Origin of the sequence: Sinorhizobium glycinis (assembly GCF_001651865.1) — a bacterium.
Classification (GTDB): Bacteria; Pseudomonadota; Alphaproteobacteria; order Rhizobiales; family Rhizobiaceae; genus Sinorhizobium; species Sinorhizobium glycinis.
In genome coordinates this window covers 1132677-1188198 of record NZ_LPUX01000053.1, presented here as the reverse complement: position 1 = coordinate 1188198, position 55522 = coordinate 1132677, and the positions used below count along the sequence as shown (strand labels likewise).

Sequence of the window (55522 nt, the reverse complement as noted above, 5' to 3'; positions counted from 1 at the left end):
TTCATGTGCTGGCGGATATTGTTGCGCGAGGTCCGGAGGATCTTCGAATCCGGTGCGCCGCCTCCCTGGTCCGGCGTCATCTGCAGCTTGAAGATGCGCTCGCGCACCAGCGGCCGGGTCACGTCGGCCTCCATCTTCTGCAGGAACCATTCGGTGAGCCGGCGGATCTCGGCCCGCTGGAACGGATCCTCCGCCAGGAGCCGGCGATCGCGCTTCATGATGCCGCTCGTCTCGTCGAGATACTCCGAGATGATCGTCGCGCCGCAAAGCGCCCGCATGCTGTCATCCACATAGACCGGCAGGGTCCCGGCCGGATTCAGTGCCAGGAAGTCGCGCCGGTTTTCCCAGGGCTGTTCCTCGCTCAATTCCGTCTGATAGCCATATTCTGAGAGAATAAGGCGTACGAACCGAGAGGCGGAGGACATGGGGTGATGATACAGTGTCGGCATCGATGATCGGATTGCAGCTGTTTTTCGGGGATCTACAGCGCCGTGCGTCTTTTCAGACGCACAAAGGACGCTGTAGCACTTTGAATCGCTGCATGTTCTGGTCCTTAAATCGGCTCGATTTAAGGAAACATGCAGTAGGCGTCGCGGCTTATGCAACTGGCCACGGCTTCATACAACGAGCTATAGGTAGTTGCGGTGGCAAACACAAGAGAATCGACTTTCTCCTCCCAACTCCCAGTATATCAGGAACATCTTATAAATGGCGGATCAATCGATCATCAGCGCGCTCGTTCTCGGGCTCATAGAAGGACTGACGGAGTTCATCCCCGTCTCGTCGACGGCGCATGTGCTTCTTGCCGGACACTTCCTCGGCTTCAAGTCGCCCGGTAACACATTCGCCGTGCTCATTCAGCTCGGCGCCATCCTCGCCATCCTGCTCGTCTATTTTCAGAAGCTGCTGTCGATCGCGCTGGCCCTGCCGACGAGCGCCAAGGCGCGGCGCTTCGTCATCTCGGTGCTCATCGCCTTCCTGCCGGCGGCGCTGATCGGCGCGGCGGCGCACGGCTTCATCAAGTCGGTCCTGTTCGAGACGCCGATGCTGATCTGCGTCGTGCTGATCGTCGGCGGCGTCATCCTCTATGTGATCGACCGCCTGCCGCTGGCGCCGCGCTATACCGACGTCTTCGACTACCCGCCCTCGCTGGCGCTGAAGATCGGCCTCTTCCAGTGCCTGGCGATGATCCCGGGCACCTCGCGCTCCGGCGCGACGATCGCCGGAGCCCTTTTGATGGGAACCGACAAGCGTTCGGCGGCCGAGTTCTCCTTCTTCCTCGCCATGCCGACCATGGTCGGCGCCTTCACGATCGATCTCTACAAGAACCGGGACGCGCTCTCCTTCGACGACATCACCGTCATCGGCATCGGCTTTATCGCCGCCTTCGTCGCGGGGATCTTCGTCGTGCGCTCGCTACTCGATTTCGTCTCGCATCGCGGCTTCACGCCCTTCGCGATCTGGCGCATCGTCGTCGGCACGGCGGGGCTGGTCGGGCTGTGGTTGGCTGGGTAGACTCGGCCCTTGCGAGCCGCTCTGCCATAGATTCGCCCCTCACCCTAACCCTCTCCCCGCACGCGGGGAGAGTGGATTTTAGAGCGTGCCGCGAGTCTCCTTCGCCCCGCCTGCGGGGAGAAGGTGGCCGGCAGGCCGGATGAGGGGGCACGCGAACAGACAGAAAACTCAGAAACAAAAAAGCCGCATGCGTTTCTCGCGAAACGCATGCGGCCCCTGGCCCCCGCCAATGAACTCAAAATGTCTGCCTCAAACCGAGGCAGTTGACCGGCTTACCAGCCGGAAGCCCCGATCGACGCCGTCGTGCACGGGTCGACGCCATAGGCCGGCGTGCAGCCCTTGCTGCTGCTCGCCACAGTACCCGGTGCGATGAATGAGCCAGCCAGAATGATCAGTGCCGCAGACGCAAAAAAGATTGCGATCGACTTGCCCATGGGAAGTTGTGCCTTTCGACTATGATGTTGTCACCGCCTGCGCTCGCCGCGCCGTGGGTGCGAGCGGTGTTTATTCGCCGGGCGTGTCATGATCAATATCAGGACATGCTGAATCTGCGGTAAACACCATTCCCGGTTCCGACTGCGGCAGAACTGCAACGCTGTTGCATCAGCGCCACAAGCAAAAGCCGCCGGAGGGACCGGCGGCTGGAATCGAATGGTCCCGCTCGCGGGGGCGATCAGGCGGCGCGACCGCCGCGCGTATACTGCCCCTGGGGGCGAAAGCGGACCAGATAGGTCGGCAGGATCGAGTCGAGCAATGTCGGCTCGATGCCGATGCCGGGGAGCGTCCGGCCTTCCGCTTCGGCCGCCGCGGAGACGACATTGTCGGACTTCAGCAACACAACCTGGTCGGCGGTGATCGGCGGCGCGATGAAGGGCACGAGCGACGCGACGCTGCCGAGAAGCGATGCGATGCCGAAGGGGATCGACACGAAGGAACGCTTGCGATCGATCGTGTCGAGCATGACCTCGAGACATTCGCGGAACGACAGGACCTGCGCCCCGCCGAGTTCATAGATCGTCCCGCCCTTGAGCTTCCCGTCGACGGCGCGGGCGACCGCTTCGGCGACATCCGTCACATAGACCGGCTGGAATTTCGTCTGGCCGCCGCCGATCAGAGGCAGGGCGGGCGAGAAGCGCGCCATGTTGGCGAACTTGTTGAAGAAGTCGTCCTCGGGCCCGAAGATGATCGACGGCCGCAGGATGACTGCGTCGGGAACGGTTTCGAGGATGGCGATCTCGGCCCGGCCCTTGGTGCGGGCGTATTTCGATTCGGAATTCGTGTTGGCGCCGATCGCCGAAATATGCGTCAACGTCGCACCGGCCGCGCGGGCGGCTTCCGCGACGGCCCGGGCGCCGAAATCCTGGACGGCGTCGAAGGTGTTGCGGCCGCTCTCGAAGAGCACGCCGACGCAGTTGATCACGTGGTCGGCACCCTCGATGGCGCGATCGACGGACCTGCGGTAGCGCAGGTTGGCCTGGACGAAGGAAATCTGGCCCATGGTGCCGAGCGGCTGGAGATGGCCTGCAAGGTCCGGCCGGCGCACCGCGACGCGAATGCGGTAGCCTCGCTTGGCGAGCGCGCGAACCACATGACGGCCGACGAATCCGGATCCGCCGAAAATCGTCACCAGCGGCGGAAGGTTGGACAAGGTCATGGAAAGCGCACTCCTGAAGTCGTTGGCAAGAATTGCTTGCTACATAGCCGAAGCGGCGGGCAAGGTGAAGGCCATTCCGCTGCAGGCGCCGCCAGCCAGGTTCACCCCTCCCCACAAGGGGGATGGGCCACGATGCCGCTGCCTCAGCACACCATTCAGGCCGTTGCCGCCTGTGGCAGCGTTGGAGAGGGCGAAGGCCTGTGCCACGACTAAGACCCTCCCTCTTGTGGGGAGGGGTTGGGAGGGGTCCTGCCCCCCCCGGACGCCACCCGCGTCCGCTCGAGCAGTTCCGGCGTCCTCAGACGCCCTCCACCACGACCATCTCGGCATCGGCGACCTCCTGGCGGATGGCCGCGGCGATCTGATATTCCGGGGAATTGTAGCAGTCGATCGCGGCCTGCAGGGAAGGAAATTCGATCACCACGTTGCGGGCGCGCACGGCGCCCTCCAGCCGGCGGTAAGCTCCGCCACGCGCCAGGAAAATGGCGCCGTATTTCTCGAAGGCGGGCTTCGCGGCCGCCACATAGTCCTTGTAGCGTTCGGCGTCTCTGATATCGACCCGAGCAATCCAGTATCCCTTGGCCATTTACGAGTTCCTCGCCTCTCTCGAAAAGTACAGACGGGATCGTTACTTCCGGCAATTCTTGGTCGAGGTCAAGCGCACCGGCAGACGAGAAGTCGAAAAGCCACGATCGGTCGCCGCCTCGGCCCTATCAACCGGAGAGCGCGCTTTCCATTTCGGCGAGGATGATGCGGCTGGCAGCCAACGGATCGGCGGCCTTGACGATCGGCCGGGCGACGACGAGGTGGCTCGACCCGGCGCGGATCGCCTCGGCCGGTGTCATCACCCGTTTCTGGTCGCCTTTCTCCGCACCGGCGGGGCGGATGCCGGGCGTCACCACCGCCATCTCCGCGCCGATGACGCGGCGGACCGCGGCGGCCTCCTCCGCCGAACAGACGATGCCGCCCATGCCGGCGGCGCGCGCCTGTTCGGCGCGGCGCAGCACCAGGCTCTGCGGATCCGAGCCGTAGCCGGCATCGATGACATCCTGCGCGTCCATCGAGGTCAGCACCGTGACGCCGAGCAGGCAGAGATCGGAGCCTTTCGCCGCTTCGACGGCCGCCTTCATCGCCTTCGGATAGGCGTGCAGCGTCAGCATCGACATGCCCATCCTGGCGATGTTCTCGACGCCCTTCGCCACCGTGTTGTCGATGTCGAGCAGCTTCATGTCGAGAAAGACCTTCTTGCCGCTCGCGGCGAGATCGCGGGCGAATTCCAGGCCGCCAGCGAAGGCGAGCTGATAGCCGATCTTGTAGAAGGCGACCTCGTCGCCAAGCGTCGAGACGATCCTCTCCGCCTCGGCGATCGTAGGAATATCGAGGCCGACGATCAGCCGGTCGCGCGCGCTTGTGCTCATGTCGAGATCACCCCTGCCAAAACTCCACTGCATGGTTCTCTAAATCTCGTGGATTTAGGGATAAAACCATGCAGCGATTCAAAGTTCACAGCGACCTTTGTGCGCCTAAAGCGCACGGCGCTGTGCTGGCGTCCAGTCGCATGTGACGACGCGATCCGCAAGACGGCAGACTCGATCTTGACTTGCGGGTGCGTGATATAGATCCCCAACACGGGCGGGCCGGCCGTCTAATGAGCCTTGCTATAGATCCAGAGCTGAGCCGGCGGGATGTTTCTGACGACGAAATCGAAGTGCTGGATGCGATAGCGATCCGGCATGGCGACGACCGGCGACATCGGCCCGTAGGAGATCTGAACGACCGGGCGCCCGAAGGGGATGCGCGAGAGCAGGTCATCGATCAGCTCGACGCGGCGGTGCATCGGGAAGTTCAGGAGCGGTACCGCGGAGACGACGCTGTCGAACTGCTGGCCGCTCAGCGCGCCGAGCGTGCGCGAAAGGTCGAAGGCGTCGCCGTTGATGAAGTTCACGCCGGCGAAATTCTCTTTCAATTGCTTGAAGAATTCTGTCGAGTATTCGATGGACACCAGCTTTTCAGGGGAGATGCCGCGCTCGAGGATCGCCTTGGTGATCACGCCAGTTCCCGGGCCGAGCTCGAGGACCGGCAGGCCGGAGCGGGGGTTGACGACGCTCGCCATGCGCCGCGCCGTCACTGCGGATGTCGGCAGGATCGCGCCGACCGCTCGGGTGTTGCTCATCCAGCCCTTGAAGAAGCGAATCTCTTCGTCGAACTTCTGACCGAATTTTTCCTTCACCTTCAGGCGCAGACTCATCGAATCCCCTCGGCTTCATTGTTCCATGGCAATGGGCGCGTCACCGCATATCGGCGGCCCGCGTGAGTGTCTGCTCATAATGTGCTCCCATCTGCGGCGAAAACAAGTCTGCCTGCGTCTAAAAGCGACACTTTATCAACAAGCAGCGACGGATGGGCGAATGAAAAACCCGCCAGCAGACAGCATGGCGGGTTTCCATCCTATATCGTCCCACTGCATGCTAAATCGCCGCCAATTAAAGGACGAAAACGTGCGGCAATTCAAAGCGCGACAGCGACTTTTGCGCGTCTGATCAAGACGCGCGGCGCGGTTTCAGACGCGCATCGGCATGAGCACGTAGAGCGCGTCGTCCGCCGCGAGGTCGCGCACCAGCGTCGGCGAACCCGGATCGGCCAGCATGAAGACCGCCTCGTTGCCGGTAAGCTGGGCGGTGATGTCGAGAAGATATTTGGCGTTGAAGCCGATTTCGATCGGGTCGGCCTCGTAGCCGACCGGCAATTCCTCCGTTGCGCTACCGGAATCCGGATTGTTGACGGTCAGCGTCATCTGGCCGTCGGTGAGCGCCAGCTTGACGGCCCGGCCGCGTTCGGAGGAGATCGTCGAGACCCGGTCGACGGCTTGCGCGAAGGACTGGCAGTCGACGCGCAGCTCCTTGTCGTTGCCGGCCGGAATCACCCGCTGATAGTCCGGGAAGGTGCCGTCGATCAGTTTCGAAGTCATGACGATCGAGCCGATCGTCAGGCGGATCTTCGCGTCCGAGACCTCGACCGTGACGACCACGTCCGGATTGTCGAGCAGCTTCTGCAATTCGCTGACGGTCTTGCGCGGAATGATGATGCCCGGCATCCCCTCGGAGCCGGCCGGCGCCTCGATATCGGCGCGGGCGAGGCGATGGCCGTCGGTCGCGACAGCGCGCAGCTTGAGCTCACCCTTGTTCTCCACCGTGTGGACGAAGATGCCGTTGAGATAGTAGCGCGTTTCCTCCGTCGAGATCGCGAACTGCGTCCTGTCGATCAGCATCTTCAGGTCCGTCGCCTTGGCGCGGAAGGAATGCGAGAAGCTGCCGGCCGTAAGATCCGGGAAATCCGATTGCGGCAGGCATTGCAGCGAGAACTTGGAGCGGCCCGAGGCGACCGTCATCGCCGTGCCCTCGGCATTGGTGGCGAGCAGCACCTCCGAACCGTCCGGCAGCTTGCGGACGATGTCGTAGAGCAGATGCGCCGGAACGGTCGTGGCGCCGGCCTGTTCCACCTGCGCCGGCGTCGCCTCGGTGATCTCGAGATCGAGGTCGGTCGCCTTCATTTCGAGGCTGGCGCCGTCTGAGCGCAGAAGCACGTTCGAGAGGATCGGGATGGTGTTGCGCCGTTCGACCACGCGGTGGACATGGTTCAGCGATTTCAAAAGGTTGGACCGCTCGAGAGTAATGCGCATGGGATGCTACCGCTTTCAACCATTGCCGGGCGGGGGGCGCCCGCCGCAGCGTCAAACTGCGTGTGTCCCGGCCGGCGGCCGGAGCGATTGGACGGGCAAAATGGCAGAAAAATTGCCGCGAAAGCAAGCGGTTTCGCGGGCTTTTCCCAAATGCAGGCGCCTTGCCGGGCCGGGCGCCCTTGCCCTGCGCTTGCCGCTCACTCATAAAGGGCGCAAACCGGCAAGCCGGCATGAGCGGGAACATGGCGTTGGACAAGCAGCAATCGACCGAGGCGGCGGAGAGGGGTAGGGACCGCAGCTTCCGCCTGCACAATGCAAGCGTTCCGGCGCGCCCGCTGGAGGCGGCGCTCTATCTGGTGGCGACGCCGATCGGCAACCTCGCCGACATCACCCTGAGAGCGCTCGAGACGATCGCCGGCGCCGATCTGCTCGCCTGCGAGGACACGCGGGTGACGCGCGTGCTGCTCGACCGCTACGGTATCGTCAATCGGCCGGTTGCCTATCATGAACACAATGCCGCCGAGGCCGGACCGCGGCTCATTGCAGCGCTCGCCGAGGGGAAATCGGTGGCGCTCGTCTCCGATGCGGGCACGCCGCTTGTCTCCGATCCCGGCTATCGTCTGGCGCAGCTCGCCATCGACGCCGGTCACCGGGTCGTTCCGATACCCGGGCCGTCGGCGCCGCTCGCGGCTCTTGTCGGTTCCGGCCTTCCGAGTGATGCCTTCCTGTTTGCCGGCTTTCTGCCCACCAAGAACAGGGCGAAGCGCAACCGCCTGAAGGAATTCGCCGGCGTGCCGGCGACGCTCCTCTTCTTCGAATCGCCGCATCGGATCGCCGCGACCGTTGCCGCCGCCGCCGAGGTTTTCGGCGAAGAGAGGCAGGCGGCGGTATGCCGCGAACTGACCAAGGCTTTCGAAGAATTCCGCCGTGGCACGCTCGGCGAGCTGAAGGCGTTTTATGAGGAAACAGCCGGCGTCAAGGGCGAGATCGTCCTCGTCATCGCTCCGCCGGACGCAAAGCCCGTGCCGGAGACTGCGGATGTGGACGCGGTGCTGAAGGAGCTCGCCCGCGACATGCCGATGGGCAAGGCTGCTACCGAGGCGGCGCGCCGGACCGGACTGCCGCGCAAGGAGCTCTACGACAGGCTGCTCGGCCTCAAGGACCGCGATGAAGGCTGAACGTCCGGACGCCCGCAAGCTGCAGGCGCTGAAACGAGGCCATCTCGCCGAATACCGCGCCGCGCTCTGCCTGATGGTCAAGGGCTACCGGATCGTCGCCATGCGCTATCGCACCAAGCTCGGCGAGATCGACATCATCGCCCGGCGCGGCGACCTGATCGCCTGCGTCGAAGTGAAGGCCCGGGCGAGCTTCGACGGGGCGGTCTTCGCCGTCTCCGATACGGCGCAACGGCGCATCCGGGCGGCAAGCGACATCTGGCTGGCGCGCCAGATGGATTTTCACCGTCTCTCGGTGCGCTACGACATCGTCGCCGTCACGCCCTGGCGCTGGCCGCGGCACCTGCCGGATGCTTTTTGACCAAACAGGCAAATTTGTAATCGTCCCGACACAAAAGCGTTACGGGCGTGTCACTGAAGGTCACTAGTCCACTGCGAACCGCAACCACGGTGAAGAGGACAGGGGACATGTCCAGAAAGCTTTCGCTTGCAGCCGTTACTTTTGCACTTACCGCGACGACGTCGCTCGCCGCGACCGACATCACCTGGTGGCACGGCATGGCCGGCCGCAACGGCGAGGTCATCAACGAAGTCGCCCAGAAATTCAACGCGTCCCAGAGCGCCTGCGCGCTGACGCCCGTCAGCAAGGGAACCTATGAGGAAGCGCTCGCCTCCGGCATCGCCGCCTTCCGCGCTGGCGAACAGCCGAACATCCTGCAGGTCTTCGACGCCGGTGCCGCAACCATCATCAACGCCAAGGGCGCCGTCATTCCAGCGGAAGACCTGATCACCAAGGCCGGCTACGCTTTCGATCGCAATGCCTTCATCGACGGCGTGCGTTATTTCTACGCCGACGCCGAAGGCAAGTTCGTCGGCATGCCGTTCAACTCGTCGGCACCGATCATGTACATCAACGACGAGGCCCTGAAGAAGGCCGGCGTCGAGGCGCCGAAGACCTGGGAAGAGTTCGAGGCGATCGCCCCGAAGCTGAAAGAGGCCGGCTACATCCCGCTCGTTCAGTCGCAGCTCACCTGGCAGTTCACCGAGAACTTCTTCTCGCGCAACAACATCCAGTTCGCCACCAACAACAACGGCTACGACAGCGTCGTCGACACCAAGCTCAAGGTCACCGACCCGAACCTCGAAATGATGTTCGAGAAGCTGAAGACCTGGAAGGACCAGGGTTACTTCGCCTTCTACGGCGCCGGCTGGAACGACAACCAGAAGGTCTTCGAAGAAGGCAAGGCAGCGCTTTGGATCGGCTCCTCCGGCTCCTTCGGCGGCCTGCAGAAAACCGCGACCATGCCCTTCTCGGCGACCTTCCTGCCCTACTGGGGCTCGATCAAGGGCGCCGGCACCAACTCCTTCATCGGCGGTGCCGCCCTCTTTGCGATGTCCGGCAAGTCGGACGAGGAAAACAAGTGCGTGGCGGACTTCTTCCAGTTCCTGACCTCGCCGGAAATCCAGTATTTCTACCATAAGTCCACCGGCTACGTTGCGATCACCAAGGCCGCCTACGAACTCGCTGAGAAGGACGGCTACTACAAGGAGAAGCCGGTCGCCGAAGTCGGCATCAAGCAGCTCCTGCTGCCGGCCGGCGAATGGTCGAAGGGCTACCGCCTCGGCTTCTATCCGCAGATCCGCGAGATCATGGAGCGCGAATACGGCCGCATCTTCTCCGGTGAGGCGACCGTGAAGGACGCTCTCGAAACGATCGAGAAGGAAGGCAACGAGCTGCTCGCCCGTTTCGCCAAGACCGCCGGCTGATCGATGAGCCAGACGAGCCCCTCACCCTGGCCCTCCACCCGCGTGCGGGGAGAGGGGAATGCAGCGTCCTACCGGACGTCCCTTCTCCCCGCAATGGCGGGGAGAAGGTGGCCGGCTGGCCGGATGAGGGGCACGTCCGGCCGTGAAGGGCAGCAGGCACCCGCCAAGCGCGTGCAGTTCTCGTCACCCTTTCTGCCCTACCTGTTTCTTGCGCCGCAGCTCGCGATCATCTTGGTGTTTTTTTATTGGCCGTCCGTCCAGGCGGTCCAGTCTTCCTTTTATCTCGAGGATCCGTTCGGCTTCGGCTCGACCTTCGTCGGCCTCACGAACTACACGGACGTTCTGAAGTCGACCGAGTATCTAGGCATCGCGCGGTTCACGGCGGTGTTCACGGCCCTCGTCACTTTCTTCGCGCTGGCGACCGGGCTCCTGCTCGCCGTGAAGGCGGATGGCGTCATCCGTGGCAATGCCGCCGACAAGACCCTGCTCATCTGGGTTTATGCGATCGCGCCGCCGGTCGCTGGACTGATCGGCATGATGTTCTTCAACCAGCATATCGGGCCGATGGTCGAACTCGCGCGCTGGTTCGGCTGGGACATCAAGGTCGGGCTCGACTATTCCGACACGGCCTTCGCCATGATCGTCGTCTCGGTCTGGAAGCAGATCCCCTACAACTTCATCTTCTTCCTCTCGGGGCTGCAGGGCATTCCGGTTTCCGTGCGCGAGGCGGCAACGCTCGACTGCCGGTCCGAGCTGCGCCGCTTTTGGACGGTGACCCTGCCGCTGCTGGCGCCGACCGCTTTCTTCCTGCTGATCATCAACACCACCTATGCCCTCTTCGACACCTTCGGCGTCATCGACGTGATGGTGAAGGACAAGGCTGCCAACAATCCGATCACCCTCGTCTACAAGGTCTACATGGATGGCTTCCGGGGCAGCGACCTCGGCGGTTCCTCGGCGCAATCGGTGATCCTGATGCTCGTCGTCCTGGTGCTCACCGTCTTCCAGTTCCGCTTCATCGAGCGGCGCGTGCATTATAATTGAGGTGGGGCCGATGCATCGCACCAGGATTATCGACCATGTCATCCTGCTCATCGGCGCCTTCATCATGGTGACGCCGGTCGTCGTCGCCTTCATGACGTCGACGCATGATGCGGCCGACATCCACCGCAACGGCCTAAGCCTGACCTGGGGCGGCCATTTTGCCGAGACCTATGAGACGGTGCTGACCCGCGAGGGCGGCTTCACCGGCAAGGTCACCGGGTTCAACATGATGATGAACTCGATGATCCTCGGCCTCGGCTTTGCGGTCGGCAAGATCGTGCTCTCGATGCTGGCAGCCTATGCGATCGTCTATTTCCGCTTTCCGCTGGCGACTTTCTTCTTCTGGGTGATCTTCACGACATTGCTGCTGCCGCTCGAGGTGCGCATCCTGCCCTCCTATGAGGTAATGAACGCGTTGAAGCTGACCAACACCTATACCGGACTGATCGTGCCGCTTCTCGCTTCGGCAACGGGCACCTTCTATTTCCGCCAGTTCTTCAAGTCGGTGCCGGACGAATTGCTGGAGGCGGCGCGGATCGATGGGGCAGGGCCGTTCAAGTTCTTCATCGACGTGCTGGTGCCGCTGTCGCGCACCATGATGGCGGCGATCTTCATCATCATGTTCGTCTACGGCTGGAACCAGTATCTCTGGCCGACGCTGATGACGACGGACGAGGGCTTCTTCACCCTGGTGCGCGGCATCAAGCAGATCCTGCTCGTCTGGGTCGGCTCCAACATTCCCGATTACAACGAGGCCTTTGCGTTGGCGATCCTCGCCATGCTGCCGCCGGTGATGATCGTCGTCATCTTCCAGCGCTGGTTCATCAAGGGCCTTACGGAAAGCGACAAATAAAGCATTTCCAGGTGAAGTGTGCAGCGGTTCGCCGTCCGGAAATGCGCAGACAAAGAGAGCATTTCCAGGCGAAGTGTGCAGCGGTTCGTCGTCCGGAAATGCGCAGACAAAGAGAGCATTTCCAGGCGAAGTGTGCAGCGGTTCGCCGTCCGGAAATGCGAACCAAAAGTGGAATGGAACGAGAAGAAGGCGAAGCGATTTGGTGATCGCTTCGCGACTTGCAATCCGCAAACGGAGGCAGCCAATGGCCGCGATTTATATCGCAGAGGTCTCGAAAATCTACACCGGCGGAGTCGAGGCCGTGAAATCCGTCTCGATCGACATCGCCGACGGCGAGTTCATCGTCCTCGTCGGGCCGTCCGGCTGCGGCAAGTCCACGCTTTTGCGCATGGTCGCCGGCCTGGAGACGATCTCCAGGGGCACCGTGACGATCGGACCCCGGGTCGTCAACACGGTCGATCCGGCCGAGCGCGACGTTGCCATGGTCTTTCAGAACTATGCGCTCTATCCGCACATGACAGTCTACGAGAACCTTGCCTACGGCCTGAGAAACCGGAAGACACCGAAGGTGGAGATCGACGCAAGGGTGGCCGAAGCCGCGCGCATGCTGGAGATCGAGCCCTATCTCGACCGCAAGCCGCGGGCGCTTTCAGGCGGCCAGCGCCAGCGCGTCGCCATGGGTCGCGCGATCGTCCGCAAACCGGCGGCCTTCCTCTTCGATGAGCCGCTCTCGAACCTCGACGCGAAGCTGCGTGTCTCGATGCGCGGCGAGATCAAGCGCTTGCAGAAGCGGCTCGGTACCACGTCGCTCTATGTGACCCACGACCAACTCGAGGCGATGACGCTCGCCGACCGGCTGGTGGTGCTGAACGGCGGCCGGATCGAGCAGATCGGCCGGCCGCTCGACGTCTATCACGCGCCGGCCTCGACCTTCGTCGCGAGCTTCATCGGTTCGCCCGCCATGAACCTCGTCAAGGGCACGCTCGCAGGCGGGCGTCTGCATATCGGCACGCACGCGATCGACCTCGACCATTCGGCGTCGGCCGAAGGCCCGGTGACTGTCGGCCTGCGCGCCGAGGACCTGCGTCTGGCCTCCGCCGGTGAGCAGGCCTTGCTCTTCCGCGTCGCCTATGTCGAGGAACTCGGGGCACAACGCCTGGTGCATGGCACGGTCGAGGAGCAGGAACTGACAATCGCATTGCCGCCGGAAGCGCCGCTTGCCAATGAGCTTGCCATCGCCGTCCCGATCGATCGTCTGCATTTCTTCTCGGCGGAGAACGGCAGCCGTCTCCACCGCCCAAGGGGGACCGGTGTTGCGGCCGGTGCTGCGCCGGCGCGCCCGCAAGCCGTGAACTTGGAGCCAGCATTGTGATCGAAGAAACCGTAGCGACGCTCACCGCGACCTCTCTGACCGACCGCGAGGGCTTTGCCCGCATGGAACGCAGCATAACCGCCCATGATGCGATCATGGCGGGGCTCGAGGCGATGAACGCGACCGAGATCGGCGGCGTGGCTTCCGCGACCGGACCGCTTGCCTTTCCCTTGACCGTTGCCGCATGGAACCTCGAGCGCTGCCTCTTTCCCGAAGAAAGCGCCGAACATCTCCGCACGACCGGCGCGGCGCTGGTCCTGCTTTCCGAGATGGACAACGGCATGGCCCGCACAGGTCAGCGCCACACGACGGCCGAGTTAGCCGACGCACTCGACATGCAATATGCCTACGGCGTCGAATTCATCGAACTCGGTCTCGGCTCGGATACCGAGCGCGAATTCTGCAAGGACGACTTCAACGAAAAAGGATTCCACGGCAACGCCTTGCTGACCTCCGGTCCGCTACGGCGCCCCTTTCTGTTGCGGCTGTGGGGAGAGCGCCTTTGGTTCACGGATGACAGCGATCAACCGCGCGTCGGCGAGCGTTGCGGCATCGGCGCCGTGATAGAGACGCAGGCCGGCCCCTTCGTCGCCGTCTCCACGCATCTGGAAAGCGCCACGACGGCGGCCTACCGCGAACGCCAGGTCAAGGAGCTGATCGAAGCGCTGGAGGACGCCTTCCCGGGACTTCCCATCCTGATCGGCGGCGATCTCAATACCGGCAACCATATTGGCGGCGATTTCGAGGCGGAGGGTCTCTTTAAGGCGAGCGCCGCACGCGGCTTCACCCGCCACGGCGGACCGATCGACCAGATGACGACGCGCCCGAGCCTGATCACCCGTTGGCCGAAGCGGGCGATGAAGCTCGACTGGTTCCTGGCACGGGGTCTGAAGATCGGCGAAAGCCGCGTCATTCCCTCGACCGACGCGTCGGGGCGTCCTCTCTCCGATCATGACCTCATCACCTGCGTCGTCGAGGGTTTCGAATAGGCTCGGTCTCCTTGCCTAAGCGAACCGGGCATTCTACATGTTGCGAGCCTCCTGCGGCGCCAACCGCCGTTTCGAGCGCGTGATGATCGCGGTAGTGCTTTGAATTGCTGTATAATTTTGCCGAAACGACGTCCACGTCGGACGACTGCGGCAAGAGATTCAATGGGATCGGGAAAATGGCAGGAATCGTCAATGTCGGGGTCCAGATGGACCATGTGTCGGGCATCACCATTGCGGGCGATTCGACCTTTGCCATGAGCCTCGAGGCGCAGGCGCGCGGCTATCGCCTGTTCCATTACACGCCCGACAAGCTGTCGCTGCGCGACGGCAAGGTCTATGCGGCCGTGCAGCAGATGACGCTGCGCGACGTCAAGGGCGACCACTTCACCCTCGGCGAGCCGGAGCGGATCGATCTTTCGACCATGGACGTCATCCTGCTTCGCCAGGATCCGCCATTCGACATGGCCTATATCACATCGACACACCTGCTCGAGCGGCTGCACCCGAACACGCTCGTCGTCAACGATCCGGCCTGGGTGCGCAACTCGCCGGAGAAGATCTTCGTCACCGAGTTTCCCGATCTGATGCCGCGGACGCTGATCACCCGCGACGCCGGCGAGATTGCGCGCTTCCGCCAGGAGATGGGCGACATCATCCTGAAGCCGCTCTACGGCAATGGCGGTGCCGGCGTCTTCCATTCGGCCCGCGACGACCGCAATCTCTCGTCTCTTCTTGAAATGTTCGGCCAGATGTTCCGCGAACCCTTCATCGCCCAGGAGTATCTGCCTGCCGTCCGCAAGGGCGACAAGCGCATCCTGCTCGTCGACGGCGAGCCGGTGGGCGCGATCAACCGCGTTCCGGCCGAGCACGACGCGCGCTCCAACATGCATGTCGGCGGACGCGCGGAGGCGACCGAGCTCACCGCTCGCGAGCAGGAAATCTGCGCCCGCATCGGCCCGGCGCTGAAAGCCCGCGGCTTCCTCTTCGTTGGCATCGACGTGATCGGCGACTACATGACCGAGATCAACGTCACTTCGCCGACCGGCATCCGCGAGGTGAAGAAGTTTGGTGGCGCCGATGTCGCGAGCCTGCTTTGGAACGCGATCGAGAAGAAGCGCGGCTGATCAAGCCGATCAAGACCGTCTCGCTCATTTGTTCTATTATTGTTCTTGTTTTTAAGCGCGTACCGTGCAACATTCGGCGTGCTACCGGCGGCGGTTGTGCGATGCAGGCCGGAGCAATGGGGGCAGCATGGTTTCGCGCGTCAGCACGGTTGCGTTTCAGGGTATCGAGGGCGTTCCGGTCGACGTCCAGGTGATGGTGGCGCCCGGAAAGGTCGGCATGCAGATCGTCGGCCTGCCGGACAAGGCGGTTGCCGAGAGCCGCGAGCGTGTCCAGGCGGCGCTGCATGCGTCGGGCCTGGCGCTGCCGGCGAAAAAGGTGACCGTCAACCTGGCGCCTGCGGATCTGCCCAAGGAAGGCAGTCATTTCGACCTTGCCATCGCGCTCGGCCTGATGGCGGCGCTCGGCGCCATCCCCGCCGACGCGCTCTCCGGCTATGTCGTCATCGGCGAGCTCAATCTCGACGGCACGATCGCGCCGGTTGCCGGCGCTCTGCCCGCCGCGATCGGCGCCAATGCCCTCGGCAGGGGGCTGATCTGCCCGGCCGAAAGCGGTGCGGAAGCGGCCTGGGCCGGGTCGGAGATCGACATCCTTGCGCCGCGCAGCCTCATCGCCATCGCCAATCATTTCCGCGGCACGCAGGTGCTCTCGCGTCCCGAGCCCGCAATCCGTGCCGCTGCCGCCAATCTTCCCGATCTCGCCGACATCAAGGGCCAGGAGAGCGCCAAGCGGGCACTGGAGGTCGCTGCCGCCGGCAACCATAACCTGCTGATGGTGGGACCGCCCGGTTCCGGCAAGTCGATGCTCGCGGCGCGGCTGCCTTCCATCCTGCCGCCGCTCTCCCCGTCCGAATTGCTCGAAGTCTCGATGATCCATTCGATCGCCGGGCAATTGCCGGGCGGAAAGCTCTCCGACCGCCGGCCGTTCCGCGCGCCTCACCATTCGGCCACCATGGCGGCGTTGATCGGCGGCGGTTTGCGCGCCAAGCCGGGCGAGGCGTCGCTCGCCCATAACGGTGTCCTGTTCCTCGACGAGTTTCCGGAGTTTCCGCCGCAGGTGCTCGATGCGCTGCGCCAGCCGCTCGAAACCGCGGAATGCGTCATTGCCCGCGCCAACCACCGCGTCAGCTACCCGGCGGCGATCCAGCTCGTTGCCGCCATGAACCCGTGCCGCTGCGGCATGGCCGGCGAACCGGGCCGCAGCTGCGCCCGCGGCCTGCGCTGCATGGCCGATTACCAGGCGCGGATTTCGGGCCCGCTGATGGACCGCATCGACATCCGCATCGACGTTCCCGCCGTCAGCGCCGCCGACCTGATCCGGCCCGGCACGGCCGAGGCGAGCGCCATTGTCGCCCGCCGCGTCGCCCGCGCCCGTGAACTGCAGAGGGATCGCTTCGCCGCCCTCGGCCATCCGGAGCTGACGAGCAATGCGCGCTGTTCGACGGCGATGATCGAGAAGATCGCCGAGCCGGATGCCGCGGGCCTGCAGCTCTTGAGGGATGCGGCGGAGAAGATGAAGTTCTCGGCGCGCGGGTATCATCGCGTACTGAAAGTGGCCCGCACGCTCGCCGATCTCGACGAGGCGCCGACCGTCGGCCGCATCCATCTCGCCGAGGCGATCTCCTATCGCGTCGCCGGCGAACGCCTGCCGGCGGCGGCGTAGGGATGTTGCGCCCAGTTACACGCGATTGAATGTTCCCAAAGGCTCCAGCATCGTGTTTTTCACCAGCGATACCCGCCAACCGAAGCGCCTCGTCTTTGCGGTCGTTATCGTGATAGGCGTTTTCCCTGCGATGGCAGGCCCGTCCGTTGCGGCCGACGACCTCGGCAAGCTTTCTTACGGAACAAGAGCCGGCCAGTCGATGACTATCGTGTCGAAGGAGGGAATTGGCACGGCCAATGCTCAGCTTCCAGGCGGCAGAGATCAAGTTTCAGGGCATCGCACGGCGCGACCCCTTCAATGCCGCCGAGCTTCGCCTCAAAGGTGAATCACGACGCGGATGTGGGGAATGCGAAGGCTGCGTTGGCCAAGGCCGACTCATGAAGAGGTCCGGCGAGTGGGACGCGACATGGCCGTGTCGCTAAACAGCGCCGGCGGATCCTATAAAGGGGCCATCGAGGGACTTGCGTCTACGCCCCCAGCCCCTCGAACAGCACCGTCGAAAGATAACGCTCGGCGAAGGACGGTATGATCACCACGATGGTCTTGCCGGCGTTCTCCTCGCGCCGGCCGACCTCGATCGCGGCCTGCAGCGCCGCACCGGAGGAAATACCGACCGGCACGCCTTCGAGCCTGGCGACGAGACGCGCCGCCTCGACGGCTTCGGCGGCGTTCACCGTGATCACCTCGTCATAGATCGTGGTGTCGAGGATCGGCGGCGCGAAGCCGGCGCCGATCCCCTGGATCCTGTGCGGACCGGGTGCGCCGCCGGACAGAACCGGCGATTCCTCGGGCTCGACGGCGATAACCTTGACCGACGGTTTGCGGGCCTTCAGCACCTGGCCGGCGCCGGTGATCGTGCCGCCGGTGCCGATGCCGGAGACGAGGATGTCGACGCTGCCTTCGGTGTCGTTCCAGATTTCCTCCGCCGTCGTCCTGCGGTGGATCTCCGGATTGGCGGGGTTTTCGAACTGCTGCGGAATGACCGCGTCGGGCAGCGTCTCGGTGAGTTCCTGCGCCTTGGCGATGGCGCCCTTCATGCCTTTGGCTCCTTCGGTCAGCACCAACTCGGCGCCGAGCAGCGTCAGCATCTTGCGCCGCTCGACCGACATGGTTTCCGGCATGGTGAGGATCAGCCTGTAGCCCTTGGCGGCGGCCACGAAGGCGAGCGCGATTCCCGTGTTGCCGGAGGTCGGCTCGATGAGTGTGGTGCGGCCGGGCGCGATCTTGCCCTGCGCCTCGAGCGCTTCGACCATGGCAACGCCGATGCGGTCCTTGACCGAAGCGATCGGGTTGAAGAATTCCAGCTTGGCGAGAAGGTTCGCCCTGACGCCCTTTTCGCTGGCGAGCCTGTCCAGCCGCACGATGGGAGTGTCGCCGATCGTCTCGGTGATCGATGAAAAGACCCGGCCACGGCCGGGCTTGCGCGCTTCTGGCATTGTGCTTCTCCCGTCGTACAAAATGCTTGTCGTGAGAATAGGAACTACGGAAGGTCCGTTCCAGAACGGGAAGCCGCGGATCTGGCCGGGCCGGAGGAAAAAGCGACAGCAGGAACGCTGTTTGGGGAATCTTTTTTCAGTTTGCACGGAACCGTGATTAGGGAAAAGAAATCCATTGGACAGTGGCGCCGGCATCGTTGCGAGAAAAATGATCGGTCAACAAGAACGGCGTTGCTTTAGCGCCGGTGGATAACGCGCCTTTCCGGAACACCGTGGACGGAAAGAAATCCAAGACCGCGTCGGCTTCGCCCTGACTTGGCATGGTTGCCGAGGCGCCAGGCAGAGCGAGGCGGCGGCGGCTTGCTTCCGATCAGCCGCTGCTCCATTCTCTCCGTCTTCGCGGAGATCTTCGACGTGTCCGGCAAACCACGATCACTCAGCTTGACCCTCGCCCACGTCGCCCAGGTCCACAGAGCGATTGCCGACGGCGGCCCGGGGATCGGGTTAGATCTGCACAGCGACGCGGATTATGACGACTGGGTGGCGCGGATGACAAGGAGCCGTCCCGCTCCGGGCTCGCCAACCTTGCTCTTCGCCTACGGATCATTGATCTGGAAGCCGGAGATCGAACACGTCAGCGAGGAGATTGGCGTTGCCCGGGGCTGGCACCGATCGTTTTGCTTCCGGATGCTCCGTTTCCGGGGAACACCCGAGGAGCCCGGCCTCATGATGGCGCTCGATCGTGGGGGCCAGTGCCGGGGCGTCCTTTATGAACTGCCGAACGACAACCTCGAAGGCCAGCTCCGAAAGCTCTTTCGGCGTGAGTTCACCTATAAGCCGCCAAACAGCATGCCGCGCTGGATCAGGGTCGAGACAGCGCGCGGTTCCGTTCCGGCCCTGGCCTTCGTCATGAATCGCGCTTCGCCCTTCTATGAAGGGAGCCTGTCTCTCGAAGCCGTGGCCGACGTCCTGGCGCGCGCCTGCGGTCATGTCGGCTCGGGCGCGGAGTATCTACTCAACACAGTCATGCATCTCGAGGCGCGCGGCATTCGGGACCGCAATTTGTGGCGCCTGCAGGCGCTTGTAGCAGAGCGCATCGAGCGCGACACCGGCTATGCGCCCTCGATCGAGGCTCATTCGAACATCGGCCGCATGAAGCTGCGCTCATAGCTGAGGATACAGCGCGTCTCCTCGGCATAGGCGAAGGCCGCCTGGCATTCGGGATCCGCAGCCATCTTCTCGCGATAGGATTCGTAGGCTGCAAGCGAAGGAAAGCTGAAGAGCGCCAGCGCGATGTTGTTGGCCCCCTCATGCGGCATGAAATAGCCGTGATGCGTGCCCCCGAGCCGATTGACGAGCGGAATCCAGAGCTTGGCGTAGTGCTCGAATTCCTTGAGCTTGTAAGGGTCGATGACGTATTTCAGGTAGCAGGTGATCATCAGGCGCTCCGTTCGGTCTGCCGTTTGATAAGCGGCATCGAACGAAGGGTCCAGCCGAGATTGGTGCCGGCGGCCGCCAGCAGGATTGCCGCCGATCCGGCGATCTGCACCGGTTGCAGCGCATGTCCGAAGGCGATCCGATCGACGAGGATCGCTGCGATCGGGTAGATGAAGGAAAGCGCGCCCGTCACATGGGTCGGCAACCGCTGGATCGCCCCATAGAGCAGGATGTACATGATGCCGGTATGGACGACGCCGATGGCGATCAGCAGCGTCCACTGGAACGCGGTCTGCGGCAGCGGCGCCACGATCGCAAAGGGGGCGAGCATCGCTGCGCCGGTGAGGACCTGGATCAGCGCGATAAGCTGCGGCGGCGTGCCCTTGAGCAGCTTGGTGACGATCGCCGCGATGGCGTAGAAGAAAGCGGCGCCGAGCGAGAGGGCGATGCCCGCGAGATAGTCGCCGGTTCCTGTGCCGCCCGCCGGCTTGGCGGACACGATCGCCACCATGCCGACGAAGGAGACCGAGAGCCAGAAGAGCTTGGCGGGGGTGATCTTTTCGCCGAGGAAAAGCGCCCCGAGACCGAGCAGCATGAAGGGCTGCGTGTTATAGACCATCGTCGCGATCGAGATCGAGGCGTGGGAGTAGGCTTCGAAAAGCAGGAGCCAGTTGACGACGATCGCCACACCGCCGAGCACGGAGAGGGCGACCACTCTCGGCCGCAAGTGCCTGAGATCGAGGAGGCCGAACGCCACGGCAAGGATGGCGAGCGTCGCGGCCCCGAAGACGCAGCGCCAGAAGACGACGCCGGCCACCGGCTGTCCCGACATCAAGACGAACCAGCCGATCGTCCCGGAAATCAGCATCGCCGCTGTCATCTCCGCGCTACCGCGCCGCAAATCCCTGTCCATCACTCCCTCCATTCCTGAGTTGAGGGAAGAGTAATGAGTCTGCTGCAAGGAATATATGGATTAGTATAGGAGAATGTGGAACAATGCCTAATCATGCAAGGCATATTGCCGAAAATTCCTTATGAGGTTGCCGATGCTGGACGAGCTTGACCGTCGCATTCTCGAAATTCTCGCGGCGAATGCCCGCGTCTCCTTGAAGGAACTCGCGCTGGAAGCGGGGCTCTCCTCGCCGAGCGCGGCCGAGAGGCTGCGCAAGCTCGAGGAGCGCGGCGTGATCAACGGCTTCACCGTCTCGGTGAACCCGGCGCGGCTCGGCTATCCGCTGCAGGCGGTGGTCCGCGTCCGGCCCATGCCGGGCATGCTGCACATCGTCGAAAGGCTGATCCAGGACACGCCGGAGATCGTCGAATGCGACAAGATCACCGGTGACGATTGCTTCGTCGCCAAGCTCCTCGTCCGCGACATGGCCGAGCTCGACACGATCCTCGACCGCATCGCCGAAAAGGCGCAGACCAACACTTCGATCGTCAAGTCGACGCCGGTCAAGCGGCGGCTGCCGCCGCTCACCAAGGGCGCAGTGCATTCCTGAAAAGAGCTACGGATTTGTGATAGAACTCGCAATGTGTCCGCGATCGCCGTTCATGCGTCGGCGCCCCGTTGCTGGACAATCGCCATTGCGAAGGCACCGTTGCCGACCGACCAGTCGGAATAGTCGTTCTCGTGCATGAAGATGAACACGTCCTTCGGTGAAATGCTCGCTTCTTCGAGCCGGCTGGTGATCAATGCATAAAGGGTGCGTTTCATGGCATCGCTCCGCCCGCGGCGCATGGTGATTTCTATCACCACCAGATCATCCGGCTTCCTGCTCTGCCTTCATCCGGACTGATCAGATGCCGGTCGAGCCGAAGCCGCCGGCGCCGCGGGCGGTCGAGCTAGCGCCGTCAGCCTCGCGGATCGCCACCTGGATGACCGGCGCGATGACCATCTGGGCAATGCGCATGCCGCGCTCGACGACGAAATCCGCTTCACCGAGATTGACCAGCAGCACCTTCACCTCGCCGCGATAGTCGCTGTCGATGGTGCCCGGCGTGTTGAGGCAGGTGATGCCGTGCTTGAAGGCGAGGCCGGAGCGGGGACGCACCTGCCCCTCGTAGCCTGCCGGGATTTCGAAGACGAAACCCGTCGGCACCAGCGCTCGCCCGCCCGGCGCGATCGTCATCGGCTGATCTGCCGGCACGGCGGCGCGCAGGTCCATGCCCGCGGCCCCCGCCGTCTCATAGGCCGGCAGGTCGAGATCCTGCGCATGCGGCAGGCGGACGAGAACGAGAGCAGGGTGGTTTTCGGAATTATGCATGGCCATTCCGCCATAAGCAGCGTCGGTCTCCCGGCAGTCAATTGCATATTGGCGCCCGAGCCTGTAAAGGACGCCGCAACTCACAGGATACTCAGATCATGGCCGAAAGCATTGCCGAGGCGGTCTCCCGCCGCCGCACATTTGCGATCATTTCGCATCCGGACGCCGGTAAGACGACGCTCACCGAAAAGCTGCTGCTGTTCGGCGGTGCGATCCAGCTCGCCGGCGAGGTGAAGGCCAAGAAGGATCGCATCCAGACCCGTTCGGACTGGATGAAGATCGAACGCGAGCGCGGCATCTCGGTCGTCACCTCGGTGATGACCTTCGAATACAACGACACGGTCTTCAACCTGCTCGATACGCCCGGCCACGAGGACTTCGCCGACGATACCTATCGCACGCTGACGGCGGTGGACGCCGCGGTCATGGTGATCGACGCCGCCAAGGGCATCGAGCCGCGGACCTTGAAGCTCTTCGAAGTCTGCCGCCTGCGCGACATCCCGATCATCACCTTCGTCAACAAGATGGACCGCGAGAGCCGCGACCCCTTCGAGATCCTCGACGAGGTCGAGCACAAGCTGGCGCTGGACTGCGCCCCGGTCACCTGGCCGATCGGCCGCTCCAAGACCTTCTGCGGTACCTATCATCTCGCCACCAACGAGGTGCGCGGCGCCGACACGCAGGAGCGCCTGACCAAGGTCAACGAACCGGAATTGGCCTCGCACCGCCTGCCGGAGAACGAGCGCGACGCCTTCATCGAGGAGACGATGCTGGCGATCGAGGCCTGCAAGCCGTTCGACCGCAAGGCTTTCCTCGAAGGCCATCTGACGCCGGTCTTCTTCGGCTCGGCGCTCCGCAATTTCGGCGTCCGCGACCTGATTCATGCGCTTGGCGACTTCGCCCCGCCGCCGCGCGCCCAGGTCGCCGACATCCGCACCGTGGAAGCGACCGACGACCGGATGACCGCCTTCGTCTTCAAGATCCAGGCCAACATGGATCCGAACCATCGCGACCGCATTGCCTTCGTCCGCGTCTGCTCGGGTAAGCTCGAGCGCGGCATGAAGGCGCGGCTGTCGCGCACCGGCAAGCAGATGGGGCTCACCGCACCGCAATTCTTCTTCGCCTCGCAGCGCCAGCTCGCCGATACCGCCTTCGCCGGCGACGTCGTCGGCATCCCGAACCACGGCACGCTCAGGATCGGCGACACGCTGACCGAAGGCGAGCCGCTCGTCTTCCAGGGCGTGCCGAACTTCGCGCCGGAGATTCTCCGCCGCGTCCGGCTCGAGGATGCGATGAAGGCAAAGAAGCTGAAGGAGGCGCTGCAGCAGATGGCGGAGGAGGGCGTCGTGCAGCTCTTCTCTCCGGACGACGGCGCGCCGGCCATCGTCGGCGTCGTCGGCGCGCTGCAGCTCGACGTCCTGAAGGAGCGCCTGCAGGCGGAATACGGCCTGCCCGTCTCCTTCGAAATGTCGCGCTTCTCCGTCTGCCGCTGGGTCTCTGCCGACAATCCGGCCGAACTCGACAAGTTCATTGCGGCGCGCCGCGGCGACATCGCCCGCGACCTCGACGGCGACCCGGTCTTCATGGCGCAGGACAGCTTCTCGCTGCGCTACGAGGCGGAACGCTATCCGGCGATCAAGATGGTGGCGATCAAGGAATATCACGTCGCCAAGGCGGCGTGACGAGATCCGTCGAATCCCCTCTCAACGGCGGCGGGAATTCGGGCGGAATTGCCCCTCTCCTCGGGTTTAACCCGAGGACTAGCCCTCTTCCCGCATGCAGGAGAGGGGATTCGGAGGCCGCGGCACATCCCTTCGCCCCGCTTGCGGGGAGAAGGTGCCGGCAGGCGGATCAGGGGCCAATGCGCGAAAGCCGATAGGCGCCCCCCGCGCTGGTCAAAAATCAAAACGCGGTGCCGAGCCGGTCAATATCGCGGTCCGCGGCGTGACGGACCAGATCGCGCGGATAGCCGTATCCAGTTCATCGACGAGCCGCCTGACATCGGCTTCGGCGCCGGCATGCAGCGCCTCGGCGACGATCAGCACGCGCGCCGTCTCGTCGCGGACGGCCGAGTATCCGCTCTGACGATTGGTCCAACGTCGCGCATGGGCACGCCCTGACGCGTCGACAAAGATGACCTCCTGCGGCTCGGGAAGTTCCACATTGCCGGAGAATGTCGTGTAGATTTCATCGCCGAAGGCAGGCCGGACCTTCAGATCGCCTGCGACCCTCGCCAGGTCGAAGACAGCAACCGGAACGGCGTAGGCGAGTGAAGCCGCGTTGCAAAGATCGATCAGCGGATGGATTTTTGGCAGCGTTCCTTCCTTCCTGAACCGCCGGAGCAGCGCCTCTGAAGCGCTGCGGTATTGCGTCGGCTTGAGCCCCATGCGCGAGAAGGCGCGACGCCAAGCCTGAATTTCGGGAAGGTCACCTTCCGCACCTCCTGCAAGCCGGACTCTCGCCAAAGCCTCGAACCGCGTGATATGCGCCTCGACAGACACGCCCCGATGGATGCCTTCCACATGAAGAACACCCGCCGCGAGTTCGGGGAAGTCGCTCCACATATCGGTCGAATGTTGAAAAGACATAGCCATCCCTTTGCTTATCTGGCTTCGGACTGCGTATGCAGGCCGTTCGGGGTCTTCAAGGCGGGAGCGGCGACGCACAGCACCGCAGCAAGCACGCAACCGACGCCGAGCAGCTGGTTAAGCGTCAACGGCTCGCCGAGTGCGGCGAATGCAAGGAGCACGGCGGAGACCGGCGCCAGCGCCGTGAAGACCGAAGCTTCCGTGCCGCTCACTTTCGCCAGTCCCGCATACCAGAGCACGAAGCCGCCGACTGTCGGCACGAGCGCATAATAGACCACCGCGGCAAACGGCCGGCGCGTTGATGGAGACTGCCCAGGGACGTTCCGCAAGCGCAATCGGCGCGGCGATCGCGCCGCCGAGACACGCCATCAGGCATGAAAGGGCGAGCGGCGCAATGGCCGTCTTCAGGCGCTTGTTGAGAAGGATGAACAGCCCTTCGCAGACGACCGCTCCGAGGATCAGGGCGCCGCCCGCGAGCGAGTGTTGGCTGTTGGCATCGGGCCGGGAGGCAATTGCCAGAACGCCGGCGGCGGCCAGGGTGGTGGCCAGGAGTATGGAGCGCTGCGGCCGCTCACCCAGCACCACGACGGCGATCGTGGCCGAGACGACCGGAAGCGTTCCGATGATGACGCCGGCGTCGGCCGCCGGTGCCAGCTTCAGACCGGAAATGAGCAGGGTCGTATAGCCGACGCTGCCCGCACCCGCTTGCAGGAGCAGAATGCCCCAGTCCCCTCTGGTGAGGCGCGGCCTGGGTGTTGCGGTCAGACGAAGGAGGAGCAGGAAAGGCGGCACGGCGATGGCGAAACGCAGCGCCGTCGCCGTGAAGGGCGGCAGGCCGGAGCTGATGATCTTGCTCGCGATTACCGTGCTGCCCACCAGCATCATCGCGAGCGACAGATAGAGATATCGATCGCCACTTTTTCTTGGCTGAGCCCGGATGCTGGTATAACCCTTCATCGATCGAGGGGCAAAAGCGGCGACTGTACGCGTCGAAGGAGATGGCAATGCTTTACACCGGGCGAGCTCTGAAGCGCTTGCGGCTCATGCGCGGCATCAAGCAGAGTCACGTGGCGGAGCTCCTGGGCGTCACGCAGGCGACCGTATCGCGCTGGGAGACGGGCGTCCTGACACCTGCCGAGGAGCAGCGCGCGGCCCTTGAACGCCTCTTCGCACGCCCGGCATCGGCTGCGGACGCGGCCATCAAGCGGCTGGTCGAAACGTCGACGGCTCGCGTCCATCTCATCTGCGACCACTCGCATCGGCTGCTGGCGGCGTCACCGCTCCGTCGGAGGGAATGGCGGCGAGACCTGCTCGGGACGCCGATGTTCCGTTACGCCTCTGAGGCTATCCGGCAGGCCGAGAGCACGCTGCAAGACCTTGGCTGGTACCACGATCAAACGTCATCGCTTGTCGTCGAGACCGGTCCGAACGACCGCGACGACGTGCCAATCGTCGCGGGTAGGGTGCTGTGGGAACGCATTCCTCTTGTTGACGAAGCGATGGGCCGTCTCGTGACGACGCTGACGTGATCGCGACGCATAATTTATGCGTTGTTCGTCACGCCCGCCCGCGGTTAGCCTCAAGGAAAACGAGGAGTGACGCATGACGATTCTGGTGACCGGGAGCGCCGGGCATCTCGGCGAGGCGCTGATGCGGGTGTTGCGCGGGGCGGGGCGGACGGTGCGCGGCATCGACATCAAAGCCTCGGATTTCACCGACCATGTCGGCTCGGTTGCCGATTCCGCCCTTGTCCGTCATGCCATCAAGGGCGTGCGCGCCATCATCCATGCGGCGACGCTGCACAAGCCGCATGTCGCAACGCATGGTTATTCCGAGTTCGTCGAGACCAATATCAACGGCACGCTCAATCTGCTCGAAGCGGCAGCCGATGCGGGTGTCGACGCCTTCGTCTTCACCAGCACCACGAGCGCCTTCGGTTCGGCGCTGACGCCGGAGCCGGGCGCCCCGGCCGCCTGGATCACCGAGGATGTCACGCCTGTTCCGCGCAACATCTACGGCGTCAGCAAGGTTGCGGCCGAAGCGCTTTGCGAACTCTTCGCTCGACGGCACGGGCTGCCGGTCGTCATCCTGCGGACCTCCCGCTTTTTTCCTGAAGCCGACGACGATGCGGGAATCCGCGGTCGCTATGAAACGGCCAATGCCCAGGCGAACGAACTGCTCTATCGCCGGGCGGACATCGAGGACGTGGTGAGCGCGCATCTCGCGGCGCTGGAGAAGGCGAAGGAGTTCGGCTTCGGGCGCTATATCGTCTCGGCTCCGACACCGTTTTCGCCAGGGGATATCCAGGAGCTGCGCACCGACGCGCCCTCCGTCGTCCGGCGCCGCTTCCCCGACTGCGAGGCGCTTTATGCGGAGCGTGGCTGGAAGCTCTTTCCATCGATCGACCGGGTGTATGTGAGTGCCCTGGCGACGGCCTCTCTCGGGTGGAAGCCGAAATACAATTTCCGCCACGTCCTTTCCTGCCTTCGCCGGAATGAGGATTTTCGAAGCCCGCTGGCGCGCGAGATCGGCTCCAAGGGCTATCACGAAACGGTCTTTGCCGACGGGCCTTATCCGGTTGCGTGATCACATCTTTGCGGAGCCGCATTTGCGAGATGCCCCGAGCAACACCCCCCTCTGCCCTGCCGGGCATCTCCCCCACAAGGGGGGAGATCGGCAGGAGGCTATGTCCGGTTCAACCACTACGCTGTGCGCACACTTGAATTCTGCGACTTCGGCATTTGGCCGTTAACTGCCAGGCGGGGCTTTGCTACTTGCCGATCTCCCTCCTTGTGGGGGAGATGCCCGGCAGGGCAGAGGGGGGTGTCAGCGCCGGCTTCCCCGAACTTCGCCGCCGCGATCGGATCGGTTGTGGCGCTCACGGCCACACTCTCCCCGCCCCACGCTTACTCCCGCCCCCGCTCCGGCAGCTCGCTTATGTTGCCGACCCAGGGCAGGGCAGAAGAGCACCAGATCTGCGATCGCGGCTTGAGCTCGCGCCGCTGGTTGATGGTACCGACGCGGATGCCGATCTCCTCGGCATCCGCGTCCGTACCGGTCGTATAGATCGGCGAGCCGCATTGCGGGCAGAAGAATTGCAGGCGTTTGCGCCCGTTCTCGGCAGTCTTGACATAAAGCTTCGGCTCGCCGCCGGTAAGCCTGAAGGATGCGTTGGGTGTGCTCGCGCTTACGCGATAGGCCGCTCCCGTCAGTCGCTGACAGTCGGTGCAGTGGCAGATTGTGACGTCTTCGGGATCGATTTCCGCCTCGTAAGTCACGAAGCCACAATGGCACTCACCGTCGACACGCATGGAAACGCTCCTTCTTCCCCCACTTCCCCGAGAGGAAATGCGACAGGAATACGATAGGGCGCCGTTACCGTTCGTCCAGACCTCAAATGCCGGTGAACAGCCACTCGTGTTCCTTGGCATTGTGGAACTTCCATATCCGCTTCGGCCCGGCCATCACGTTGAGATAATAGGAGTCATAGCCGTGCACGGCGGCGACCGGGTGGTAGCCCTTTGGAACGAGCGTCACGTCGCCGTCCTCCACCGCCATCGTCTCGTCGAGCGAACGGTCGTCCGTGTAGACGCGCTGCATGGCAAAGCCCTGCGGCGGATTGAGGCGGTGGTAGTAGGTTTCTTCCAGATAGCTTTCGGCCGGCAGATTGTCCTGATCGTGCTTGTGCGGCGGATAAGAAGAGGTGTGGCCGCCCGGGGTGATCACCTCTACAACGAGCAGTGACTGCGCCGAGCCGTCGTCCTCCGGCATGATGTTGGTGACATAGCGGGTGTTGGTCCCCTTGCCGCGCGTCATCTGCGGGTGGGTGCCGGGGCGGATCACCTTGGCCTTGAAGCCTTCGCCACCCGGCGCCGAGCAGACGGCGAGGTCGAGATCGGTGGTCGCCTCCGCCTGCCACTTGCTGCCCTTCGGCACGTAGACGGCATAGGGCTGCCCTTCGAACGGGGTCATGCGCTCGCCGAGCTCGCCGAAGTCCTCGCCGTCGACGGAGATCTTCGCCTTGCCGCTGACGAGCACCAGGCAAAGCTCCTTATCGCCCGCCTCGCCGCCGGCGGGCTCTCCCTGCTTCAGCCGGTTGAGCGTGAAACCGACATAGGTCCAGCCGGCGCTCTCCGGCGAGATGTCCTGCATCAGGCCGGACTGTGCCTTGGGTTTGACGAGCAGTTTGGACATTTCGGTCTCCTGGTCTTTGGTGTCTGTAGCCTTGCCCCTCACCCTAACCCTCTCCCCGCTCGCGGGGAGAGGGGATTCGGGAGCTTGCTTCTTGTCTTTTCCCGCAACGCTAGGGGAGAGGGGACTTCGCCGGCGCGGCATATCCCTTCTCCCCGCGCGCGGGGAGAAGGTGGCGGCAGCCGGATGAGGGGGCGCCGCCCGACGGCCGAATGAGGGCTCTACTTATCCAGTCCCGCTTCCTTCGCAAACGCCTTCAGCGATTTCAGCCCGAGCGACTGGTATTCGAACGGGTTGCGCACGGCCGAATCCTGCTCGGCCTCGATCACCAGCCAGCCATCATAGCCGTGTTCGGCGGCGATTTTCAGCACCGGCAGGAAGTCGACGCCGCCTTCGGTATCGCCCGGAACCGTGAAGACGCCGCGGCGCACGCCCTCGAGGAAGGAGAGGCCTTCGCCTTCGACCACCCTGCGAACCGCCGGACGGACGTTCTTGCAATGGATGTGCCGGACGCGGTGCATGTATTTCTTCGCCACTTCCGCCGGGTCGGAGCCGCCGAACCAGGCGTGGCCCGTGTCGAGCAGCAGCTTCGTCGCCGGGCCGGTGCTCTGCATCAAAAGGTCGATCTCTTCGCCGGTCTGGACGATCGTCCCCATGTGATGGTGATAGACGAGGTCGATGCCCTGGTCGGCGCAATATTCAGCAATCGCTTCGAGGTCGGCGCCGAACTTCTTCCACTGGTCCGCCGGCAGCACCGGCTTGTCCTCGACCAGCGACTTCGAGTCGTCGCCGTGGATGGCGTTGGAGGTCTCGCAGACGATCGCCACCTTGCAGCCATTGTGTTTCAGGAGATCGAGATGCGGCTGGATCGCCTTCTTCTCGGCCTCGACGTCATGGGTCAGCAGGTTGGTCGAATGCCAGCCGGAGACGAAGACGAGGTCGTAAGAGGCGAGCTTCTGCTTCAGCGCTTCCGGCTCGGACGGCATCTTGTGGCCCTTCTCGATGCCGTCGAAGCCGATCTTCTGGCAATCGGAAAGGCAGTCCTCGAGCGTCAGATGCGCACCGATCGAATGATCGTCGTCATTGCTCCAGGCGATCGGGTTGGTTCCGTAGCGGATCATGTCTTTTGCTTTCTATTCATCATCCGAACACGCGGATGGTTGTTGTCTTTTTTGGTGCGGGAGGGAGATGCACGACAAAGCCCCTCATCCGGCTGCCGCCACCTTCTCCCCGCCCGCGGGGAGAAGGGATATGCCGCGCTCTCCGAAGTCCCCTCTCCCCGCGTGCGGGGAGAGGGCTAGGGTGAGGGGCACTTGCTGAACGCTGCCCGAGCAGCAAACGCAGGCGCCGAAAGGGCAATCTTAGCCGAAGCGCTGGGACTGCAGCGCCTTTTCGTACCCCTCACGAGCCACCTTCACCTGCTCGCGGTCCGAAACCTCCGGAACCGCGACGTCCCACCAATGGCCGCCGGCCTCGGTCGTGATCAGCGGATGGGTGTCGATGACGATGACGGTGGTGCGCGCTTCGTTGGCGGTTTCGGCGAGCGCCGCCTCGAGCTCCGGGATCGAGCCGACCTTGCGGGTGACCGCGCCCATGGCGGCGGCGTGCGCGGCGAAGTCGATCTCAGGCAGCTCCACGTGGTGCGTGTCCTGCAAGAGGTTGTTGAAATTGGCACCGCCGGTTTCCATCTGCAGCCGGTTGATGCAGCCGTAGCCGGCATTGTCGAGCAGAACGATGGTGAATTTGGCGCCGAGCATGATCGAGGAGGCGATCTCAGAGTTCAGCATCATGTAGCTGCCGTCGCCGACCATGACGATCACGTCGCGCTCGGGCCTGGCGAGCTTGACGCCAAGGCCGCCGGCCACCTCGTAGCCCATGGTCGAGAAGCCGTATTCCATGTGGTAGCCGCCGGGCTCTTCCGCCTGCCAGAGCTTGTGCAGCTCGCCGGGGAGCCCGCCGGCCGCGCAGACGAGCGTCGTCTTGCTGCCGCCGCGGGCGCGTTGGACGGCGCCGATCACCTGGGCATCGGAGGGCAGCGCCGCGTTGGTCGTCGCCGTCGCCTTCTCGGCCGCGGCCATCCACTCCGCCTTGCCGGCCTTCGCCTTCTCGGTCCAGCTCGGGTCGGCCTTGTAGCCACCCAATCCGCCGGACATCCGGTTGAGGCCGGCGCGCGCGTCGCAGATCAGCGGCTGGCCATTATGCTTGCCGGCATCGAAAGGCTGGACGTTGAGGCCGATGATCTTCAGGGCGTCGTTCTTGAAGAGCGCCCAGGAACCGGTGGTGAAATCCTGGAGGCGCGAGCCGACGGCGAGCACGAGATCGGTCTCCTCGGCAAGCCGGTTGGAGGCGGAGGTTCCAGTGACGCCGACAGAGCCCATGTTGAGCGCGTGCGAATGCGGCAGTGCCGACTTGCCGGCCTGCGTCTCGACGACCGGGATGCCGTGCTTTTCTGCAAAGCTCGCGAGGTCTGCGGTCGCTTCCGAGTAGAGCACGCCGCCGCCGGCGATGATGATCGGTTTCTTCGCGGACTTGAGCAATTCGATCGCCGATACCAGCTCGTCGAGATCGGGCTCGGTGCGGCGCGGCACCCAGACCTTCTCGTCGAAGAAGGATTCCGGATAGTCGTAGGCTTCCGCTTGGACGTCCTGGCAGAGCGACAGCGTCACCGGGCCGCAATCGGCCGGGTCGGTCAGCACCTGCATGGCGCGGCGAAGCGCCGGGATGATCTGTTCCGGCCGGGTAATGCGGTCGAAATAGCGCGACACCGGGCGGAAGCAGTCGTTGGCCGAGACCGTCGCGTCGCCGAAGCTTTCCACCTGCTGCAGCACCGGGTCGGGACGGCGGTTGGCGAAGACGTCCCCGGGCAGGAACAGGACCGGCAGGCGGTTGACATGGGCAAGTGCCGCCGAGGTCACCATGTTGAGCGCGCCGGGGCCGATCGAACTGGTGCAGGCCATGAAGCGGCGGCGGAAGCTCGCCTTGGCGAAAGCGATCGCCGCGTTGGCCATCCCCTGCTCGTTCTGCGCACGATAGGTCGGCAAGGTTTCGCGGATCGCATAGAGCGCCTCGCCGACGCCGGCGACGTTGCCATGGCCGAAGATCGCGAAGACGCCGCCGAAGATCGGCACGCGCTTGCCGTCGATGACCGTCATCTGCCGGGTCATGAACCGCGCCACGGCCTGTGCCATGGTCAGGCGCACGGTTTTCTGGCTCATTTTGAATTTCCTCCAGGTGGCGAAGTCCGCTCCGCCTATTGTCGTTTTGTTGCCGCCGGCCGGCTATCGATTCCATAAGTTAGAGCAGGATGCGGGCGCTTCCCACTCTTCCTCGTCCCGCCTAAGCAGCCTTGGTTTCACCCAGTTGCAACCACAGATCCACCAGTGCCTTGAACTTCGCCGCCATGTCGGCGACCGCCTGTTCGTCGGTCATCGAGCCGGTGAGCCAGCTCTTGGCGGCGTCGGCAAAAATCGTCCGGCCGACCGCAAATCCCTTCACCGTCTTTGAGCTCCTTGCAGCCGCAAAGCCGTCCTTGAGAACCTCATAGGGGGCCTCAAGGCCGAGGAGAACGACGCCCCGGCAGAGCGGGTCGCGCGTCTCGATGACGGCGTCGATGGCAGCCCAGGCGCCGCGGCTCGCCTGCGGCTCGAGCTTCCACCAGTCGGGTTTCAGGCCGGCGTCGTAAAGCTCGTCGAGTGCCCGCGGTATCGTCTCGTCATTGAGCGTGCCGTGCTTGCCGGCAATGATCTCGATGAGGATTTCGCGGCCGACCTTGCGGGCCGCCTCGAAGGCCGAGCGAAGCTTGGCGATCTGGGCTGCCTTGAGCTCGGCCGGATCGTCCGGGTGGTAGAAGGAGAGCACCTTGATGCAATGATCGACCGGCCAGTCTATAAGGCGGCTGCCGAGATCCTGGCTGAATTCGAACTGCAGAGGACGCGAGCCCGGAAGCTCGATCGGCTTGCCGATCCAGAAGTCGCGGTAGGCGCCGGCGGCATAAAGCGCGTCGCGGCCGTATTTGTCGTCGATCAGCATGCCGAAGCCGGACCGGCCGCCGGCGACTTCAGCGGCGGCCCTGACGGCCAGCGCCTTGAAGGCCGGGATGCGCTGGAGCAGCTCCGGCCTGCCCTCGGCGATATCCTCCAACTGGCTGCGATGGTCGATGGCGAGTGCCATCAGAAGAGGGATGTCGCGGCGGCGCGTCGTCGCCCAGTGTACGTGGTTGATCGCCTCGTCCTTGCGCAGCGCCTTTTCCTTGCTGCCGTTTTCGAGGAAGAACTGTAGTTCGACCCAGGTCGGGATCTCCGGCGCACAGAGCAGCCGCGATACCGCGAAGGCGCCGCAGGCATTGGCCCAGGTGGCGGAGGTCGCGTGCGGCTCGCCCTTCAACCAGCCGCGTAGGAAGCCGGACATGAAGGCGTCGCCGGCGCCGAGCACGTTGTAGACCTCGATCGGGAAGCCCTTGCCGACGATGCCGTCCTCAAGGTCGTCCGAGATCGGGCCGTCGTAGACGATGCAGCCCATCGGTCCGCGCTTCAGAACGATCGTCGCGTTCGACAGGGAACGGATGGTCTTGAGCGCCTGGAGCAGGTCGCTCTCGCCCGAGGCGATCAGTACCTCCTCCTCGGTGCCGACGATGAGGTCGCAGTCGCCGAGCACGGTCTTCAGATGCCCCGAGACGCGGTCGGAAGCGATATAGCGGCTCTCGCCCGCATCGTGGCCGGCGAGGCCCCAAAGGTTGGGCCGATAGTCGATGTCGAAGACGATCTTCGCGCCGCTCTCCTTGGCGATCCGGATCGCCTTGCGCTGGGCCGCATCCGTGTTCGGCTTCGAGAAATGCGTACCCGTCACGAGGATCGCGCGGGCGGAACGGATGAAGTCTTCCGCAATATCGTCCTCGCAAAGCGCATTGTCGGCACAGTTGTCGCGATAGAAGAGCAGCGGGAAGGATTTCTCGTTCTCGACGGAGAGGATCGCGAGTGCGGTAAGGCGTTCCGGATCGGTGACGATGCCGCGCGTTTCCACTCCCTCGCGCTGCAGCTGCTCGCGGATGAAGCGGCCCATCTGCTCGTTGCCGACGCGCGTCAACAGCGCCGATTTCAAGCCAAGGCGTGCAGTGCCGACCGAAATATTGCAGGGGCAGCCGCCGACGGATTTGGCAAAGCTCGCGACGTCTTCAAGCCGGGTGCCGATCTGCTGACCGTAAAGGTCGACCGAGGCTCTGCCGATCGTGATGATGTCGAGGGGCTTGGCGCCCTTTACCGATGGAATTTGGGCCGACGGACTCTGGCTCACTGCTTCCTCCCCGTGGACGCCGCGCCGGCGCCGACAGCTATAATTATGTCATGGGCGATGTGCATATGAAACATAAATTCCGTCATTTCGTCAATATGGAATTTCCGTTCTATATTGCGGCGGCATCCTCGGCACGACGGCGCTTTTCGGCGATCGCCACGGTCAGCGCCATGGCGAAGGCCATGCTCGCCGAAAGCGAGCGGAAGCCGGCATGATCGGCCTCGACGAGCTCGAACCACACCTTCGACGACTCGGCGAGCGGCGAGAAGGCGGAATCGGTCAACGACACGACCGGAACCCTGCGGCTCGCAAGCAGGCGCGCCTGGGCCGCACTTTCGGATGCATAGGGCGAGAAGCTGACGGCGAAGGCGGCATCTTGTTTCGTCGCCATCGCCAGCATGTCGTCGTCGATGCCGGCGGCCGTGCCGACATGCTGGTACTTCACCTTCAGCTTGCCGAAGGCATAGGCCATGTAGCTGGAGATCGGGTAGGAGCGGCGCTTGGCGATCAAGTAGATCGTGTCCGCCTTGGCGAGGATATCGACGGCCTGCTCGAAGGCTTCGGGATCGACGGATGTGGCGATATTGTCGAGCGAGCGATGCGCGGCGGCCACGAAGCCGTTGAAGATCGAGCCGCTTTCGAGCCTGCTGTGGTCGTTGCCGCGCAGGGCCTTTAGCCGGTCCTCGTAGCCCGGCGTTCGCTCGCGCAGCCGGGCCCGAAAGATCTGCTGCAGGCTCGAAAAGCCTTCGAAGCCGAAATGCTGGGCGAAGCGCACGAGCGTCGAGGGCTGGACATCGGCGGAGGTGGCGATGCTTGCCGCCGTTCCGAAGGCAATCTCGTCCGGATTGTCGAGCGAATAGGCGGCCACCTGTTTCAGCCGCTTGGGCAATTGCGCCTTGCGTTCCAGGATGATGGCCTTCAGCGCCTCGAAATCTTGCGGAACATCCGTGGTCGTCTCAGGCGCTGACATCGTTCTGTGTCTCCAGGCTGGTTCCGTGTTCCGTTTGCCTCAGTCTAATCGATTAGCCGAGCCGGGGATAGAACGGACGTTCCATTTTCACCGTCTTTCATGGGGTCGATAGCCGCGGTCGCGCGTTGGATCCGCCCCTCATCCGCCTGCCGGCACCTTCTCCCCGCCGGGCGGGGCGAAGGGACACGCGGCGACCCCTCAGTCCCCTCTCCCCGCGTGCAGTGAGAGGCTAGTCCTCGGGTTAAACCCGGGGAGAGGGGCGAAGTCCAGAACTCGCCTATGGCGGAGTGCGTCAGCCGACCTCCACCCATTCGTTCGTTCGCGCCGACTGGTAGGTCGCCGAGAGCACCTTCTGCACCTCAAAGCCTTCGCGGAAATCCGTCGAAGGTTTCCCGCCATTGGCGATCGCGTCGAGGAATTCGTGGACCTCGATGGCCTTCAGGTCGTTGAAGCCGATCTGGTGTCCCGGTGCCACGCAGAAGGCGCCGTAGGGCGGGTGCTCCGGGCCGGCCCAGATCGTGCGGAAGCCGCGGCTCTTGATGTCGTCGCCGGCGTAATAGACCTTGATCTCGTTCAGACGCTCCTGGGTGAAGACGATGCTGCCCTTGGAGCCGTAAATCTCGAAGTCATGCTGCATCTTGCGCCCGGTGGCGATCCAGCTCGCCTCGAAGCTGCCGCTCGCGCCGTTCTCGCAGCGGACGAAGGCACGCGCGATATCGTCGACTTCGACGGCGCGGGTCTCGGCCGCGCCGCGCGACATCGGACGTTCCGGTATATGGATCACGGTTTCGGCAAGCACGGATTTGATCGGCCCGACGAGGTGGCGCATGCAGGCGATGATGTGGCTGCCGATGTCGGCAAGCGCGCCGCCGCCGCTTCGCGGATCGAGCCGCCAGGCCCACGGGATGCCGGCGTCTGCCATGAAATCCTCGGCATGGATACCGCGGAACGACCGGATCTCGCCGATCTCGCCGCTGTCGATGATGTCCTTCGCAAGGAAGATCAGCGGGTTCTTCAGATAGTTGAAGCCGACCTGGGTGACGAGCCCGGCCTTTTCGGCCGCCGCAACCATTTCGGCGCACTCGGCAACGGTCGGCGCCAGCGGCTTCTCGCAATAGACGTGCTTGCCATGAGCGATCGCCGCAAGCGCCATTTCCTTGTGCAAAAGGTTCGGCGTGGTGATGTCGATGATGTCGATATCCGGATCGGTCAGCAGGTCGCGCCAGTCGGCGGTCGCCTTCCTGAAGCCGAGGCGCGCGCGGGCGGCCTCGGCGCCATCGGCCGTCACGTCGGCCACCGAGACGAGATCCAGTTCGAAGGGCAGGTCGAAGACCCGTGCTGCGATGGTGAAGCCTAGCGCATGGGCCTTGCCCATGAAGCCCGTGCCGATCAGGCCGACACCCAGTCTGCGTTTGCCGCTCATGTCGTTCCTCCCGGGCCGAGCCCTCCTGTGACAGGCACGGAAATGAAATGAAATGAGCGAAACTTGTCAATATGGAATGTTTATTCGAAATTGTTTTTCCGTCGTGCCGATGGAGGCGGCGTGGGCGACGAGGTTACGGGCGAAAGCACGCCATGCGAAAAGTGTTAACGCATTTTTACCATGTTCGACTGAACATCGCCGTGACGATGGTCGGCGAATCGCCTCTTATCAAAAGAACCCGAACCGGAGAGATCGACGCATGTGCCGCTGGGCAGCCTATCGTGGAGAGCCGCTTTATCTCGAGGAGCTGGTGACCTCGCCGGCGCATTCGCTGATCGAGCAGTCCCATTGCGCGACACGGGCGAAGACCGCGACAAACGGCGACGGCTTCGGTATCGCCTGGTATGGCGACCGCCCCGAGCCCGGCCGCTATCGTGACATCCTGCCCGCCTGGTCCGACTGCAACCTGAAGAGCATTGCGCGCCAGATCCGCTCCCGTCTCTTCCTGGCGCATGTCCGCGCGGCGACCGGCGGCGGCACGCGACGCGACAATTGCCACCCCTTCGTGCATGGCCGCTGGGCTTTCATGCACAACGGCCAGATCGGCCATTTCGAGCATCTGCGCCGGCCGATGGAAAACATGCTCGCCGACGATCTCTATACGGCCCGCACCGGCACGACCGATTCGGAACTGCTGTTCCTGCTGGCGCTGCAGTTCGGCCTCGATCGCAACCCGCTCGGTGCCGTTGCCGAGGCGCTCGGCTTCGTGGAGCGCCTGGCAGAACAACTGGGCCTAAGGGTGCTCGTCCGCTTCACCGCGGCATTTTCCAACGGCGAGGATCTCTATGCGGTCCGCTATGCCTCCGACCGCAAGGCGCCGACGCTCTACGCCGCACCGATGGGGCCGCAGGGCGGCTACTGCCTCGTCTCGGAACCGCTCAACGACGACGACAACGCCTGGGCCGAGATTCCGGATGGTTCGGCTGTGATCGTCGGCGAAAACGGCGTCGACGTTCGCCTTTTCGGCGCGGCTGACGTTCCGGTGCGGACGCCCGTTGCCGCTGCGCCCTCTTCCATGGAGCTTGCAAGCGGCCTCCCTGTTGCCTGATCCAGATGGCGCTTTTTACCGCACGAGCTTCGCGGCGATGAGGGCCGCGAGCTTGTCCGCCACCGCGTCCTTGCCCATCTCCGGCCACTCCTGCGTGCCGTCGCGGGCGATCAGTTTCACCCGGTTCCTGTCGCCGCCCATGATCCCCGTCTTCGGCGAAACGTCGTTTGCGACAATGTAATCGGCGCCTTTCCTTTCAAGCTTGGCGCGGCCGTTCTCGGCGACGTTTTCCGTCTCCGCTGCAAAGCCGATCACCAGCTTCGGTCGTGATGCATGGTGCCCTATGGTCTTCAGGATGTCGGGATTTTCGGCAAGCGAGAGCGGCGGAGGCGCCTCGCCCGGCCGCTTCTTGATCTTGTTGCCCGCGGCCGATGCGACGCGCCAATCGGCGACCGCCGCGACCATCACCGCCACATCGGCCGGAAGGGCGGCGACGACCGCGTCTCGCATCTCTTCGGCGCGCTCGACGCGAACGACGCGCACGCCGAGAGGATCCGGGATCGTCACCGGTCCGGAGACCAGGGTGACGTCCGCCCCGAGCCGCGCCAGCGCTGCGGCGATCGCATGGCCCTGCTTGCCGGATGAGCGGTTGGCGATATAGCGGACCGGGTCGATCGGCTCGTGCGTCGGCCCGGAGGTGACGATCGCCTTCCGCCCCGCAAGCGGCTTTGGGTCGGACATCAATCCTTCGATCGCCGCGACTATTTCCAGCGGCTCGGCCATACGGCCTTCGCCGGCCTCGCCGCTCTCCGCCATCTCGCCCGAGGCGGGGCCGACGAAGCGGATGCCGTCGGCTTCAAGCGTCGCGCGGTTGCGGCGCGTCGCCGGATTGGTCCACATCTTCGGGTTCATCGCAGGCGCGACGAGGACGGTGCGATCGGTTGCGAGCAGGACCGTCGAGGCAAGGTCGTCGGCATGGCCGTGCGCCATCTTGGCCATCAGGTCGGCGGTCGCCGGCGCCACGACCACGAGGTCGCACTCGCGCGCCAGCCGGATATGGCCGACGTCCTGCTCGTCCTCGCGCGAAAAGAGCTCCGTGTAGACCTGGGACGCGGAAAGCGCGCCGACGGCGAGCGGCGTCACGAACTGCTGCGCCCCCGCCGTCATCACCGGCCGAACCACAGCGCCGCGCTCGCGCAGGCGGCGGATGAGGTCGAGGCTCTTATAGGCCGCGATCCCGCCGGAAATGATGAGAAGAATGCGCTTGCCCGACAGTGTCATTCCGCTTCGGCTTTTCGCCGCTCCTTGCTTTCAATCGCGACCCTACTGCATGATTCCCTAAATCGGAATCGGTTTAAGGAATCATGCAGCAATTCAAAGTGCTACAGCGACCTTTGCGCGTCTAATTGGACGCGCGGCGCTGTAACCGAGGCGATTGACGCGCGCAATGGGAGGCTCCGGACTGCGAGCAGGGGCAACACTTCTGCCCTGCGGCGCAAAATCCGCCGCAGGGTGCAAAGAGCGTTGCTAACGCTGGCGCCGTATCAGCGCTCGTAGGTGACCTCGATCGTCGCGTGGTCCAGCGCATTGGCCCGGGCAAAGAAACCAACCATGGCACCCGGCGCGTCCTTGTCGAGGGGGAGCTTGTCGAGAGACAGCGCGTAGACCGTGAACTGGTAGCGGTGCGGTCCATGGCCTTCCGGCGGGCATGCGCCACCGTAGCCGGACGCACCGAAGTCGGTGCGGCCCTCGATCGCGCCCGCGGGGAGCTTTCCGCTTGCGCCGGTCGCAATCTCGGTGGCATCGGCGGGAAGGTTGAAGACGGTCCAGTGCCACCAGCCGGACCCGGTCGGGGCATCGGGATCGTAGGCCATGATGGCGAAGCTCTTGGTGCCCGATGGCGCGCCCGACCATTTCAATTGCGGCGAGATGTTTTTGCCGCTGCAGCCGAAGCCGTTGAAGACCTGGGCGTCGGCCATGGGCTTTCCGGCCGCCAGGTCGTTCGAGGTCAGTTTCATTTCGGCGTGCGCGGCGGTGGCGCCGAGGAAGCTCAGGGCGAGGAGTGTCGTGATGAAGCGCATGGGTCTTTCCTGCAGTTGCTGGAGCAATTCCAGGAAAAGTGTGCAACGGTTTTCCGTCCGGAATTGCGTAGTTTCAAAGGGTTAGGTCATCTCAGTGTTTCAGTGAAACAATGAGATGATCTGACAAAGCAACCGTATCCTCAGGCGAACACGCTGTCTCTCCCGATATGCTCAACTTCTGTCCCGATCCGCTCAAATATGCCGAGATCTCCCCGCACCTCGCGCGGATTGATGCCGAACCTGTCTTTGAATCGGGCCGAGAACTGGGAGGGCGAGTCGTAGCCCACCTCCTGGGCAACGTGGGCGATCGGCAGGGCGGTCGTTTGCAGGAGCGCCAGCGCCCGCGTCATCCGCGTATCGCTCAATGTTTCCGTGAAGCTGGTGTTTTCCGCCGCCAGCTTGCGCCGAAGCGTGGCCTCGCTCATGTGGAAACTGCGCGCGGCGTGCCCCAAGGTCCAGTTGCGGGCCGGGTCCGCGTCGATCATCTGGCGCAGCCGATGCTGCAAAAGGGGACTTGCCTGGTTGCCCAAAACGGCTCCGCTCAAGGCGAACCAGGTGATGAGTTCCATCAAGCGAACCGTCGCGACGGGGAGGGGGAGTTTTGCGAAGCTTTCCGAGGAACAGCAGAAATCAAACAGCGCCGCGGCCTCGGCCGGCAGGTCCATAGCCTTGACGGCGAGGGCCGTTCGGGGAGGCGTGATGAAGGCCAGGCGGGCGTAGGTTTCCTCGAACAAGGGACGTGGTACAGGCAGCACACGCGCTTCGTAGCTGAGCGGTGCCCTGGGAATGTTCTCCATCGTCATGGGTTGATGATCTGGCAGCAGGCCATATTCGCCGGCCGCGAGGTGCAAATGCGTGTCGCGCATAACCACGACCTTGTTTCCGGAACGCACATGAATGAGCACCGGCGTGGTATTCGTCAGCCGATGAAAGCACGTCCTTCCGCCTTGTCGGATGACGGCGCCGGCCGGAACTGGAGGGGTTTCCTGCGTCATGTGTCCTGGTCTCCCCGTTGGTGAATGATGACAGTTTCGACGATTGCCCGAAAGACGCCGGGACTGCAAATCGGCTCCGACCTTCCTCATCGGAGGAGGCCAGGATACCTCTTTCCGATCACGTCCGCAGGCGCGCCATCGTGAAGACGTCGGCGTAGGCTCCGTCCCGGAACGCATAGGATTTCAGGACTCCTTCGGTTACGAAGCCCCCATTGCGGTAGAGAGCGATCGCCGCCTCGTTGTCGGTGAAAACCGTCAGTTCGATGCGGGAGATGCCGAGCCACCTGTCCGCCGCCTCCATCAACGCCTCGAGCAGGGCTTTTCCGATGCCGCGCCGGCGGTAGTCATCATGGACCGACATGCCGAGATCGGCCGCGTGCTGCCGCCGCCCCTTGTGGCGGTGCAATCCGGCGAGCCCGACGATCCGCTCCTCCAGTTCGGCGACGATGACCAGGTCGTTTTCCGTCAGGCTTTCGAGCCAGCGGCGCGTCTGCTCCGGGGGCGCAAAAGGCAGGCGCAGCGTTCCGCTGCGTACGCCCGGCAGATCCCTCAAGGCGGCAAGAGCTTCCCAGTCGGCAACGGAAGCGGCGCGGATATGGAGTGCGGGCGAATCAGCGATCATTGTTTCCTCTCTCTTCTCGCCGAGGAAACAGAGCCGGACCCTGCTCGCCTCGGCAGGGTTGGCATGAAGACGGCTCGCTTAGCGCAACAGGTCTCCCGCCCACCCTGAGGTCTGCGTGGTCACCATCATCACGAGCGAAAAACGATAGTCCATGGGCGAATGCTACTTCAGGATGGTGGAATCAGGAAGGGGTTTTTGGTGAACCGCGTTCGCATTCGCCCCTCATCCGGCCTGCCGGCCACCTTCTCCCCGCAAGCGGGGCGAAGGAGACTCGCGGCGCCAACCGCGTTCCCTCTCCCCGTTCTTACGGGGAGAGGGCTAGGGTGAGGGGCTATTACAGCCAATCACGCAAGCTGCCAGGCGATATAGATAAGCACGGCCGCAATCACCCAAAGCGCCACGCGTCCGGACCGCGTATGCCGCGCTTCCGCCTTGCCGATCGCCTCGGCCGTCTCGGGATCGAAGCGCAGGCCGTTTTCGGCCATCGCCATGATTTCCGCGGAAAATCGTTCGGTGCGCGCGGCGATTTCCGGAGCGGCTTCGGCAACCCGGAGCGCTGCATGCAGCCCGTCACGCAGATCCGAAACGATCCGTTTCGGCCCGAGATTGTCGCGGATCCACTTGCCGACCACCGGTTCCGACGCCTTCCACATGTTGAAGCGCGGGTTGAGCGTGCGGGCCACACCCTCGACGACGACCATGGTCTTCTGCAGCATGACGAGCTCGGGACGCGTCTGCATGTCGAAGAGCTCGGTCACCTCGAAGAGCAGCGTCAGGAGCTTGGCCATCGAGATAGTTTCGGCCGGCTGGCCGTGGATCGGTTCGCCGATGGCGCGGATCGCCTGGGCAAAGCTCGCGGCGTCGTGATGCGAAGGCACGTAGCCCGCCTCGAAATGCACGTCGGCGACCCGCTGGTAGTCGCGCGTGATGAAGCCGTAGAGGATCTCGGCGAGGAAGCGGCGTTCCTTCTTGCCGAGCCGGCCGACGATCCCCATGTCGACGGCAACGATGTGCCCTGCCCCGTCGACGAACAGGTTGCCCTGGTGCATATCGGCGTGGAAGAAGCCGTCGCGCAGCGTGTGGCGCAGGAAGGACTGGATCAGCGCTTCGGCGAGCGTGTTCAGGTCGTGGCCGGCAGCCCGAAGGCCTTCGATGTCCGACATCTTCACGCCGTCGATCCATTCCATCGTCACGACGTCGCGGCCGGTGCGTTCCCAGTCGACCTTTGGGACGCGAAAACCGGAATCTTCCCTGGTGTTCTCGCCGAGTTCGGAAAGTGCAGCCGCCTCGAGCCTCAGGTCCATTTCGACCTTGGTCGTCTGTTCGAGCGTCTTCGTCACCTCGACCGGCCTCAACCGGCGGGTATAGGGCAGGAACCGCTCCTGCATGCGCGAAACCAGGTACATCGCCTCGATGTCGGCGGCGAAGCGCTGGCGCACGCCCGGGCGGATGACCTTGACGGCCACCCTTTCGCGCCTGCCGTCGCGCAGGATCACGGCCGGATGGACCTGGGCGATCGACGCGGCGGCCATCGCTTCGGAAAACTCGACGAAGAGCGCATCGACGGAGCGGCCGAGCGAGCCTTCGATCGCGGCGCGGGCCTCGCTCTCGGGAAAGGTCGCCATCCGGTCCTGCAGGAGAGACAGGTCGGCGGCCAGTTCCGCGCCGACCACATCCGGGCGTGTCGCGAGAAACTGGCCGATCTTGACATAGGAGGGGCCAAGCCGTTCGACAGCCCGGGCGAGCCGGCCGCTGCGCACCTCGAATCGGGCCTTTCGGCGGGCAAGCAAGCCGGCGAGCCGCTGCACGAAACGCGCCAGCGGAGGAAGGTGTTCGGACGGGACCGCTGCGAAGGCGTCCTCCCGTGCCAGCACCCAGCCGATCCGCACGAGACGGAAATATGCTCCAGGCGTGCTCATGCGGTCAGATTTTCCACCCGGAATGCAAGGCCGCGATGCCGCCCGTATAGTTGGTGAAGGAGACGCGGCCAAAGCCGGCAGTGCGGATCATCGTGGCGAAATCGCGCTGGTTCGGGAACTTGCGGATCGATTCGACCAGATACTGGTAGGGCGCATCGTCGCCGGTGATGAGCTTGCCGAACTTCGGTATCGCGTTGAAGGACCAGGCGTCGTAGACGCGGTCCAGGAGCGGCATCTCGACCTCGGAGAACTCGAGCACCAGCAACCGCCCGCCGCGCTTCAGGACGCGGTAGGCCTCCTCGAGCGCCACTTCGATGCGCGGCACGTTGCGAATGCCGAAGGCGATCGTATAGGCATCGAAGGAGTTCGCCGCGAAAGGCAGGTCCTCGGCATTCGCCTCGACGAATTCGAGATTGCCGAGAAGCCCCTTCCTCCTGGCGCGCTCGGCGCCGACGGCAAGCATCGATCCGTTGATGTCAAGCACGGTCGCGTGCGCTCGGCGGTCGGAGGCCTCGACGATGCGGAAGGCGATGTCGCCGGTGCCGCCTGCAACGTCAAGCACCCGGTAGTCCTCACGGCGCGGCGGGTTGAGCGCCGCGATCATCGCATCCTTCCAGACGCGGTGAAGACCGGCCGACATGACGTCGTTCATGATGTCGTAGCGTTGGGCGACCTTGTGGAAGACGTCGTTGACGAGCGGCTGCTTTTCGCCCGTGCCGACTTCGCGGAAACCGAAGGAGGTCTCCATCCCGCCATCGGCCGATACGCGCTCATCCGTCATCCGAAAACTCCACTTCAACGAATTTTGCCGGCACCATAGCGAAATCATCCCGCCCGCGCTATCTCAGCCGCGGGATGTCGCTGCGACATAGCGCGTCCTATAGGATATCCATCATGCCATGGGAATGGCGCGCTCGCGATGCGGGCGGATGGCATGAATAAAGAATGAAGGAAGACGGCCGATGCCGGAATTGCCTGAGGTCGAGACGGTCAAACGCGGATTGGCGCCGACGATGGAGGGGGCGCTGCTGGTGCGCGCCGAATTGCGCCGGCCGGACCTCCGCTTTCCCTTTCCCGACAATTTCGCCGCCGCCGTCTCGGGCCGCCGCATTCTCGCGCTCTCCCGTCGCGCCAAATATCTGATGATCGACCTCGAGGGCGGCGACGTGATCGTCGCGCATCTCGGCATGTCCGGGTCGTTCCGCATCGCAGCCGGCGCGGAGCCGGCGGCGCCCGGCGAATTCCATCATCCGCGCGGCAAGGACGAAAAGCACGACCATGTGGTCTTCCATCTCCACGGAGCGTCCGGCCAGACGCGCGTCATTTACAACGATCCGCGGCGCTTCGGCTTCATGGATCTGGCGCGGCGCGACTCGATTGCCGAGCACGCCTTCTTCCGCGACCTTGGCGAGGAGCCGACGGGCAACGCCCTCGACGCCGCTTATCTCGCCGCCCGGTTCAACGGAAAGTCGCAGCCGCTGAAGACGGCGCTCCTCGACCAGAGGACGATCGCCGGACTCGGTAATATCTATGTGTGCGAGGCGCTGTGGCGATCGGGTCTTTCGCCGAACAGGGCCGCCGGAACGCTGATCGACAAGCGCGCTCGTCCGAAACGAGCCTTGTTCTCGCTTGTGGAGGCGATCCGGGCGGTGATTGCCGACGCGATCGCGGCAGGCGGTTCGTCGCTCAAGGACCATATCCAGGCGGATGGCAGCCTCGGCTATTTCCAGCACGCCTTCTCCGTCTATGACCGGGAGGGCGAGGCTTGCCGTAAGCCGGGCTGCGGCGGTACGGTCGCCCGCATGGTTCAGGCGGGGCGTTCGACCTTCCATTGCCCGCGCTGCCAGAAATAGGGGCAGGGGGCATGTGCGGCTTCCGCCCGCGTGCCGCTTGCCGGAATCGAGATCGAAGGTGGAGGAGACGACAATGAACTACGAGACGCTGCTGGTCGAGACGCGCGGGCGGGTCGGCCTGATCACCCTCAATCGGCCGCAGGCGCTGAACGCGCTGAATTCGACGCTGATGCGCGAGCTTGATGCGGCGCTGAAAGCCTTCGATGCGGACAAGGGGGTCGGCGCGATCGTCATTACCGGCTCGGAAAAGGCATTCGCGGCCGGAGCCGACATCAAGGAAATGCAGTCGCTCGATTTCGTCGACAGCTACCTCGGCGACTTTCTCGGCGGTTGGGAGCACGTCGCCGGCGCCCGCAAGCCGATGATTGCGGCGGTTTCCGGCTTTGCGCTTGGCGGCGGCTGCGAACTCGCCATGATGTGCGACTTCATCATCGCATCGGAGACGGCCAAATTCGGCCAACCGGAAATCACCCTCGGCGTCATCCCCGGAATGGGCGGGTCGCAACGCCTGACGCGGGCCGTCGGCAAGGCGAAGGCGATGGATCTGATCCTCACCGGCCGCATGATGGACGCGGCAGAGGCGGAGCGGGCCGGCCTCGTGGCCCGCGTCGTCACGCCCGACAGATTGATGGAAGAGGCGCTCGCCGCCGCCGAGAAGATCGCCTCCTTCGCGCTTACGGCGGTAGTGATGGCCAAGGAAGCGGTCAACCGCTCGCTGGAAGTGACGCTTGCCGAGGGGCTGCGTTTCGAACGGCGGCTGTTCCAGGCGCTTTTCGCCACCGAGGACCAGAAGGAGGGGATGGCCGCCTTCGTGGCGAAGCGCAAGGCGGAATTCAAGCACAGGTGAATCCGGAAGGCGCGGGATTTCGCAAAATGCGCGTTGACGCGCAGGCGCTTTCCCGCTATACGCCGCCCTCAGTTTGAAACGCCATCTCGCATGGCTTTCCGATACTGCTCCCGAATTGCTTGGATGACAGGTCGCAGTGACCCGGCACGGCGAAGGCGGAGTTCATGTCAGTTTTCGAAGAGAGGCATCAATGGCCAATACAACTTCGGCGAAAAAGGCGACCCGCAAGATCGCACGCCGTACCGCAGTGAACAAGGCTCGTCGTTCGCGCGTCCGCACCTTCGTCCGCCAGGTTGAAGAGGCGATCGCTTCCGGCGATCAGGCAGCCGCCGCCGCCGCCCTGAAGGCAGCACAGCCTGAGCTGATGCGTGCCGCCACCAAGGGCGTGCTGCATGCCAATACGGCATCGCGCAAAGTGTCCCGCCTGGCGCAGCGCGTGAAGGCCCTTTCGGCCTAACCCGGCTAAATAATAAGCAAATGATGAAAAGCCCGGCGCGTGCGCCGGGCTTTTCGGATTCATAATTCTGCCATCGTCATGGTTAACCTGCCCGGACGGCGATCATGTCATTGGCGTGACACAAATGATTGAGTAATTTCAACGGTTTGTAAGAGGTTCTCGCCGGGATTGCGTCGCTGCGCGTCGGGATATTCGGCGCGAAGTGAGTCAAGAGATTTTTTATTTTTTTTCTTTTTCGCCAGCTAAACATGCTGGCAAAAATCAAAACCCTTGATTCAAAAGCGATTCTTGCGGGACTCGAAATAGCGCATGCAAAACGCGGCCCGAGAGTCAACCGGCAGCGCTTAAGGAGCGGTAAAAATCGCCATTGATCTTGGCGACCGATCCTGCCTAAATGACTTCCACAGGGGACACGGACTACATCTGTATCAAGGAGGTTTTGGGGTCATTTCAAGGGGATGGCTTCGGGCTTTCTGTTTCCTGTGGCGGGGTAACACCACGTCGCTCAATCAGACAAGTCGAGATGGTTAAGCCGGACGAGCCTTCGTCACGGTACGAGGACATTTCGCCTTTTGATTGTGGTGCGTATGTGCCCACCGGTTCTGTGTTGGTGTGCGTTCTAGAAGGAAGGAGGCCTCGGCTGCCCGCTTCGTACGAGGGTGCGGTGTAGTCACATTGGGTTAGGTCCGGATGGCTTGAAAACAGCCACACGGAATCGCTAGGACTAGGCGCGAGGGGACATTCGCTTGAACGAGGCGAGCGGATGAGCGCAGCGCGCAGCGAGGCGGGATATGAGGAGCCTGGTTTCGCTGCGACAGGGCGCCCGTCGGGGGCGGCATGGCTTTGAAGGCAGCCGTGGCCGATGGGCATAAGAGATGAGGCCGGCAGGGATGACGGCATCGGAAAATGATATTGGAAGGCGGCAACATGCAGATGAATTTGGCGACGGCGTCTGAAGGTTTTCAGGCCGGAAGCAATCAGTCTCAGGCGGCGGGGGAAAAACACGACATGCGGCATGACGCACTTTTCGATCGGGTAAGTGCGCGTCTAAAAGCCCAGGTCGGTCCGGATGTCTTCGCCAGCTGGTTCGGGCGTCTCAAGCTCCATTCGGTATCGAAAAGCGTCGTGCGCCTGTCGGTGCCCACGACGTTTCTGAAGTCCTGGATCAACAACCGCTATCTCGATCTGATAACCAATCTTTTCCAGCAGGAAGACGGTGAGATCCTGAAGGTGGAGATTCTCGTCCGTACCGCGACCCGTGGCCAGCGCCCGGCGGTGCATGAAGAGGCAGTGCCTGCTGCAGCCGAAACGGCTCCGGCTGCCCCGGTCCGCCGCGCAGCCGCACCACAGCCCGTTGCCGCTGCCGCTGCCACGGTCGCAGCCGCCGCAAAGCCGGCACAGGCGCCGCTGTTCGGCTCGCCGCTCGACCAGCGCTACAATTTCGAGAGCTTCGTCGAGGGCTCGTCCAACCGCGTGGCGCTTGCCGCCGCGCGCACGATTGCGGAGGCCGGCGCCGGTGCCGTGCGCTTCAATCCGCTGTTCATCCATTCCAGTGTAGGTCTCGGCAAGACGCATCTCCTGCAGGCGATCGCGCTCGCTGCCCTGCAAAGCGCCCGGGCGCCGCGTGTCGTCTACCTGACGGCGGAATATTTCATGTGGCGTTTCGCCACCGCCATCCGTGACAACGACGCGCTGTCGTTGAAGGAATCGCTGCGCAACATCGATCTTCTCGTCATCGACGACATGCAGTTCCTGCAGGGCAAGTCGATCCAGCATGAATTCTGCCATCTCCTGAACATGCTGCTCGACTCGGCCAAGCAGGTGGTCGTGGCGGCGGACCGGGCCCCCTGGGAGCTGGAATCGCTTGACAGCCGCGTTCGCTCGCGCCTGCAGGGCGGCGTGGCGATCGAGATGGAGGGGCCTGACTACGATATGCGCCTCGAAATGCTGAAGCGCCGCCTCGAAGCGGCCCGCCAGGACGACGGGTCGCTCGACATTCCGCAGGATATCCTGAGCCATGTGGCGCGCAACGTCACCGCCAGCGGCCGCGAGCTGGAAGGGGCCTTCAACCAGCTCCTTTTCCGCCGCTCCTTCGAGCCGCAGCTGTCGATCGAGCGCGTCGACGAACTCCTCGGCCATCTCGTCAATGCCGGTGAGCCGCGCCGCGTCCGCATCGAGGACATCCAGCGCATCGTCGCCAAGCACTACAATGTCTCGCGCCAGGAACTGGTCTCGAACCGCCGCACGCGCGTCATCGTCAAGCCGCGGCAGATCGCCATGTATCTGTCGAAGACGCTGACGCCGCGGTCCTTTCCGGAAATCGGCCGCCGCTTCGGCGGTCGCGACCACACGACCGTGCTGCACGCGGTGCGCAAGATCGAGGAACTGATCGCCGGCGACACGAAGCTCAGCCACGAGATTGAATTGCTGAAGCGATTGATCAATGAATAGGAATAGGTAAGCCCGTACTTACGAAAGGCCCGGCTTCGCCGGGCTTTTCTCGTTGGTCAGCACCGAGGGTGCGCTTGGGCCTCGCGTGCCCCGGTATTTTTTTCGCCTCGCTTGTCGGCTATCTCTTTCGTCATTCGTCCTTTTGATTGAAGCGGGAGAGGTCTCATGCTTTACGCGGTGCTTTGCTACAATTCGGAAGACGTCACCAGCGCCTGGACCAAGGAGCAGGATGACAAGGTCATGCGTGATCTGACCTCCGTCCAGCGCAAATATGTCGAGGCCGGCAAGCTCGGCCCCGTGGCGCGGCTCCTGCCGACTACCGCCGCCACGACATTGCGCCACAGGCCCGGCGAGACCGTCGTCATCGACGGCCCCTTTGCCGAAACCAAGGAGCAACTGCTCGGTTTTTATCTGATCGATTGCACATCGCTCGACGAGGCGCTCGAATTTGCCCGTGAGCTGAGTGGCGCCAACCCGGCTGCCGGCTCCTACGAGATCCGCCCCCTTTCCCTCTATAAGCCAGGTGAGCTTGCCCCATGACCGACACGGCCTGGATCGACCTTGCCCTGGTTTCGGCGCGGCCGCGGGCTATGGGCGCTCTGCTGCGCTATTTCCGCAATCTCGATCTCGCGGAGGAAGCGTTCCAGGAGGCTTGCATCCGGGCCTTGAAGACCTGGCCGACAAACGGGCCGCCGCGCGACCCGACCGCCTGGCTGATCCTCGTCGGCCGCAACAGCGGTATCGACCGGGTGCGGCGGCAGTCGCGCGAGACGGCGCTGCCGCCGGAAGAGCTGCTCTCCGACGTCGAGGACCGGGAAAGCGAGCTTGCCGACCGCCTGGACGGGGCGCACTACCGCGACGATATACTGAGGCTGCTCTTCGTCTGCAGCAATCCGGTCCTGCCGGCGACCCAGCAGATCGCCCTGGCGCTCCGGATCGTGTCCGGTCTTTCCGTCAAGCAGATCGCCCGTGCCTTCCTCGTCGGCGAGGCGGCGATGGAACAGCGCATCACCCGCGCCAAGGCCCGGGTCGCGGCGGCCGGCATCCCGTTCGAAACGCCGGATGCGACTGATCGTGCCGAGCGGCTGGCGGCTGTCGCGACGATGATCTACCTCGTCTTCAACGAGGGCTATTCGGCGATGAACGGGCCGGATGGGGTCTCCGCCGATCTCTGCGACGAGGCGATCCGGCTGTCCCGGCTGCTCTTGCGGCTGTTTCCGGCCGAGCCGGAGATAATGGGGCTGACGGCGCTTCTGCTCCTCCAGCATTCTCGCGCCAGAGCCCGCTTCGACGCCCATGGCGCCATTGTCCTGCTCGAAGACCAGGACCGGCAGCTGTGGAGCCGGCCGATGATCGCCGAGGCGCTGGCGATGATCGACAAGGCGATGCGCCACCGTCGCCCCGGTCCCTACCAGATCCAGGCCGCGGTTGCGGCGTTGCATGCGCGCGCCGAACGGCCGGAACAGACGGATTGGGAGGAGATCGACCTGCTATACCGGGCGCTCGAGCGCCTGCAGCCGTCGCCGGTCGTAACCCTCAACCGGGCGGTGGCCGTCTCGAAGCGCGAGGGGCCGGAGGCCGCACTTGCGCTGGTCGAGCCGCTGGCCGACAGGCTCTCCGGTTATTTCTATTTTCACGGCCTGCGCGGCGGCCTGCTCAAGCAGATGGGCCGGGTGCGCGAGGCGCGCGTCGCCTTCGACCGGGCGATCGCGCTCGCCACCAATGCGTCGGAGGCGGCCTATATCCGCAAGCAGCTCGATCACCTTGCGGGTGATGTAGACGCTTCGGGGTTCGTCCAACGACAACGATAAAAAGTTATGGGCTGCTGTCGGAATCCGATCTCCCCGGTCGTCCTAGGTTCGAACCTGCCAAGAAGGAATTGCACATGACCGCAGCAACCGACCCCGCCAACGACCGCGAACTGGTTCTGATCCGCCTGATCGATGCACCGCCCGAAAAGGTCTATCGCGCCTTCACGGATCCTGAGCTGCTGAAGCAATGGTTCGCGCCCATGCCGTGGACGATCACCGAAGCGGAGCTCGATGTCAGGCCCGGGGGTACGAACCGTTTTGTCATGCGCTCGCCGGAGGGCGAGCTCTATCCCAATCAGGGCGTTTATCTGGAGGTCGTGCCAAACGAGAAGATCGTTGTCACGGATGCCTATACGGAAGCCTGGAAGCCGTCCGAGAAGCCGTTCATGACGGCCATTCTCACCTTCGAGGACGAGGGCGGCAAGACCCGCTACACGGCCCGTGCCCGTCACTGGAGCGTTGCTGATCGCGAGGCGCATGAGAAGATGGGCTTTCACGAAGGCTGGGGCCAATGCGCCGACCAGCTCGCGGCACTCGTCGCAAAATTCTGAGAGGAGGGTAATCATGTCCACCGCCGAGAGGAGCGCAAACGCCGCGGAGATTCGGGCGGCGATCGAAGACTGGGCTGAGGCCATGCGGGAAAAGGATACGGGCCGCGTCCTTTCCCACGGCGCGGAGGATTGCCTCGTATTTTCGCTGGCGCCGCCGCTGAAGGCCTCGGACACCGGCGCCGAGGGGCTTGAGCAGTGGTTTGCGACCTGGAAGGGTGCGCTCGGCTACCGGTTTCAGGACCTCGACATTTCATCCGGCGATGACGTCGCCTTCGCCACGGCGCTGGCGCATCTCTCCGGCGAAAAGCAGGACGGGGCGAAGGTATCGCTCTGGTACCGGCAGACGTTCGGCCTGACGCGCACCGACAAAGGATGGAAGATCGCTCACCTTCATGAGTCCGTCCCCTTCTATATGGACGGGAGCTTCAAGGCGGCGATCGATCTCGACCCCGCCTCGCAGGTAGACTGGAACGCGCCCTCGCATCCGCCGATGGCCGGCGTCATCGCCTACCTCAACGTCGAGGACGCGGACGCAACCGCCAAATTCTATGCCCGCGCCTTTGGTGCCAAGGAGGAGGACCGCAAATATGCCGAGGACGGCAAGCGCCTCATCCATTGCCACCTGACGATCAACGGCGGTGCGCTGATGCTGAACGATCCCTTCCCGGAGTTCGGCTTTCCCTGGAAGCCGCCGGAGGGTTTCGTCCTGCATCTCATCGTCGACGACGCCCATTCCTGGTGGGAGCGGGCGGTGGCGGCGGGGGCGGAGGTGACGATGCCGCTGGAGATCGCCTTCTGGGGCGATTATTACGGCCAGTTGCGCGACCCGTTCGGCATCACCTGGGGAATTGTGTCGCCGGTGAAGAAGGGTTGAGCGCTCGGCCCCTCATCCGCCTGCCGGCACCTTCTCCCCGCAAGCGGGGCGAAGGGGTATGCCGCGCCCTGCAGTCCCCTCTCCCCGCTTGCGGGGAGAGGGCTAAGTCCTCGGGTTAAACCCGAGGAGAGGGGCAATCGCCTCAAAGCGCGCTGGCTCGGTACTGCTCCAATTCCTTCAGCAAGCCAAATCGGCCACCACCGCGTCAAGGATCAGCATGCCGGCCGGCGTGCAGCGCAGGCGTGAATTGCCGAGCCGTTCGATGAAGCCGTGCTCGATCAGGAACTGTTCGCGCTCGGGATCCGGATCGCGGCCGGAGAGCGTCTGCCAGCGGGCGAGGTCGACGCCTTCCCGGAGCCTCAAGCCCATCAGCAGCAATTCGTCGGCTTGGGCTTCGAGATCGAGCGATTCCCGTTCGGTGATGCCGTCGCCATGCTCCTCGACGAGGCGCAGCCATGCCTCCGGGTTGCGTTCCGTTGCGGTCGCGATCTTGCCAGGGCCGACGGTCAGCCGCCCGTGGGCGCCGGGGCCGATGCCCGCATAGTCGCCATAGCGCCAATAGGTGAGGTTGTGCCGACTTTCGGCCCCCGGGCGAGCGTGGTTGGAAACCTCGTAGGCCGGCATGCCGATCGCCGCGGTGATCTCCTGCGTCGCCTCGTAGAGCACGGCCGATTGCTCCCCGTCCGGCACGATCAGCTTGCCTGCCTTGTGCAGACCGAAGAAGGGCGTCCCTTCCTCGATGGTGAGCTGGTAGAGCGAGAGGTGGTCGACGGCATAGGAGACCGCTTGCTTCAGCTCGCGCTCCCATTCCGCGACCGTCTGGTTCGGGCGAGCATAGATCAGATCGAAGGACATGCGCGGGAAGATCTCGCGGGCCAGCCGCACCGCCTTCAGCGCATCCTCGACATTGTGCAGCCGGCCGAGGAACTTGAGGTCGCGGTCGTTCAGGGCCTGGACGCCGAGCGAGACGCGGTTGACGCCGGCCGCCCGGTAACCGTGGAAGCGCGTCGCCTCGACGCTCGAGGGATTGGCCTCCATGGTGATCTCGATGCCATCCGGCACATGCCAGTGCCGCGCGATGCCGTCGAGGATCGCAGCGACCGTCGCCGGCTCCATCAGCGACGGCGTGCCGCCGCCCATGAAGATGCTGGTGACGGTTCTGGGGCCGGACAGTGCCCGCGCCGCCGCGATTTCCTCAAGGAAGGCGGCGACGAAGCGCGGCTGGTCCACCGGCTGGTGGCGGACATGGCTGTTGAAGTCGCAATAGGGGCATTTGGCCGCGCAGAACGGCCAATGGACATAGACCCCGAAGCCGGGGTCCATGCCGTCACCGATCGTCGAGAGCGTGGCCGTCTGGATCATTGCTTCTCAGGCGCCGAGACAGGTCTCGGCAAAGAGCTTGAAGGCGCGGGCGCGATGCGAAAGTGCGTCTGCGTCGCCCGGCTTCCAGCCGTGCTTCTCTTCGGCGCTCATTTCTCCGAATGTGGTGTCGTAGCCTTTGGGCTGGAAGACCGGATCGTAACCGAAGCCGCTCGTTCCGCGCGGCGGCCAGACGACCCGGCCCTCGACTTCGCCGCGAAACAGTTCGACATGCCCGTCCGGCCAGGCAAGGCAGAGCACCGAGACGAAGCGGGCCGTCCGTTCTTCCGGTTTCGACGCGCCTTTCTCCCTGAGTTCGTTCTCGACCTTTTCCATCGCCATGGCGAAGTCGCGGCTGCCGTCCTCGCGTTCCGCCCAATTGGCGGTGTAGACGCCGGGGGCGCCGCCGAGCGCGTCGACGGCAAGGCCGGAATCGTCCGAGAGCGCCGGCAGGCCGGAGGCCCTGGCCGAGGCGAGCGCCTTGATCGTCGCGTTCTCCTCGAAAGTCGTGCCGGTTTCCTCCGGCTCGACGAAATTGAGGTCGGCCGCCGACTTTGCCTCGAAGCCGAGCGGTCCGATGAGATCGCGGATTTCGCGGATCTTGCCGGCATTGTGGCTCGCGACCACGAGCGTCTTGTCAACGAGTTTGCGCATCTACTTCCGTTCCGTCCAAGCTTTGCAGCTGCGATTTAATCGATGGCCCACAGGCCGGGTTCCGCGCATTCGAGGCTATTTCCGGCCGGGTCCCGGAAGTAGAAGGAGCGGGCGCCGTTCGGCCAGCGGATATCCGCCTCGATCGCGACACCTGCTGCCTCCAGCTTCCCCTTCCAGGCGTCGAGCGCCTGGGCTCCGACGCGGAAGCACATGTGCCCCTTGCCTTGCGTGCCGTGCGGCGGCACAGGCAGCGCGCCTGCCGTGGGCGGCTTCACTGTTTCCGCCGCGTTGAAGATCAGGAGCACGCCGTCGCCGCAGCGGAAGAAGACGTGGCGGTTGGCGACGCGGGTGATCCGCGTGAGCCCGAGTAGGTTGCCGTAGAAAGCCTCGGCGGCGTCGAGATCCTCCGCATAGAGCGCGGTTTCGAGGATGCCTTCAAGAGCGGGTGTCAACGTCAATCCTCTCATCTTCACGTGAGCGCGAGGCGAGCGATCCGCCTCAAGCCCTAAGGCGCGTCGCGTTCAAACGGGTTGACGCGACGCGCTTTAGGTCTTTGTTTTTATGCATGTCGTTGTCCTAAAGCCGCTGCACACCTTTTGGGCGACATGCATTAGCCGGCGATCGCCTGCTTCTGCAACGCGACGAGCTCGGCAATGCCGTCCTTGGCGAGTTGCATCAGTGTTGCAAACTCTTCCTCGGAAAAGGGTTTTCCTTCCGCCGTTCCCTGGATCTCGACCAGGCCGCCGCTGCCCGTCATGACGAAATTGGCGTCGGTCTCGGCCGCCGAGTCTTCGAGATAATCGAGGTCCACCACCGCCTGGTTGGCGAAGATGCCGCAGGAAATGGCGGCGACATGGTCCTTGAGCACCCTCTCGACCTTCACCATGTTGCGCGCTTCCATCCACTTCAGACAGTCGTGCAACGCAACCCAGGCGCCGGTGATCGAGGCGGTGCGGGTGCCGCCATCGGCCTGGATCACGTCGCAGTCGATCGAAATCTGGCGCTCGCCGAGCGCCGGCAGATCGACCACGGCTCTGAGCGAGCGGCCGATCAGCCGCTGGATCTCCTGCGTGCGGCCGCTCTGCTTGCCGGCGGCCGCTTCGCGCCTCATCCGCTCGCCGGTCGCCCGAGGCAGCATGCCGTATTCGGCGGTGATCCAGCCCTTGCCGCCGTTGCGCAGCCAGGCGGGAACCTTCTCCTCGAGGCTCGCGGTGCAGAGCACATGCGTGTCGCCGAAGCGCACCAGGCAGGAGCCTTCCGCATGCTTGGAGAAATTGCGCTCGAAGGAAACCTTGCGCATTTGGTCGGTTTTTCTGCCGGACGGCCGCATCGTCAACTCCTATCTATCTGGTGAGCCTTCTAGATCATGGCGGGGGTAAAGGGAACCGGGTGATACCGGGGCAGGGGGGTGATTTTTCCCTTTTGCCATTGCCACCGCGGGTCTCTATATTCGGCGGGGACACGAACGGTTGTTTGCATGGAGTGAAATGGTACTGCGCAACCCTCAAAAGCAGGGGATCGCATCGACGCTGGACGAGCGCTCCGGCGAGATCTTCCGCCGCATCGT

The 55522-nt window shown here is 63.9% G+C and carries 54 protein-coding genes and 2 pseudogenes (2 of these 56 only partly in view); 25 read left to right on the top strand and 31 right to left on the bottom strand.

Features of this window, described 5'->3' with window-relative positions:
• Positions 1–449, bottom strand: partial view of a glutathione S-transferase family protein gene (locus AU381_RS10375; protein ID WP_064241622.1) — the 5' portion only. The gene continues 244 nt to the left of window position 1, outside the view; the window shows 449 of its 693 coding nt (coding positions 1–449); the start codon lies at positions 447–449; the stop codon falls past the left edge of the window.
• A 259-nt stretch (positions 450–708) separates the two neighbouring features.
• Here AU381_RS10375 and AU381_RS10370 point away from each other — a divergent pair, with 259 nt between their 5' ends.
• Positions 709–1515, top strand: coding sequence for an undecaprenyl-diphosphate phosphatase (locus AU381_RS10370; protein ID WP_064241621.1), 807 nt, complete (start codon positions 709–711; stop codon positions 1513–1515).
• 272 nt (positions 1516–1787) lie between these two features.
• Here AU381_RS10370 and AU381_RS30280 read toward each other — a convergent pair whose 3' ends face one another.
• The 6 genes from AU381_RS30280 to dnaN all read right to left on the bottom strand — a co-directional run bounded on the left by AU381_RS30280 (position 1788) and on the right by dnaN (position 6848).
• Positions 1788–1949: a hypothetical protein gene (locus AU381_RS30280; protein ID WP_012710132.1), complete on the bottom strand. Its 162-nt coding sequence runs from the start codon at positions 1947–1949 to the stop codon at positions 1788–1790.
• A 239-nt stretch (positions 1950–2188) separates the two neighbouring features.
• Entirely contained in the window at positions 2189–3169 is a 981-nt protein-coding gene (locus AU381_RS10365; protein WP_064241620.1) for a complex I NDUFA9 subunit family protein, read from the bottom strand.
• Between the two features lie 298 nt (positions 3170–3467).
• Complete coding sequence (locus AU381_RS10360; RefSeq protein WP_064241619.1) at positions 3468–3755, bottom strand: DUF1330 domain-containing protein; 288 nt, start codon at positions 3753–3755, stop codon at positions 3468–3470.
• Positions 3756–3882: 127 nt separating this feature from the next.
• A complete protein-coding gene (gene pyrF / locus AU381_RS10355; RefSeq protein ID WP_064241618.1) occupies positions 3883–4587 on the bottom strand; it encodes an orotidine-5'-phosphate decarboxylase in 705 nt (234 codons plus the stop codon).
• 227 nt (positions 4588–4814) lie between these two features.
• Positions 4815–5417, bottom strand: a complete 603-nt coding sequence (pmtA, locus tag AU381_RS10350) for a phospholipid N-methyltransferase PmtA (RefSeq protein ID WP_064241617.1) — start codon at positions 5415–5417, stop codon at positions 4815–4817.
• Positions 5418–5729: 312 nt separating this feature from the next.
• Positions 5730–6848 (bottom strand): DNA polymerase III subunit beta, encoded by a 1119-nt coding sequence (dnaN, locus tag AU381_RS10345; RefSeq protein WP_064241616.1) that lies wholly within the window; start codon positions 6846–6848, stop codon positions 5730–5732.
• A gap of 230 nt (positions 6849–7078) precedes the next feature.
• Here dnaN and rsmI point away from each other — a divergent pair, with 230 nt between their 5' ends.
• From rsmI to AU381_RS10300, 9 genes are all read left to right on the top strand, one after another.
• On the top strand, positions 7079–8026 hold the full coding sequence (gene rsmI, locus AU381_RS10340) for a 16S rRNA (cytidine(1402)-2'-O)-methyltransferase (protein WP_064241615.1): 948 nt from the start codon (positions 7079–7081) through the stop codon (positions 8024–8026).
• Positions 8016–8384: a YraN family protein gene (locus tag AU381_RS10335; RefSeq protein ID WP_064241614.1), complete on the top strand. Its 369-nt coding sequence runs from the start codon at positions 8016–8018 to the stop codon at positions 8382–8384. Before rsmI ends, AU381_RS10335 begins: the two co-directional genes overlap by 11 nt.
• Positions 8385–8491: 107 nt before the next feature.
• The gene (locus tag AU381_RS10330) at positions 8492–9790 is read left to right on the top strand and encodes an extracellular solute-binding protein (RefSeq protein ID WP_064241613.1); all 1299 of its coding nucleotides are present in this window, start codon (positions 8492–8494) and stop codon (positions 9788–9790) included.
• A gap of 123 nt (positions 9791–9913) precedes the next feature.
• Positions 9914–10834 (top strand): ABC transporter permease subunit, encoded by a 921-nt coding sequence (locus AU381_RS10325; protein WP_064241612.1) that lies wholly within the window; start codon positions 9914–9916, stop codon positions 10832–10834.
• Between the two features lie 10 nt (positions 10835–10844).
• Entirely contained in the window at positions 10845–11687 is an 843-nt protein-coding gene (gene ugpE, locus AU381_RS10320; protein ID WP_064241611.1) for a sn-glycerol-3-phosphate ABC transporter permease UgpE, read from the top strand.
• 244 nt (positions 11688–11931) lie between these two features.
• Positions 11932–13059, top strand: a complete 1128-nt coding sequence (gene ugpC / locus AU381_RS10315; protein ID WP_064241610.1) for a sn-glycerol-3-phosphate ABC transporter ATP-binding protein UgpC — start codon at positions 11932–11934, stop codon at positions 13057–13059.
• Positions 13056–14048, top strand: coding sequence for an endonuclease/exonuclease/phosphatase family protein (locus AU381_RS10310; RefSeq protein WP_064241609.1), 993 nt, complete (start codon positions 13056–13058; stop codon positions 14046–14048). The genes ugpC and AU381_RS10310 overlap by 4 nt, the downstream gene beginning before the upstream one ends.
• Before the next feature lie 176 nt (positions 14049–14224).
• Positions 14225–15172 carry a glutathione synthase gene (gene gshB / locus AU381_RS10305; protein WP_064241608.1) on the top strand — a complete coding sequence of 316 codons (948 nt, stop codon included), beginning with the start codon at positions 14225–14227 and terminating at the stop codon, positions 15170–15172.
• A 127-nt stretch (positions 15173–15299) separates the two neighbouring features.
• The gene (locus AU381_RS10300; protein ID WP_064241607.1) at positions 15300–16832 is read left to right on the top strand and encodes a YifB family Mg chelatase-like AAA ATPase; all 1533 of its coding nucleotides are present in this window, start codon (positions 15300–15302) and stop codon (positions 16830–16832) included.
• Between the two features lie 467 nt (positions 16833–17299).
• On the opposite strand, the gene cysK is transcribed toward AU381_RS10300, so the two are convergent.
• The gene (cysK, locus tag AU381_RS10295) at positions 17300–18268 is read right to left on the bottom strand and encodes a cysteine synthase A (RefSeq protein WP_064241606.1); all 969 of its coding nucleotides are present in this window, start codon (positions 18266–18268) and stop codon (positions 17300–17302) included.
• A 414-nt stretch (positions 18269–18682) separates the two neighbouring features.
• On the opposite strand from cysK, the gene AU381_RS10290 reads away from it, so the two are divergent.
• Positions 18683–19438: a gamma-glutamylcyclotransferase gene (locus AU381_RS10290; protein WP_064241900.1), complete on the top strand. Its 756-nt coding sequence runs from the start codon at positions 18683–18685 to the stop codon at positions 19436–19438.
• On the opposite strand, the gene AU381_RS10285 is transcribed toward AU381_RS10290, so the two are convergent.
• The gene (locus tag AU381_RS10285; protein ID WP_064241605.1) at positions 19402–19707 is read right to left on the bottom strand and encodes an NIPSNAP family protein; all 306 of its coding nucleotides are present in this window, start codon (positions 19705–19707) and stop codon (positions 19402–19404) included. The two genes, AU381_RS10290 and AU381_RS10285, sit on opposite strands and share 37 nt — an antisense overlap.
• Positions 19707–20618 carry a DMT family transporter gene (locus AU381_RS10280; RefSeq protein ID WP_064241604.1) on the bottom strand — a complete coding sequence of 304 codons (912 nt, stop codon included), beginning with the start codon at positions 20616–20618 and terminating at the stop codon, positions 19707–19709. The genes AU381_RS10285 and AU381_RS10280 overlap by 1 nt, the downstream gene beginning before the upstream one ends.
• Before the next feature lie 133 nt (positions 20619–20751).
• Between AU381_RS10280 and AU381_RS10275 the strand changes: the two genes are divergently transcribed.
• The gene (locus AU381_RS10275; protein WP_064241603.1) at positions 20752–21207 is read left to right on the top strand and encodes an Lrp/AsnC family transcriptional regulator; all 456 of its coding nucleotides are present in this window, start codon (positions 20752–20754) and stop codon (positions 21205–21207) included.
• A 50-nt stretch (positions 21208–21257) separates the two neighbouring features.
• On the opposite strand, the pseudogene AU381_RS29635 reads toward AU381_RS10275, so the two are convergent.
• Both AU381_RS29635 and dut read right to left on the bottom strand, forming a co-directional pair.
• Positions 21258–21470, bottom strand: a pseudogene (locus tag AU381_RS29635) (tautomerase family protein); the annotation flags it as partial.
• Between the two features lie 34 nt (positions 21471–21504).
• Positions 21505–21978 carry a dUTP diphosphatase gene (gene dut, locus AU381_RS10265; protein ID WP_064241602.1) on the bottom strand — a complete coding sequence of 158 codons (474 nt, stop codon included), beginning with the start codon at positions 21976–21978 and terminating at the stop codon, positions 21505–21507.
• Between the two features lie 92 nt (positions 21979–22070).
• Between dut and AU381_RS10260 the strand changes: the two genes are divergently transcribed.
• Positions 22071–23654, top strand: a complete 1584-nt coding sequence (locus AU381_RS10260; RefSeq protein ID WP_064241601.1) for a peptide chain release factor 3 — start codon at positions 22071–22073, stop codon at positions 23652–23654.
• A 213-nt stretch (positions 23655–23867) separates the two neighbouring features.
• On the opposite strand, the gene AU381_RS10255 is transcribed toward AU381_RS10260, so the two are convergent.
• On the bottom strand, positions 23868–24560 hold the full coding sequence (locus tag AU381_RS10255; RefSeq protein ID WP_064241600.1) for a B3/B4 domain-containing protein: 693 nt from the start codon (positions 24558–24560) through the stop codon (positions 23868–23870).
• A gap of 14 nt (positions 24561–24574) precedes the next feature.
• Positions 24575–25517: pseudogene (locus tag AU381_RS10250) on the bottom strand (DMT family transporter).
• A gap of 47 nt (positions 25518–25564) precedes the next feature.
• On the opposite strand from AU381_RS10250, the gene AU381_RS10245 reads away from it, so the two are divergent.
• Together AU381_RS10245 and AU381_RS10240 are read left to right on the top strand one after the other, a co-directional pair.
• Positions 25565–26089, top strand: a complete 525-nt coding sequence (locus AU381_RS10245) for a helix-turn-helix transcriptional regulator (protein ID WP_064241599.1) — start codon at positions 25565–25567, stop codon at positions 26087–26089.
• A 73-nt stretch (positions 26090–26162) separates the two neighbouring features.
• Complete coding sequence (locus AU381_RS10240; protein ID WP_064241598.1) at positions 26163–27146, top strand: NAD-dependent epimerase/dehydratase family protein; 984 nt, start codon at positions 26163–26165, stop codon at positions 27144–27146.
• Between the two features lie 320 nt (positions 27147–27466).
• Here AU381_RS10240 and AU381_RS10235 read toward each other — a convergent pair whose 3' ends face one another.
• From AU381_RS10235 to AU381_RS10205, 7 genes are all read right to left on the bottom strand, one after another.
• Entirely contained in the window at positions 27467–27871 is a 405-nt protein-coding gene (locus AU381_RS10235) for a GFA family protein (protein WP_064241597.1), read from the bottom strand.
• A gap of 82 nt (positions 27872–27953) precedes the next feature.
• Positions 27954–28754, bottom strand: coding sequence for a 5-deoxy-glucuronate isomerase (gene iolB / locus AU381_RS10230; RefSeq protein ID WP_064241596.1), 801 nt, complete (start codon positions 28752–28754; stop codon positions 27954–27956).
• Between the two features lie 218 nt (positions 28755–28972).
• Positions 28973–29872 carry a myo-inosose-2 dehydratase gene (gene iolE / locus AU381_RS10225; RefSeq protein WP_064241595.1) on the bottom strand — a complete coding sequence of 300 codons (900 nt, stop codon included), beginning with the start codon at positions 29870–29872 and terminating at the stop codon, positions 28973–28975.
• Positions 29873–30112: 240 nt separating this feature from the next.
• Positions 30113–31966, bottom strand: a complete 1854-nt coding sequence (iolD, locus tag AU381_RS10220; protein ID WP_064241594.1) for a 3D-(3,5/4)-trihydroxycyclohexane-1,2-dione acylhydrolase (decyclizing) — start codon at positions 31964–31966, stop codon at positions 30113–30115.
• A gap of 121 nt (positions 31967–32087) precedes the next feature.
• Positions 32088–34040 carry a bifunctional 5-dehydro-2-deoxygluconokinase/5-dehydro-2-deoxyphosphogluconate aldolase gene (locus AU381_RS10215; RefSeq protein ID WP_064241593.1) on the bottom strand — a complete coding sequence of 651 codons (1953 nt, stop codon included), beginning with the start codon at positions 34038–34040 and terminating at the stop codon, positions 32088–32090.
• Positions 34041–34149: 109 nt separating this feature from the next.
• Positions 34150–35010, bottom strand: a complete 861-nt coding sequence (locus AU381_RS10210) for a MurR/RpiR family transcriptional regulator (RefSeq protein WP_064241592.1) — start codon at positions 35008–35010, stop codon at positions 34150–34152.
• A 292-nt stretch (positions 35011–35302) separates the two neighbouring features.
• Entirely contained in the window at positions 35303–36433 is a 1131-nt protein-coding gene (locus AU381_RS10205; RefSeq protein WP_064241591.1) for a Gfo/Idh/MocA family protein, read from the bottom strand.
• A 259-nt stretch (positions 36434–36692) separates the two neighbouring features.
• Here AU381_RS10205 and AU381_RS10200 point away from each other — a divergent pair, with 259 nt between their 5' ends.
• Complete coding sequence (locus AU381_RS10200) at positions 36693–37541, top strand: class II glutamine amidotransferase (RefSeq protein WP_064241590.1); 849 nt, start codon at positions 36693–36695, stop codon at positions 37539–37541.
• A 15-nt stretch (positions 37542–37556) separates the two neighbouring features.
• On the opposite strand, the gene coaBC is transcribed toward AU381_RS10200, so the two are convergent.
• The 6 genes from coaBC to ubiE form a co-directional block, all read right to left on the bottom strand.
• On the bottom strand, positions 37557–38762 hold the full coding sequence (gene coaBC / locus AU381_RS10195; protein ID WP_064241589.1) for a bifunctional phosphopantothenoylcysteine decarboxylase/phosphopantothenate--cysteine ligase CoaBC: 1206 nt from the start codon (positions 38760–38762) through the stop codon (positions 37557–37559).
• A gap of 263 nt (positions 38763–39025) precedes the next feature.
• Entirely contained in the window at positions 39026–39562 is a 537-nt protein-coding gene (locus tag AU381_RS10190) for a YbhB/YbcL family Raf kinase inhibitor-like protein (RefSeq protein WP_064241588.1), read from the bottom strand.
• Between the two features lie 140 nt (positions 39563–39702).
• Positions 39703–40557, bottom strand: a complete 855-nt coding sequence (locus AU381_RS10185; RefSeq protein WP_064241587.1) for a helix-turn-helix transcriptional regulator — start codon at positions 40555–40557, stop codon at positions 39703–39705.
• 118 nt (positions 40558–40675) lie between these two features.
• Positions 40676–41179 carry a GNAT family N-acetyltransferase gene (locus AU381_RS10180; protein ID WP_064241586.1) on the bottom strand — a complete coding sequence of 168 codons (504 nt, stop codon included), beginning with the start codon at positions 41177–41179 and terminating at the stop codon, positions 40676–40678.
• Between the two features lie 344 nt (positions 41180–41523).
• On the bottom strand, positions 41524–43098 hold the full coding sequence (ubiB, locus tag AU381_RS10175) for a 2-polyprenylphenol 6-hydroxylase (RefSeq protein ID WP_064241585.1): 1575 nt from the start codon (positions 43096–43098) through the stop codon (positions 41524–41526).
• 4 nt (positions 43099–43102) lie between these two features.
• Entirely contained in the window at positions 43103–43879 is a 777-nt protein-coding gene (gene ubiE / locus AU381_RS10170; protein WP_064241584.1) for a bifunctional demethylmenaquinone methyltransferase/2-methoxy-6-polyprenyl-1,4-benzoquinol methylase UbiE, read from the bottom strand.
• Between the two features lie 181 nt (positions 43880–44060).
• Between ubiE and mutM the strand changes: the two genes are divergently transcribed.
• The 8 genes from mutM to AU381_RS28400 all read left to right on the top strand — a co-directional run bounded on the left by mutM (position 44061) and on the right by AU381_RS28400 (position 51942).
• The gene (gene mutM, locus AU381_RS10165) at positions 44061–44951 is read left to right on the top strand and encodes a bifunctional DNA-formamidopyrimidine glycosylase/DNA-(apurinic or apyrimidinic site) lyase (protein WP_064241583.1); all 891 of its coding nucleotides are present in this window, start codon (positions 44061–44063) and stop codon (positions 44949–44951) included.
• A gap of 73 nt (positions 44952–45024) precedes the next feature.
• Complete coding sequence (locus AU381_RS10160) at positions 45025–45798, top strand: enoyl-CoA hydratase (RefSeq protein ID WP_064241582.1); 774 nt, start codon at positions 45025–45027, stop codon at positions 45796–45798.
• Positions 45799–45988: 190 nt separating this feature from the next.
• Complete coding sequence (gene rpsT, locus AU381_RS10155; RefSeq protein WP_064241581.1) at positions 45989–46255, top strand: 30S ribosomal protein S20; 267 nt, start codon at positions 45989–45991, stop codon at positions 46253–46255.
• 1008 nt (positions 46256–47263) lie between these two features.
• Positions 47264–48706 (top strand): chromosomal replication initiator protein DnaA, encoded by a 1443-nt coding sequence (dnaA, locus tag AU381_RS10150; protein WP_064241899.1) that lies wholly within the window; start codon positions 47264–47266, stop codon positions 48704–48706.
• A 165-nt stretch (positions 48707–48871) separates the two neighbouring features.
• Positions 48872–49246, top strand: coding sequence for a YciI family protein (locus tag AU381_RS10145; protein WP_064241580.1), 375 nt, complete (start codon positions 48872–48874; stop codon positions 49244–49246).
• The gene (locus AU381_RS10140; protein ID WP_064241579.1) at positions 49243–50517 is read left to right on the top strand and encodes an RNA polymerase sigma factor; all 1275 of its coding nucleotides are present in this window, start codon (positions 49243–49245) and stop codon (positions 50515–50517) included. The genes AU381_RS10145 and AU381_RS10140 overlap by 4 nt, the downstream gene beginning before the upstream one ends.
• A 74-nt stretch (positions 50518–50591) precedes the next feature.
• Entirely contained in the window at positions 50592–51068 is a 477-nt protein-coding gene (locus tag AU381_RS10135) for an SRPBCC family protein (RefSeq protein ID WP_064241578.1), read from the top strand.
• 13 nt (positions 51069–51081) lie between these two features.
• A complete protein-coding gene (locus AU381_RS28400) occupies positions 51082–51942 on the top strand; it encodes a nuclear transport factor 2 family protein (protein WP_082909759.1) in 861 nt (286 codons plus the stop codon).
• Positions 51943–52119: 177 nt separating this feature from the next.
• On the opposite strand, the gene hemW is transcribed toward AU381_RS28400, so the two are convergent.
• The 4 genes from hemW to rph all read right to left on the bottom strand — a co-directional run bounded on the left by hemW (position 52120) and on the right by rph (position 55285).
• Positions 52120–53304: a radical SAM family heme chaperone HemW gene (gene hemW / locus AU381_RS10125; RefSeq protein ID WP_064241577.1), complete on the bottom strand. Its 1185-nt coding sequence runs from the start codon at positions 53302–53304 to the stop codon at positions 52120–52122.
• A 6-nt stretch (positions 53305–53310) separates the two neighbouring features.
• Positions 53311–53955 carry an RdgB/HAM1 family non-canonical purine NTP pyrophosphatase gene (rdgB, locus tag AU381_RS10120; protein ID WP_064241576.1) on the bottom strand — a complete coding sequence of 215 codons (645 nt, stop codon included), beginning with the start codon at positions 53953–53955 and terminating at the stop codon, positions 53311–53313.
• A gap of 35 nt (positions 53956–53990) precedes the next feature.
• Positions 53991–54422, bottom strand: coding sequence for a VOC family protein (locus AU381_RS10115; RefSeq protein WP_082909757.1), 432 nt, complete (start codon positions 54420–54422; stop codon positions 53991–53993).
• 143 nt (positions 54423–54565) lie between these two features.
• Positions 54566–55285, bottom strand: a complete 720-nt coding sequence (gene rph, locus AU381_RS10110; RefSeq protein ID WP_064241574.1) for a ribonuclease PH — start codon at positions 55283–55285, stop codon at positions 54566–54568.
• A 157-nt stretch (positions 55286–55442) separates the two neighbouring features.
• On the opposite strand from rph, the gene hrcA reads away from it, so the two are divergent.
• Positions 55443–55522: the 5' end (the start) of a heat-inducible transcriptional repressor HrcA gene (gene hrcA / locus AU381_RS10105; protein WP_064241573.1), read on the top strand. The gene runs 1000 nt beyond the window's last position; only the first 80 of its 1080 coding nucleotides appear in the window; the start codon lies at positions 55443–55445; its stop codon lies beyond the right edge, outside the window.

Excerpts from the sequence above, each read along its gene's own strand:
- iolB (WP_064241596.1), bottom strand. The coding sequence starts at position 28,754 with ATGTCCAAACTGCTCGTCAAACCCAAGGCACAGTCCGGCCTGATGCAG.
- ugpE (WP_064241611.1), top strand. The coding sequence starts at position 10,845 with ATGCATCGCACCAGGATTATCGACCATGTCATCCTGCTCATCGGCGCC.
- AU381_RS10205 (WP_064241591.1), bottom strand. The coding sequence starts at position 36,433 with ATGAGCGGCAAACGCAGACTGGGTGTCGGCCTGATCGGCACGGGCTTC.
- rdgB (WP_064241576.1), bottom strand. The coding sequence starts at position 53,955 with ATGCGCAAACTCGTTGACAAGACGCTCGTGGTCGCGAGCCACAATGCC.
- AU381_RS28400 (WP_082909759.1), top strand. The coding sequence starts at position 51,082 with ATGTCCACCGCCGAGAGGAGCGCAAACGCCGCGGAGATTCGGGCGGCG.
- ugpC (WP_064241610.1), top strand. The coding sequence starts at position 11,932 with ATGGCCGCGATTTATATCGCAGAGGTCTCGAAAATCTACACCGGCGGA.
- AU381_RS10140 (WP_064241579.1), top strand. The coding sequence starts at position 49,243 with ATGACCGACACGGCCTGGATCGACCTTGCCCTGGTTTCGGCGCGGCCG.
- AU381_RS30280 (WP_012710132.1), bottom strand. The coding sequence starts at position 1,949 with ATGGGCAAGTCGATCGCAATCTTTTTTGCGTCTGCGGCACTGATCATT.
- dnaA (WP_064241899.1), top strand. The coding sequence starts at position 47,264 with ATGCGGCATGACGCACTTTTCGATCGGGTAAGTGCGCGTCTAAAAGCC.
- AU381_RS10370 (WP_064241621.1), top strand. The coding sequence starts at position 709 with ATGGCGGATCAATCGATCATCAGCGCGCTCGTTCTCGGGCTCATAGAA.
- AU381_RS10135 (WP_064241578.1), top strand. The coding sequence starts at position 50,592 with ATGACCGCAGCAACCGACCCCGCCAACGACCGCGAACTGGTTCTGATC.
- AU381_RS10160 (WP_064241582.1), top strand. The coding sequence starts at position 45,025 with ATGAACTACGAGACGCTGCTGGTCGAGACGCGCGGGCGGGTCGGCCTG.
- rph (WP_064241574.1), bottom strand. The coding sequence starts at position 55,285 with ATGCGGCCGTCCGGCAGAAAAACCGACCAAATGCGCAAGGTTTCCTTC.
- AU381_RS10240 (WP_064241598.1), top strand. The coding sequence starts at position 26,163 with ATGACGATTCTGGTGACCGGGAGCGCCGGGCATCTCGGCGAGGCGCTG.
- AU381_RS10260 (WP_064241601.1), top strand. The coding sequence starts at position 22,071 with ATGGCCGAAAGCATTGCCGAGGCGGTCTCCCGCCGCCGCACATTTGCG.
- AU381_RS10365 (WP_064241620.1), bottom strand. The coding sequence starts at position 3,169 with ATGACCTTGTCCAACCTTCCGCCGCTGGTGACGATTTTCGGCGGATCC.
- AU381_RS10325 (WP_064241612.1), top strand. The coding sequence starts at position 9,914 with ATGAGGGGCACGTCCGGCCGTGAAGGGCAGCAGGCACCCGCCAAGCGC.
- AU381_RS10300 (WP_064241607.1), top strand. The coding sequence starts at position 15,300 with ATGGTTTCGCGCGTCAGCACGGTTGCGTTTCAGGGTATCGAGGGCGTT.
- AU381_RS10280 (WP_064241604.1), bottom strand. The coding sequence starts at position 20,618 with ATGGACAGGGATTTGCGGCGCGGTAGCGCGGAGATGACAGCGGCGATG.
- dut (WP_064241602.1), bottom strand. The coding sequence starts at position 21,978 with ATGGCCATGCATAATTCCGAAAACCACCCTGCTCTCGTTCTCGTCCGC.
- ubiE (WP_064241584.1), bottom strand. The coding sequence starts at position 43,879 with ATGACGGATGAGCGCGTATCGGCCGATGGCGGGATGGAGACCTCCTTC.
- AU381_RS10245 (WP_064241599.1), top strand. The coding sequence starts at position 25,565 with ATGCTTTACACCGGGCGAGCTCTGAAGCGCTTGCGGCTCATGCGCGGC.
- AU381_RS10275 (WP_064241603.1), top strand. The coding sequence starts at position 20,752 with ATGCTGGACGAGCTTGACCGTCGCATTCTCGAAATTCTCGCGGCGAAT.
- pyrF (WP_064241618.1), bottom strand. The coding sequence starts at position 4,587 with ATGAGCACAAGCGCGCGCGACCGGCTGATCGTCGGCCTCGATATTCCT.
- dnaN (WP_064241616.1), bottom strand. The coding sequence starts at position 6,848 with ATGCGCATTACTCTCGAGCGGTCCAACCTTTTGAAATCGCTGAACCAT.
- iolD (WP_064241594.1), bottom strand. The coding sequence starts at position 31,966 with ATGAGCCAGAAAACCGTGCGCCTGACCATGGCACAGGCCGTGGCGCGG.
- pmtA (WP_064241617.1), bottom strand. The coding sequence starts at position 5,417 with ATGAGTCTGCGCCTGAAGGTGAAGGAAAAATTCGGTCAGAAGTTCGAC.
- ubiB (WP_064241585.1), bottom strand. The coding sequence starts at position 43,098 with ATGAGCACGCCTGGAGCATATTTCCGTCTCGTGCGGATCGGCTGGGTG.
- AU381_RS10285 (WP_064241605.1), bottom strand. The coding sequence starts at position 19,707 with ATGATCACCTGCTACCTGAAATACGTCATCGACCCTTACAAGCTCAAG.
- rsmI (WP_064241615.1), top strand. The coding sequence starts at position 7,079 with ATGAGCGGGAACATGGCGTTGGACAAGCAGCAATCGACCGAGGCGGCG.
- gshB (WP_064241608.1), top strand. The coding sequence starts at position 14,225 with ATGGCAGGAATCGTCAATGTCGGGGTCCAGATGGACCATGTGTCGGGC.
- cysK (WP_064241606.1), bottom strand. The coding sequence starts at position 18,268 with ATGCCAGAAGCGCGCAAGCCCGGCCGTGGCCGGGTCTTTTCATCGATC.
- AU381_RS10235 (WP_064241597.1), bottom strand. The coding sequence starts at position 27,871 with ATGCGTGTCGACGGTGAGTGCCATTGTGGCTTCGTGACTTACGAGGCG.
- rpsT (WP_064241581.1), top strand. The coding sequence starts at position 45,989 with ATGGCCAATACAACTTCGGCGAAAAAGGCGACCCGCAAGATCGCACGC.
- coaBC (WP_064241589.1), bottom strand. The coding sequence starts at position 38,762 with ATGACACTGTCGGGCAAGCGCATTCTTCTCATCATTTCCGGCGGGATC.
- AU381_RS10185 (WP_064241587.1), bottom strand. The coding sequence starts at position 40,557 with ATGACGCAGGAAACCCCTCCAGTTCCGGCCGGCGCCGTCATCCGACAA.
- AU381_RS10360 (WP_064241619.1), bottom strand. The coding sequence starts at position 3,755 with ATGGCCAAGGGATACTGGATTGCTCGGGTCGATATCAGAGACGCCGAA.
- mutM (WP_064241583.1), top strand. The coding sequence starts at position 44,061 with ATGCCGGAATTGCCTGAGGTCGAGACGGTCAAACGCGGATTGGCGCCG.
- AU381_RS10335 (WP_064241614.1), top strand. The coding sequence starts at position 8,016 with ATGAAGGCTGAACGTCCGGACGCCCGCAAGCTGCAGGCGCTGAAACGA.
- AU381_RS10145 (WP_064241580.1), top strand. The coding sequence starts at position 48,872 with ATGCTTTACGCGGTGCTTTGCTACAATTCGGAAGACGTCACCAGCGCC.
- AU381_RS10200 (WP_064241590.1), top strand. The coding sequence starts at position 36,693 with ATGTGCCGCTGGGCAGCCTATCGTGGAGAGCCGCTTTATCTCGAGGAG.
- AU381_RS10255 (WP_064241600.1), bottom strand. The coding sequence starts at position 24,560 with ATGTCTTTTCAACATTCGACCGATATGTGGAGCGACTTCCCCGAACTC.
- AU381_RS10180 (WP_064241586.1), bottom strand. The coding sequence starts at position 41,179 with ATGATCGCTGATTCGCCCGCACTCCATATCCGCGCCGCTTCCGTTGCC.
- AU381_RS10115 (WP_082909757.1), bottom strand. The coding sequence starts at position 54,422 with ATGAGAGGATTGACGTTGACACCCGCTCTTGAAGGCATCCTCGAAACC.
- AU381_RS10210 (WP_064241592.1), bottom strand. The coding sequence starts at position 35,010 with ATGTCAGCGCCTGAGACGACCACGGATGTTCCGCAAGATTTCGAGGCG.
- iolE (WP_064241595.1), bottom strand. The coding sequence starts at position 29,872 with ATGATCCGCTACGGAACCAACCCGATCGCCTGGAGCAATGACGACGAT.
- AU381_RS10330 (WP_064241613.1), top strand. The coding sequence starts at position 8,492 with ATGTCCAGAAAGCTTTCGCTTGCAGCCGTTACTTTTGCACTTACCGCG.
- hemW (WP_064241577.1), bottom strand. The coding sequence starts at position 53,304 with ATGATCCAGACGGCCACGCTCTCGACGATCGGTGACGGCATGGACCCC.
- AU381_RS10190 (WP_064241588.1), bottom strand. The coding sequence starts at position 39,562 with ATGCGCTTCATCACGACACTCCTCGCCCTGAGCTTCCTCGGCGCCACC.